We start from the raw sequence: 49,061 nt of genomic DNA, 5'->3' as shown, positions 1-49,061 counted from the left end.
CCGCCGTCAACCGGGCCCGCAGGACAGTAAGACAGCGGGTGTGGGACCTGGCCGGCGAGCACTCACCGACCGCCGGCGTCTCGGCAAACCGGCCGTTGGTGATCGACATCGACGCCACCCTGGTGGGCGTCCACTCAGACAAAGAGGGTGCGGCCCCGACCTTCAAGAAGGGGTTCGGCTACCACCCCCTGACCGCATGGTTCGACCACGGCCCCGATGGTGGGGGTGAGTGCGCGGTGATCATGCTGCGGCCCGGTAACGCCGGATCAAACACTGCCACCGACCACGTCGAGATCATCCGCCGGGCACTGGACCAGGCCGGGCTCGGCCCCAGACCCGGTAGAAAGGTGCTGGTGCGCATCGACGGGGCCGGAGGAACGAAGGAGACCATCGAGCTCCTGGCCCGCCGCCCGGGTGTCCTACAGCGTGGGGTTCACGCTGCCGGACCACACGCCGCAGATCTACGACACCATCCCCGAGACCGCCTGGACCCCCGCGTACAACGCTGACGGCCAGCCCAGGGATGGTGCGGACGTCGCTGAGACCCGCCGACCTGGTGGACCTGACCGCTTGGCCCAAGGGGATGCGGGTCATCATGCGCCGAGAGCGGCCCCACCAGGGAGCCCAGCTGCGCTTCGACGACGTGGGCGGCTACCGGCCCACCGCCTTCGCCACCAGCACGAGAGTGGGCCAGCTCGCCGATCTCGAGGTCCGCCACCGGCTACGAGCCCGCTGCCAGGGGACCGCATCCGCTGCGCCAAGGACACCGGGCTTGACCGCTTCCCCTTGCAGGGGTTCGCTCAGAACCGTATCTGGTGCCTGATCGTGGCCCTGGCTCGCCGGCCTGCTGGCCTTCTCCCAGCTGCTCGCCATGGCCTCTACCCCCGCCCGCGCCTGGGAGCCCCGCACGATCCGGTTGCGGCTGATGAGCATCCCCGCCGTCATCGCCCGCCACGCCCGCCGCACCGTCCTGCGCTACAAGGCCGGCCACCCCTGGACCAGCCTTCTGCTTGACGGCCTGCGACACCTCCAGGCCCTACCGGCTCCGTAGACACACGGCTCCTGCCTCCTGTCCACCACACCCCTGAAGGAAGAACCCCCTGGCCCCGGAAAGGCCCGACCACCGCGAGACGACACGCGGCAAGCCGTCACACCCAACCGGCATAATCAACCCCACGACACCGGCAACGACGCCACCCAAACCCACTCAACCAGACGACGAAAGATCGAGGTTAGGCGGCATCCTCCTGGCTGCCACCGCAGTCGGAGTCCTAGCCTCGCTGCGCCCAGCTGAGAGCGCCAGTAGGATCCCACCCATCCGCGCCCTCGCCCAGGACTAAAACCCGCTCTCTGCTCCCCTCTGACTTCCCTTTGCTCCCCTCCTGACATGGAGCCTGATAAGCGGCTGCCCCGTGCCCTGGTTCCAGGGCACGGGGCAGCCGCACCTTCGTACCGTCGCGCCTCCACCTTTTGACGGACAGCGACCTCACGCGTCCCGTCCTTCGACGCATTCCGGTTCTTCTCCGCGATTTCTAGCCTCTAGGTATCCACCCATCTATCACGGGGACCGTGCGGCACACCGGCCGCGGCCCCGCCCGGAAGGAAGAGAAGCACCATGCCGCACCAGATTCCACACATCAGTCCCACCGTCAACAAGGTGGTTGAGGCCCGTGCGCTGCGTAAGGTCTACGGCGAGGGCGAGGCCCAGGTCGTGGCCCTGGACACGGTCAGCCTCACCATCACCGAAGGAGAGTTCGCAGCCATCATGGGCCCCTCCGGCTCAGGCAAGTCCACCCTCCTGCACTGCCTGGCCGGCCTGGACACCCCCACCTCCGGCAGCGTCTTCATCGCCGGACAGGACCTGTCCGGCATGAAGGACAAACAACTCACCACCATACGCCGCGACCAACTCGGCTTCATCTTCCAGTCCTTCAACCTCCTGCCCACCCTGACCGCCGAGGAGAACATCCTCCTACCCCAGCGCCTAGCCCACCGCAAACCAGCCCGAGACTGGTACGACGCCGTCATCTCAGTCCTGGGCCTCACCGACCGCCTCACCCACCGCCCCAACGAGCTCTCCGGCGGACAGCAGCAACGCGTAGCCGTGGCCCGCGCCCTCATAGGCCGCCCCAAAGTCATCTTCGCCGACGAGCCCACCGGCGCCCTGGACACCGCCTCAGCCGCCAACCTCCTACAAACCCTCGCCCACATGTGCCAGACCCTGGGCCAGACAGTCGTCATGGTCACCCACGACGAACAAGCCGCAGCCACCACCAACCGCATCATCCGCCTACGCGACGGACGCATCACCAACGACGACACCGTCCACCACACCCCCGGCACCCACACCGCACCGACCGCCCGCCCGGCCCAGCAGGCACCCGTCGCCCCCGCTCAGGCGGCTCCTCCCGCACCACCGATGACGACACCAGCAACCCACCCCGACCCCACTGCACGATTCGACGCCGTGACGACCCCGGCCGGCCCCACGCCGGCGCGCCGGGCTATCACCCCAGCGGCCGCACCGGAACCCCGCCACATCTCCAGGGCGAGCACCGCCCCCGAGCCCCGTCCCGCCTCGGTCTATAGCGCCCGCCATGCCGCGCCTCCCAGCGCAACCCAGATGTTCGGCTTCGGCAGCCCCTACGCCACTGGAATGGAGGCCCGCTGATGCCTTCGCTCCTCGACCTGCGGCGAACCATCTCCGCCCTCGTGGCCGTGGCCATGAGCGCCGCCCTCATCGCCTTCGCCTTCATCATCTCCGACTCCTTCCGCACTCAAACGCAGACCAGCGCGCGGGTATCCGTAGGCGATGCCACCGTCGTTGTCCAGGATGGTCGTGGGGCGAACAGCACTGAGAAAGCCCTGGATGACGACCTCCTCAACCGGGTCTCCGCACTTGACGGCGTCGCCTCGGTCCGCGGCGCCCACTGGGACATGCTGTGGCTCGACCTGCCCAAGCAGCTGCGACACGCGGCCGGGGTCCAGATCGCCGCTCAGGACGTGCCAACACTCACCAAGTTCACCACCCTGAGCAGCGGTCGGCTCCCCAAGGCAACCGGCGAGGTGGCCATCGACTCCATGCTCGCCGAGCAGCAGGGCCTCAGCGTCGGCGACACCATCCGCTTTAGGACCCATGATGATGACGACGCCAAGGCCGTCCGCTCGGCTCCCACGGTGGTCGGCATCATCTCCGCCGGAGCCGACAGCAAGGAGACCAGCACCGGCGCCTTCTACGCCACCGCAGAGCAGCTCCAGACGATGGGCGCTCGCATGGACTACCGCAGCCTGTACGTGAACGCGAAGCCGGGAACGGACACCGGAGCACTTCTCACCCAGGTGTCTCAGACCGTTCACGCGGTCCAGCCCGCCGCATCGGTTCAGAGCCGTGACGAGGCCATCGCCCAACGCGCCCAGGCGCAGACGGGCGGCACAACGATTGCGAGCATCATCAACCTCCTGGCCCCGCTCTGTGCGGTCGTTTCCATCATCGTCATCACCACCACCTTCAGCACCCTGGTGGCACGCCAGACTCGCACGATCGGTCTCATACGGTGCATAGGATCAAGTCGACGTCAGGTGATGCTCGCCGTCCTGCGCACTGGGCTCCTTACTGGCTTGGTCGGCTCCGTCCTGGGCGCGGCGCTCGGGACCGGTCTCGGTGCCATCGCGGTGTCCTCAGGAACCTTCGCGGACCTCAAGGCGGATCAGCTCACCATCTCCCCGGTGTCCCTCGGGCTCACCGTCGCCCTGGGAACGCTAGTCACCCTCATCGCCGTGCTCCGCCCCGCCCGCAAGGCCACCCGTATCTCACCGCTCGTGGCGCTCACAGGACAGGTCGTAAGCACCAAGCAGGCCGGACGCAGAAGGATAGGGGTCGCTGTCGCCGGACTCATCATCGCCGCCATCGGTGCAGCCGTGGTCGTCCTCGGCATTCAGGCCTCCGATATCTTCTTCACAGCTTGTGGGAGCACAGTCGTCGCCATCGGCGCCGTCCTTGCCCTTCCGCTGCTGGTCACCGCCATCATCGGTTTCATCGGCAGAGTCAGCGGAGATACTCGACTCCCGGTACTGCAGCTGGCCACCCGCAACCTGGCCCGTAACTCCGGGCGGTCCGCCGCAACCGCCGCCACGCTCTTCGTCTGCGTCCTGGTGGGGTCAGCGCTCTTCGTCGGCCTGTCCTCCTTGAACGCCTCCTTCGACGCCATCCTCGGCAACAGCTCCCCCGTGGACGCCAAAATCTTAGGCGTCACACCGCAAACCGATACCGCGCAGCTGACGAAGCAGGTCAAAGCGGTCAACGGAATCAAGGACGTGACCTACGTCCCCGCCCTCGACCTGACCCAGACCGTCGACGGAGAATCGACAGACATCACTGTCGACGTCATCGACCTCAAAGCCATCGCCCCCATCGCACGGTCCACCAGCGGCCTGGAGGGCCTTGACGACAAGACCCTCATTGTGGGCGGCATCTATGACATTCCAGATGGCTCCACAGTCACCCTGACCGGGGCAACTGGAAGTGTTGAGCTGACGGCTCGCGTCCAGGAGGGGTGGGGAGCCGTGGTCAGCCCGGCAGTAGCCCAGCGCCTCAATGGCGACACTCCCACCAACGCCATCATGTGGGTTCGCTCTACCGGCAACTCCATGACATCCGATATCGAGCACGCCCTCAATACGGTCATCCGCGGTCAAGAAATGATGGTGAGTGGAAGCGCGTCAGCGAGCGAGCAGATGTCATCCCTCATCACGAGGATGGCCCTCATCGTCTGCCTGGTTCTGGGCGCCGCCCTGGTCATCGCCCTGTCCGGGCTGGCCAACACCACGGACGTCTCGGTCCTGGAACGCATTCGAGAGATCGGGGTCCTGCGCGCCACCGGCAGCCCTCGCTCAGAGATCAGGAGCCTCATCGTCACCGAAGGAACACTGCTCGCATTCGTCGGCGGGATACTTGGGCTCACCATAGGAACACTCCTCGGCACAGCAGGCACGGTCGCGGCGGGAGGGGCTGCTAAGGGTATGTCAGTGCACATCCCTTACCTCGCACTGCTCGCCCTGTTCGCCACGACCCTGGCCGTCGGCCTGCTGGCCTCGCTGCGCCCGGCCGGCCGGGCCGCGTCGGTGCCGCCGGTCATGGCGCTCGCAGAGGACTGATCACATGTCGAAGATTCGAAAGCATCCCCCTGTCCAACAACAGTTTCCTCACCCCACACACAGAACTCGCATGAAGAAGGAGATCTACATGGAATTGTTCTCCCGACGCTGCAAATCACTGAGCGACAGCAGATTCAGCGACGCCATGAACGCCGAGACCCGTAATCCCCTCGAAACCAGCAATTGCTTCGCCTGTCCCTTCAACGAGCATCAGTGCCACAACCACTGTTTGAGCACGGGATATCGCGGAGGATTCTGTGGAGGATTCGCGGCCGCCACATGCCGCTGCTACTGAATTCAATCACGCGCGGGGCCGCTTCCAGACATTTCTGGAAGCGGCCCCGCAGCCCATACATGGACAGCACTCAACAACACGACCAAAAGACAGCACAGGCCTGTACAAGAACACTTCCCCATTTCCGCAACCCCCTTACGGATGACAGGAAGGAACATTTCCTACCTTCGGTGAATAGTCCTCCGCTAGCCACCTTCATAGAGTGACACCATCACCTCGACGGCAGAGACATGCACCCCCGCAGACTCAGGCGCCACATCACAGGCTTCCCCCGATCCGGGGAAGGTGCGCGGAGGCATTCACCCGCGCGCCCACACCCTCCCACGGTAACCACCCGGGAAGACCTCCAGAAAGGAACACACCAATGGACAAGTTCACCCGCCGCACCGCCCCCCTGAGCGACGCCGACTTCAAGCAGGCCGTCAGCTCCGAGACCCAGGCCCCCATCGAGAGCGCCGAAGGCCACGGCTGCCCCGCCGACGAGTACAGGTGCTACAGAGACTGCAGGGCCATGGGCTACAGAGGTGGGTACTGCGACTCCCGAACCTTATGGCTCCGCTGCACCTGCTACTGAGCACATGGAATACGAGCCGTCTCACATCATTGGGGCGACTAGGAAGGAATATTGAATGTGGGCTGTCAGATGCCGAGCATCTGACAGCCCACATTGTCCTTCCCACCCCTCTCTGCATCAGATATCTGGCGAGTCATCCTTAGGGAGGACTCGCCTCCATACATCCCACCCTTCGAGGTATTTCCCCAAGATAGGCATCCCCGTAGTCTTCTCATATCAGCCAAGGCAAGGCGAAGACATTACTGCTCACGCTAACGTCTTGCACTACTCGCACGAGAGATGACAGAAGGACCACCACATGCCTCAATTTGTTCGCCGGTCCACCGCTCTTGCGGATGTGACATTTGAGCAGGCTCTTCATTCAGAGACGCACGCCCCCACCGAGGGGGCAGAATACAACTGCCCCACCGATGAGTCTCCGTGCGACCGTCACTGCAGGTATTCCGGATATCGGGGCGGCTACTGTGGAGGAGCACTCAAGACCTCCTGCCGCTGCTACTAATCTGCAATATCCCAACGTACAGGACCGCACCATCTGATTCATCTTTCGCGCGAGTAGCTCTGTCAACCTGATGCCGCCGGCATCGCATTACAGGCTTCCCCCGATCCGGGGAAGGTGCGCGGAGACATTCACCCGCGCACCCACACCCTCCCACGGTAACCACCCGGGGAGACCTCCAGAAAGGAACACACCAATGGACAAGTTCACCCGCCGCACCGCCCCCCTGAGCGACGCCGACTTCAAGCAGGCCGTCAGCTCCGAGACCCAGGCCCCCATCGAGGGCGCCGAAGGCTTCGGCTGCCCTAACGACGAGTACACCTGCAACGCCCACTGCCAGAGTGTCGGCTACCGGGGCGGCTACTGCGACTTCTGGACCGCCTGGCGCCGCTGCACCTGCTACTGAGCCAGGTACAACACGGGGCCTGCCTGCGCCGTAGCAGCGGCGCAGGCAGGCCCCGCCCCCACCCCAGAAAGGCACGAATTTCACCCGGATCTCCCCCGGGGAGGCTGCCGGAAAGGAACACACCAATGGACAAGTTCACCCGCCGCACCGCTCCTCTGAGCGCCGCCGACTTCAAGCAGGCCATCAGCTCCGAGACCCAGGCCCCCATCGAGGGCACCGAGGGCTTCAGCTGCCCCGGCGCCGAGTACGCCTGCAACGCCCACTGCCGAAGCATCGGCTACAGGGGAGGCTATTGCGGCTCCTGGCTCAACCTCCGGTGCCGCTGCTATTGATCCAGACGGCACCCCCTCTCCACATCCTGGAGGCAACTCAGGAAAACACTGAACGTGGGCTGTCAGATGCTGAGCATCTGACAGCCCACACACCCTCCCTGCCCCTGCACCAAAGAACGGAGTGGTCCACCTTAGGGAGGACGCCCCTCCATATGTCCCACCCTTCGAGGTATTTTCACATTACCAGGCACCTCGTAGTCTTCTCATATCAGCCAAAGCAAGGCGAAGACTTCACCAGACACACTAACGTTTCATATCACTTGCACGAGAGACGAAAAAGGACCATCCCATGCCACGATTCGTTCGCCGCTCCACCGCCCTAGCGGATGTGACATTTGCGCAGGCTCTTCATTCAGAGACGCACCCTCCTACCGAAGGCGCAGAATATAACTGCCCCACCGATGAGTCTCCGTGCGACCGTCACTGCAGGTATTCCGGATATCGGGGCGGCTACTGTGGAGGAGCGCTCAAGACCTCCTGCCGCTGCTACTAATCTGCAATATCCCAACGTACAGGGCCACACCACCTGATTCATCTTTCGCGCGAGCGACTCTGGCGACTTGACGCTACCGGCGTCGAATCACTGGCTTCCCCCAGTCCGGGGATGGTGCGTGGACACATTCACCCGCGCACCCCACAACCTCTCACGGTAACCACCCGGGGAGACCTCCAGAAAGGAACACACCAATGGACAAGTTCACCCGCCGTACCGCCCCCCTGAGCGACGCCGACTTCAAGCAGGCCGTCAGCTCCGAGACCCAGGCCCCCATCGAGGGCGCCGAAGGCTTCGGCTGCCCTAACGACGAGTACACCTGCAACGCCCACTGCCAGAGTGTCGGCTACCGGGGCGGCTACTGCGACTTCTGGACCGGCTGGCGCCGCTGCACCTGCTACTGAGCCAGGTACAACACGGGGCCTGCCTACGCCGTAGCAGCGACGCAGGCAGGCCCCACCCTCAACCCAGTCACCCAGATCAAGGTTCACACCAATGACTCACCATGATACCCCTTGGACCGACAGCAACCAACTGCTCATCAACCGCTCAGGAACCTGGGAGCAGGTTGATGAGGCCACGCTCGCCAGCAAGCATATGTCCGCTTCCCTTCGGTTCATCCTCGCCCGCATCGCGGACGTCAGGCCGCCCTTCGGGCAGTCGCTCTTCACCGAGGTCCTTCACAAGGCTCCCGGAACGCGACTCTCGAACGACTCGATTCAGGCCCTGCAGCCCGAGCACTACAGCACCGGCGTCATCAGTCTCGAGGCCGCCGAAGAGGTGCTGGCCCAGGCCTTGAGTCGGAACACCTCTGCCACCCGATTCTCTTCGGCGTCAATGCCGGTTGACGAGATCATCCTACGCTATCTCAATGCTCTCATGGCGCCCGCTCGGAACGACGACTCCGCACCAGCTGAGACCGAGGCGAGCGATATCGATGCACGGGGTATTCGGGACCTCATCGGCTCCATTCCGAGTGAGGCGGAAAACGACTCGCAAGGCGGGGGGTTCTTTCGGCGGCTGCTGTCCAAGAAGGATAAGTCGGACTCACACAAGCATGGGCACGCCTCTGAAGACTCGGAACCGATCATCGTGGAACTCGATCCCCAGTGGCTCAGTATTGATGCCATACAGACGATCGATGTCGCGCGAATTGTGTCCCTGTCCTCGTGGGAGGAGGCTCTCAAGGGACTCCCGCCGCGGGTGGCCCAACTCCTGTGGACGGCCTCCAGCGACTCATCGCCGTCATCGGACTCGCCGTACCGCCCGGCCCATGACCCCGCTGTTATTGGCGCCTTCGCACAGGTCCCTTTCGAACAGCGCTCCATGGAGGTCCGGAACGGCATTCGCACCCATGACGCCGCTCTGTTCCGCAGATTCGGTAGGGAGCCCGTCAACGACCACGCCGCAGCCCGGCTGCACGCCGTCAAGGAGGCCGCCGAGATGTGGCCCTCCTGGCAGGAGGAGCTGGCCGACGGCTCCCTCTCCGCCCAAGGCTGCATCGACGTCGACGGAATGACCTTGATCGGAAAAGACCCATTCCTTCGCCAGAAGTACGCACTGGATGTCAAGAAGACCGTAGAGACAGAAAGGTGGGTGACCTCATGGCTGAGCGCTGGAGGCTCGCTGACGGAATGACTTTGACGCACCTGGAGAACGGGGGCTGGACACTCGCAGACCTCCACCGTCTCTCCATACACGAGCTGGATGAGGGGAACGGGGCTCTCCTTGATGAGACCCTCCATTCCACCGAACCGATCCCGATTTCACCCATCATCGAGTCCGCTATTGAGTCCGGCATCATCATCGATTCAGATTCCACTTCCAATGCTCAAGAGAGGTCATTATGAACAGCCTATTCGTCACACTACTCATCGGAGGAGCGACCGGGGTCCTCCTGGGGACCGCAGGAGCGAAGATCTGGGCCGCAGCCCGCACCCGCCTCGCTTGGCCCGAGGGGGCAAACTTCCTGCGCTTCCATCTCTCCAGCAACTTCGTCATCGCCGCTGAGATCGTCGTGTCCGCCATCGCGCTGGCCATTCCGGACCATCGGATCGTCTCCCTCCTTCTCGCCGTCATCTACGCTGGGTTCGTAGTCGGGGCCACAACGCTCAAGGGCCAGGAGTGCGGCTGCTTCGGCATCGAGGGCATGAAGGTTGGTCCCGCCCACATCTGGGGTTGCGCCCTGACTGCCGCAGCCCTGCTGGCCAGTGCGGTCGGCAGCGAGGAGATCGCGAGCCCCCGTCCTCTTCGCCTCGTGGTGGCACTGGCCTCGGCCGTCGTCATGACCGTTGCGATGCAGCTGTGGAACCGGCTGACCCGTATCGAGGTCGACGACACGCATCACGATCAGCTCTTCATCGTTCTGTCTCCGACGTGCACCGCGTGCTCCGCGCTCAAGGTGATGGAGAACCACGACGTCGACGACTCCGAGCTCGACGGAACCATTCTGTGGGTGGACCGCGACTCCGAGCAGATCGCCTCGCTTCGTGAGGCTGGAGTCGATGTCTCCGCCTACCCCGCCGTCGTCTCGATGAACTCCGCCGACCCGTCCAACGCCCACGTCCAGTCGGGCCTGGGTGAGTGCAGGGAGGTGCTTCAGTCATGGCGCACTCGGCAGCTCGCCCTTCAGGCCTGACCTCCGCGCGGCGCGTCCTGGCCTCATCATGCGGCCGGGCATTACGAGCCTCTACCCCCTCCATCATCATCGCGGCAATCCTCGTCGCCGCGCAGGCAGGCCTGAGCACGGTCTCCCCGCTGATGCTCCAGCGCATCATCGACGGCTTGACCCAGAACCCCTCAACGGCAGACGTTCTCCTCCCGGGCCTTCTGGCCGCCGGCGCAGCCGTCGCCAGCACAGCAGTCGGCGTGGCCTCGCAGCGCATGACGGCGTTCACCGGACAGCGCTTCCAGGAGCGCCTGCGGGTCCTCATGCTCAGCAAGCTGACCCGGCTGTCCTCATCCACCGTCAGCGCGGCGCCAGGAGGTTCCCTGCTCTCACAGATCACGAACGACACTGCCCAGGCTCAGACCTTCGTGTCCACCATCCTGCCGCAAGCCCTCGGCCTCATCGCCCGACTGGGGCTCCTGCTGAGCATCATGTGGACCCGATCCTTCACCATCACCCTGGTGGTCCTCGCACTGGCACTGATCCTGGCCGTGCCCACTGAGCGGGTCTCCCGGACGCTCAGTGCCACCACCGACCGCATGCTCGACGCCATGTCCGTCTTCAGCGGCACCGTGGTGGAGCGGGTCGGTGTCACCGGCCACCTCTTCTCCCGCACAGCGGCCGACATCCCCACGGACCGACGTCAGGCCGAGGAAGCGGCCGCCGGAGTACGCACGTCCTTCACCCGCATGATCACCCTCAACAGCGCCTTCTCCTCGTCACTGGACCTCGTCGGCGCCCTGGGAACTGTGGCCGTGCTCATCATCGGCGGACACTCCGTAGTGCAGGGAGACATGACTCCCGGCGCCCTGGCCGCCCTGGCCGCCCTCACCCCCCAGCTCTACGCCCCACTCCAGGCGGCATCCGGGGTTCGCACGGGCCTGGCGACGTCATGGTCCGCGCTGTCTCGCGTGAGCGGCTTCCTTGAGTCGCAGGAGGAGTGGTACGAGGCTCCCCCGGTGCCGGTCGACGTCCCCAACGGCGGAGCGCTCCTGGTCCGGGAGACCGACTACTCGGTTGCCGCCGGGACGAGCAGCACCGTGCTTCTCGACTCGGTTAGCCTCACCGCCCGCTGCGGAGAGATCGTCGCCATCGTCGGCCCGTCCGGAAGCGGTAAGTCGACCCTCCTCAGCCTGATCGCCGGAGCCAACCACCCTTCGCAGGGCAGCATCACTGTCGCCGGCTTCTCCCCCGTCGTCACTGGCACCGAGGCCTGGAACAGTATCGTTCAGTACTGCCCCCAGGAGCCGTTCTTCCGCAGCGGCACTCTCAAGGAGAACTTCGAGGCGGTCTGCCCCGGCATCAGCGAGGCCAGAATCCACGAACTGTGCAGCAGAGTCGGCCTCGATCTGTCCCGCCTGGGGGACCGTTCCGGAACGAGCACGATGCTCGGGGAACGCGGGGCACGCATCAGCGGCGGAGAGCGCGCGCGTCTGGCGATCGCACGAACCCTCGCCCTCAACCCGCGAGTGCTCCTGCTCGATGAGCCCACAGCGGCCCTCGACGACGAGTCCACCGATCACCTCATCGCCACGCTGCTCAACCTCAAACGCGATCACTGCATCGTCGTCACCACCCACGACGCCCGCCTCTTCGCCACAACCGACCGGGCCTACCGCATGGAGTTCGGCAGGCTCCGCGAGGTGCCCACACCGACCCTCGCCCGAGTAGAGAAAGGAGTGCCCGCATGAGCACGACGGTCACGCCCCTTCCCATCGAGCACCAGAGAGAAGGAATCAACCGGCTCAGCATCCACACGCTGGTGGACCATCGCACCGGCACCCGAGCGGTGCTGGAGGCCCCGGTCTTCCGCACCTCTCCCAGGACTCGCATGAACCTGCTCCGTTACCGGGGGGTCACCTACGACCGACAGTCCGGCGACGTCGTCTCCTCCCCGGTGCCACACGGCTACCTGGGAACCGTCAACGCCGGCCACCCGTTCCTCTTCTCCGAGCGCGGTGACGGACTGCCCCTGCCCTTCGGTCCACGGGGCTGGGTCCTGTCCACCTGGCAGGACGACGGGCGCGTCGAGGTCAGCGCCTGCGACGAGGTCGGGACCACCGCATCCCGGTGGGGAACCAGCACGCGCTCCCTTCTGGGGCTTCGCCCCAACCCGGCCGGCTCGACCCGCCTGTGGCGCTTCGGAGACCACGTCGTGTGGCTGCGTCAGAAGTACCAGTCCTCCGAGGTCGTCACTCGTCACAGCGGCGACGCCGAGCCGTGGCCGGACGCCCTGGTGGAGGAGTTCTTCACCTCCTCCCTGTGCACCGTCATGCTCGACGACGCACCGCTTCCCGGGGTGCCTCAGGGCTCGGTGGTCCTCCTCGAGGCCGGCTCCCCCTTCCTCATCGGAGTGGCCAGCACGCCCGAGGAACTGGCCGCCTTCATGCGGGAGGACCATGTCCCCCACTACCTCGTCGACCTCCACGACGGAAAGAGCAGGGAAGACCGGGAAGGCAAATCGCCGTCGTCGGTATCCCTCATCGGTGACCTGCCCCGCGGATCGGTGGCCCACCGCTCCCTGGGCGGGCGCAGCACGGTGGTCTTCACCGAGCGCCTGGTCGATGAGACGATCTCCTACTCCGCCGAGGACGGTTCGGTGATCGCCACCGTCGCCGACGGCGTCAGCCACTACACGGGGGTCCCCGGACTGACTGGGGTATGGGTCGAGCTCGGTACACCCCACGTCCTGCGGTGGGCAGGGGGCTCCTGGACCAGTGACAGCTCGATCGACCGTATCCTTCCCGGCGGGGCCGACGACAACGTCCAAGTCATCACCGCCGACGGCTCCCACCGGCTGGTGGGAATCGGCGGAGCAGCCGAGGCAACCGACGCCCCTCAGGCCTCCTCATCCCCGATTCTGTGGTGCCCCTCATCGGACGATCCAACCGGCAACGTCTCCGGAACCGTGATCACCCGAGTCCTTCCCGAGCGTACGGTCGACATCACCCTGACCGAGTCGACACGCGGGTCAGTTCCGCTGGTCTGGTTCGACAGCTCCTGGGCACTGCCGATCGAGGCCTCCGAGCCCGCTCCCATCGACCTGGGCTCGCTGCAGCCGGACAGCGTCCGGTGGTGCCACGCGGGCTCGCGCCCCGTAGTACGGGTGGGCATCGACTACCAGGCACTGGCCGAGGTCCGCGCAGACGACATCCTGGCCGAGCTGCACTTGGCCTGGGAGGCCGCCCTGGGAGTGATCGCCGCCGAACTGCCGAAGTCCCCGATCCCACCTTTCCTGGGTGGCCACAGCTTCGGCGCGGCGCTCGCGGCAGTCTCGGTGCTGCGCGGCACGTCCTCCCCCAGGGGGGTGCTCCTGCGCAGCGGCGCATATGACCGGTACGCGACGCCGTCGGGATTCGAGCACGACCGGCGCACCGCCGCCTCCGATCCCAGCCTGTACAGCATGATGACCATCCTTCCCAGCACTCGCGCACACCGGGATATCCCCTTCCTGCTGACCTGCGGGGACTCCGATGAAAACTCGGCGACGACTCCCGAGCAGTCGCTCTACCTGTACGAGAACCTCCTGGTCGCCGACGCCGACGTCACCCTGTCCGTCTTTCCCGGCGAGGGCCACGTCTTCAGCTCCCGGCAGTCGATCGTGGATCGCCGTCGCCTGGAGGAGAACTGGATGAGTGAGCGCATCCAGTCCCCTCAGCAGTCCCATCACCAGTAACCAGCCACAACCTAAGGAACACCATCATGAGCCGCATCAAACGCTCCGACATCAAGGACTCCGTCCAGACCGTCCTGGCCTCCCGGAACGAGCCCGGGATGACGGGGTGGATTCCCCGCACCGATCAGCCCTCCACGGAGAGCCGCGACTCGGTCGAAGCCGACCTCCTCGCACTGCGCAGCCTCCTGGAGAAGCACGGCGACGCCCTGTCCGGAGACATCGAGAAGGACGCGGCCCTGGTGACCGCCGCACGCCGTCGTGGACACGTGGTCGACCTCGTCGTGGGTAGGGAGCGCGCTCCGTACAACGGTGAGGCGGGCTTCCTGTCCTGGATCGAGCACAACGGCTCGGTGATCCTGACCCTCGCTCCCGTTCGCGAGCTCTACGAGGAGGTGGCCCGGTGGTGAGCATCGAGGCGCCCGCAAGCTCACCTCGTCACCGCAGGAGGGTACTGGCCGTCTGCGCTACGTTGTTGCTGCTCCTGGGCGCGGGGAGCACGACGGCCGGCGCCGCCTCGGTCGATTCATCTTCTCACGGCTCACTGCTTCCGGGCGATCCCCTCCAGTCCAAGCAGTGGTACCTCAGTTGGCAAGACCGCCCGGGCTCACCCTCCACCGGCAAAGGCGCCTCCGTGGGCGTCATCGATACCGGTGTCGACGCCTCTCACCCCGATCTGGCCGCCGCATACGACTCCGCCAGCAGCAAGTCTTTCCTGTCGGGGGGCTCCTGCAACGGAGACACTGCCTGTGACGATCCCGCCCATGACGGCTTCGGTCACGGAACCTCCGTCGCCGGGATCATCGCGGCCTCAGCGGACGGGCACGGCACTGTCGGGGCCGCTCCCGGGGCCAGGATCGTCAGTCTCAAGGCCGGGGACCGGACGGGCACCTTCTCCGCCGACGCCGTCAGCCAAGCGATCCGGTACGGGGCGGACGCGCATCTCAGCGTCCTCGTCATGAGCTTCACCGTCGACCCCTGGTTCCGCTACTGCGACAACGCGCCCGCCGACACGGCCGAGCAGCGGGCACAGCAGAAGGCCGACCTGGAGAAGGTGACCTCGGCGCTGAAGTACGCCGCCGATCACGGGGTGGTCCTCGTGGCCGCCGCCGGCAACGAGGCCTACGATCTCGACCACGGCACATCGGACCCGTACAGCTCGGGCTGGTCCGGTCAGGCAGAGCGCCCCGTCACCGATCAGTGCGTCACCATGCCCGCCCAGTCCGACGACGTCATCACCGTTGGGGCCATCACTAAGACGGGGAACCGGACCGACTACTCCAATGTTGGCGCCGCGATTGACATCGTCGCTTTCGGGGGCGAGCCGCCTCTGGCAGGGCCGGGCGGTGCCGTGGTTCAAGGACCGGAGCTAGGTATCCTCACCACAGCATCGCCGGACAGGCTCCGTCGACTAGGCGCGCTCAACGACGACGGATCGCCTCGAACCGACGATGTCCTGAGCGACTGCCCCTCAGGAGGGGGTTCCTGTAGGTACTACTGGTACCAGATCGGAACCTCGTTCGCGGCACCCCAGGTCGCGGCCGCGGCCGCGGAACTCAGGTCTCGCGGAGTACCGGCGGGTGACGTCAAGAAGCAGCTGACGACGTCGGCAACCCCGATCTCATGCCCGAGAGAGAAGCAGGCTCTGGCATGCGAGCCCCTCACAGGCGGCGGCAACACCTGGTACGGGGCTGGAGCGCTCCGGCTACCCAGGTGAAGCAATCGACCGTCGCTACTCATCAGGAGAGGAGAACCTTCACCTCTCCTGATGAGTAGCGACGACCAGCTTGAGGCGTGAGGACACGCCGTACTTCTTCATGAGATGGGAGACGTGGCTCTTGACCGTGGCCTCCGAGATGAAGAGCTGGTCGGCAATCTCAGCGTTGGAGTACCCCTCGCAGAGGAGATCCAACACAGCCTGCTCAGCCTCGGTGACACCGGGGTGCGAACTTGGAATGGGGCGCAGGTACTGGGAGACGAGGCGGGAGGTGGTGGCCGGGGAGATCGTCGTTCCGCCGTGGTGGGCGGCGATGACGGCCCGGACCACCTCCTCCGCCGAGGAGTCCTTGAGCAGGAAGCCGTTGGCCTTCCGGTCCAACGCGGTCCGCATGGCCTCATCGTCATCGAAGGAGGTGAGGACGATGACAGCGACCTCGGGCATCCCCTGCTTGACCTTGGTGAGGAGCTGAAGACCGTCCATTCCCGGCATCCGCACATCGGTGATGAGCACGTCGACCCGGTAGTTCCGCAGGAAGCCGAAGGCGTCCTTTGCGGCCCCGAAGGTGCTGAGCACCTCGATCTCCTGCGCTTCGTTCAGGTAGGCCCTCAGAGCCTGCAGGACAAAGGGGTCATCATCAACGACGATGACCCGGATCTTCTCCGAGTCATTGTTGTCGCTTAAACTATTCGAGAGAGCATCTGTCCGCATGGAAGAATGATACTGAGTTTGCCCGACCCGAGAGCGGTTCGTATGTCTCTTCTTGCCTCCGACACTCAGACATCCTTCACATGGCACCCCACGCGACGCACCCACCTGCTCCATGCAGGAGTTGCCATCTTGCTCCTCAGCACCTCACCGGTGACCATAGGCGTCCCTCTTACTCCTTCCGCATTCCTGGTCACTGCCCTGAGCCTGGCCTGCCTGCCTCTGGCATCCCGGCTTCCCGCCGCAGGAGCAGCCGCAAGCCTGACCATCGCCTGGTTCGCCGCCACCTCCCCACACGATCTAGGCAACATAGCCGTGTTACTGCCCTGGGGGCTTTGCATCATGCTCCTGGGCCGAGGCCTCCGACGCGACATGATCTACGTCCTCGCCTTCGCAACAACGCTGGCACACCTCTCAGCAGCACCAACGTGGCTTCAAGGGCTGATCCCAACAGCGACTGTTGGTGCTCCTTGCGTGGTGATCGGTGAGGTCATCCGCCATCACCGCCTCCAGACCAGCACCGCCGAGCAGGAACGCCAGCACAAGCTCGACCAGCAACGACGCCTGGTCGTCTCCGAGCTCCACGACACCGTCGTACGCGACCTCAGCCACGCCGTCATGATCGCCGAACAGGCCCGCCTGGCCGACCCCCACAACGCCCGCCTCAACCAAGAGCTCGCAGCCATCATCACCCCCGTACGCACCGCCGTCGAACAACTACGACGTAGCCTCAAAGCCATGAGCGCCACCGAAGGAGACGACTCCCTCCTCCTGCTGGCCGCCTCACCCCCACCACCCCTGACCGACACCATCCACGCCGCCCAGGAAGCCCTCACACACCGAGACGCCCACCTGACCACCCAGGGCACCGACCTGCTCGACAACCCCGGCATCGGCCCAGGCGTCCGCCAACAGCTCGTACGCATCATCGCCGAGCTCATTAACAACGCCGCCAAGTACACACCTCCCTCCAGCACCGCCACCCTCACCATCGAGACCGACAACGACACCCTCGAGTGCATGTGCACCAACCCCATCAACCCCAACCAACCCACCAACACCAGCACCACCACCTCATCCCAGCTCGGCCTCACCCAAGCCCAACAACGCGTCGAATCCCTCGGCGGCTCCCTCCACACCACCCACTCCACCAGCCGCTGGACCACCATCTTCACCATCCCCCTCCGCCCCACACCCCCGACGACCACGGGCTGACGCGCCAACCACCTCCACCTTTGAGCACACCGGAGCGGCCGGCATCCATAGAAAGTCGTATGTGATTTCATCCATAAGAAGGCTGTTGCGGTCCCGGATGGCAGGCCAGACTTAAGCCATCACCCCACCACCGCAAGGAGTCAAACATGCGCAAGGTCGTTTCCCCCATCCTCTCCGCCGCCATCCTCGGAGGAGCACTACTTCTGTGTCCGTCTTCACACGCCGCTCCCACCTCCATGCGCTCCCACGACGAACCTACCGTCTTTCAAGCGCCAACAAAATTTACTTGCTCGAAAGTAATGGGCCTACTACCTATTTGCTGACCCTAACCACATAGCCCACCGAAGCCCCATCTACCCTTCGGGAAATAGGTGCGATTCGCAGATACTCGACATCTTTTATATTCGAACCACATGCGATAGCAACCAACGTTTCACAAGGCAGTTCCCTTGATGTCGCCCACATGAACCTGGGCGACATCAAGGGAACTGCCTTTTCATGCCGTATCCGCAAGAGCATTCTCAACATCGACTCGCAGCTTGCAAGATACTGACCAAATCGGATTCGTCTTAGCCCCGCAAGGGCACTGAACTTCTCCGACCTCGTCGCTGCCGTGGCCTCCTCAGCCGGGAATGGAGAGGACGCAGCGCCGTATGAAGGCCTGGGCGCCAGCCTGAGCGTGAGTCAGGGCGGGGGCCGCTGGACCAGTATCTTCAACAGCCCCTTCCAGGTGATCTCCTGAAAGGCCCACCCGGCGCCATGGCCTGATACGTCGTGCAACCACAGTTTCCCGGCGAGGACGTTTCGCGCGGCCGGCTGCCAACCACTCCAGCCGGGGACAGTTCACACGTTCGGGGACAGTCATCCTGTCCCCGAACGCGTGGACTGCACCCGTCGATGTCGAATGTCCCCGGCCGGGAGAGCCTCCTGCCCACGCCACGTACCTCAGGAGCCGCTCGGCCAGTCCGCGCGGGATAGGAACAAGCCGATCGTGTCCAAATCGGTGACAAAGGCTCGGAACGGACACATACTGACGAAGAAAAACCGCATAATTCCACGGTTCGCATGGACGGCCAAGGAGTGCCGGTGGCCCTTTGTCACCGATTTGGACATTCTGGCCCGCGATCGCCTTCGATGCGTTGTCAGTGCGCGCTGCCGAGCTCGACGAGGAGCACACCCGCCATAATGAGCGCGATGCCTGCCACCATGGTGCGGGTCAGTGGCTCACCGAAGAGAAGCCTTGAGGCGATTGCCGTGACGGCCACTCCCCCGGCCGACCAGATCCCGTAGGCGACACCGAGCCCCAGCCCCTCCTTGAGGGCCAGGGTCAACATGGCGAAGGCCCCCAGGTAGCCGGCCATGACGGCGCCGTACCACCGCAGTCCTCTGCCGTCGGAGGCGAGCTTGAGCGAGAGTGTGCCGGTGGTCTCGGAGGCGATAGCCGCCACCAGGTAGACCCCGCTCATGACGCCTCACCGTCCTTGTCCTGCGTGCCTGCGCGCTGCGCCCCGACCTCGACGAGGAGCACCCCGGCCATAATGAGCGCAATGCCGAGGGCGACGAGCACCGTGATCGGCTCACCGAAGACAAGCATGGACAGCACGGCGGTCAGCGCCACACCCAGGGCACCCCAGATCCCGTAGGCGACACCGAGCGGCATGCCGGCCTTGAGCGTCAGCGACAGGAGGATGAAGGCCAGCGCGTACCCGATCCCAACCATGACGTAGAAGCCCGGCTGGTTGAGGGCCTGGCGCAAGGCGAGGGTCGCCAATACCTCGGAGACGATGGCGCCTCCGAGAGCCGGCCAGGCGCACACGCCACGGCCCGCTGTCCCCGGGTGCTCCTTCAGCGCACCGAGCACCATCCGGCCTGTGGGCGCGCCCGGGCGGCATGCGCTCCCCCACGTCGACGGGCAGAGCACGCCCTTGACCGTCACGCCCGGTTCTCCGCGGTCTCGAGCCGCCGGCAGACCATGGAGCCGAAGGCGAGCGCCGGGACGATCATGAGCAGGGCGTTGGGCCCCCACCACAGCGGGTCGAAGTCACGGTAGAAGGACCAGAAGGAGATCGCCATGAACCCGGCGCAGAAGGTGAGCATGAGTCCGACCGTCAGCACCAGGTCCCCGATCCTGCTGCCCACCCGCGTCAGGTGGGCGCCGAGGAAGACGGTCAGCGCGGCGGCCACGTCGAGCGGGAAGAAGGACCAGTTCCAGGCCTGGATGACCTGGTTGGAGTAGTCCTTGAAACGCAGGTGCTCGGGAATGAGATTGAGGAAGACGGCCGCCCAGTAGAGCAGCAGCCCGGCATCGACGGCCACCAGCAATTTCTTATACGTGGAGCCCATACATACATCCCTACATTGTGGCGACATTTTCGTCGACTAATCCTGGGCGTATCCGACGAAGCGCCGCTCGATTCTCGGCATCAAACGGTGCATTACGTACAGGTTCCCGTAGACCACCACCATCACCAGCATGAAACATGCTACTGTCAACATATTGACCCTCCAGTAGTGGGAGATAATAAACCACATCAGCGGAACCTGAAGAGTGACAGTCACAACCCCCGGGACATACCCCCTGAACCGGAAACACATTCTATAGTGGATAAGAAAGTGAAGGCTGTACGCCACACAGAAGCACAAGTACAACTCGTCACCTCGCGTCAACGAACACACATAAGAAACAGTCAACAGAATAACAAACTCCTCCAGCACCCCCACCGTAAACGCCGAACCATCTCTGGTTTCCCCAAAATAATCTGCCTGATTGGGAAGCGCCCGAAACTTCGACCGCCGCTTCCACAGAGGCAGAAACACCATCTCCTCAAAATCGTGCAGAATAAACAGGATCGGCAGCGCCCAGTAGCCGAGCAGAAACGACATTCTTCCTCCCAGTGATGACCCATCAGTCGATGAGGACTGTATGCTAGAATCACGTCCCATTCCACTCACACAGCACTTGTGGTACAGATTCGCAGAATCTGTACCACATAACAGGGATGTCAAGTTCACCTCTCAATGCGGGCCGCTCACAGGCGTCAAGACCTCAGGATGGAGTCGACTATGGCAAGCATTCAGCGTAAACCGACAATTCCTTGAGAAATGTCCGGACAACCTCCGAAGCCTTCGGGTCCATACCACGATCGAGCCAATGCAGGAGAATATTCCACATTCCACCAACGAACAGCAGATCCACGAGAGTTTCGTCAACTCCGGAGACTCCATGCCAGGGAAGGTCGGAGTGCGGCAGCGCCTCTAGGAACTTCTTTCGCTGCACATCAAGCGCCAGATCCAAAAGCTGACGCCTCCTCAATAGGATAACATACTCTTTGCGATCCCCCCAGAAGGAGAAATAATAGTTGAGAATTCCCTCAACATCCGATATGCCACGTTCTTCAACACCCTGGAGATACTCTCTCAGCAACTCCTCAATATAGAATGTCAAGACGGACCTCTTCGTGGAGAAGTGGCGATAGTACGTATTTCTAGATACACCCGCCTTGGCCACTACCTCTGATACAGAGATCTCATCAAGCTCATAAACCGCAAGCTTTTCAAAGAGCGCCTCAGCGATCCGCACCTTAGAACGGTACACGCGGGCGTCCACATCGACTTCACCACGATCAGCACTCCTCATCATATTCTAGGAGTGTAGCCCTCGACCGCAGACAGAGACTCAGGATGTGCTGCCTGCTAGGCGAGAGTCTCAGCCCCTTACTTCACGGTTCTCCGGGTCCTGCTAACCAGGGATCGAGCGCGCCGCGCAATCGCCAGCCCGAGTGAAGTGCGCCCATGTACCGGCCAGGAACACTCTCAGATCTCAGCAGTACATCCCCCAGCACTCCCGGTGACGGTCCAAGACCGTCCAGAGTGAGGGGCGATAGCTGCGGCCCGCGCTCAGGACCGCCGGCCCAGGACCAGGCTCATGGCCTCGGAGCGGGTGGCGGCGTTGCGCATGATGCCGCGCACGGCGGAGGTGACCGTGTTGGAGCCGGGCTTGCGCACGCCCCGCATGGACATGCACAGGTGCTCGGCCTCGACGACCACCAGCACACCCCGGCACCCCAGGCGCTCGACGAGGGCGTCGGCGATCTGCCGGGTGAGCCGCTCCTGAACCTGGGGTCGCCGGGCGTAGCCGTCCACGAGGCGCGCCACCTTGGACAGGCCGGTGACGCGCCCGTCCGCGCTGGGGATGTAGCCCACGTGCGCCGCCCCGTGGAAGGGCAGCAAGTGGTGCTCGCACACCGAGTACATGGGGATGTCGCGCACGAGGACCATCTCCTCGTGCCCGACGTCGAAGACCCGCTCGACGTGCTCGGCCGGGTCCTGGCCGAGGCCGGCGAACATCTCCGCGTAGGCGCGCGCCATGCGCTCGGGGGTGTCGCGCAGCCCGTCGCGCTCGGGGTCCTCCCCGATGGCGACGAGCAGGTCTCGCACCGCCCGCCGCACGCCCTCGGCGTCGTAGCTCATGGTCAGCCCCTGTCTCTCTGCGCCTGCCGGGCCCGCCGGGGCCCGGTTCGGCTCACCGGTTGTAGCCCCAGAAGTCGCCGCTGTGGGAGTCGCCCGGCTCCTCGCCGGCTCCGTCATCGGCGGAGGCGGCCTCGACGACGGGCAGCGACTCGTCGCTGCGCCACAGGGGCCGCTCGGGCTGCTTGATGACGCCCTCAAAGATCCTCTCCAGGTCCTTCTCCAGGAGCGTCTCGCGGGTGAGGAGCTCCTCGGCCAGCTGGTCGAGCACGGCGCGGTTGCGGGTGAGGATCTCCCAGGCCTCCCGGTGGGCGGTGTCCAGCAGGTTGCGGACCTCGTCGTCGACGGTGGCGGCGACCTGCTCGGAGAAGTCGCGGCTGGTGGCGTTGAGCCCCAGGACCGTCTCGCTCTCGGTGGTGCCGAGCTTGACGGCGCCCACCGCGCTGGTCATGCCGTAGTCGGTGACCATCTTGCGGGCCGTGGCGGTGGCCTTCTCGATGTCGTTGGAGGCGCCGGTGGTGGGGTCGCGGAAGATGATCTCCTCGGCGGCCCGCCCGCCCATGGCGTAGACGAGCTGGTCGAGCAGCTCGTTGCGGGTGGTGGAGTACTTGTCGTCCTGGGGCATGACCTGCGTATAGCCCAGGGCGCGCCCGCGCGGCAAGATCGTCACCTTGGTGACCGGGTCGGAGTAGGCGCCGGCGGCCGCGCACAGGGCGTGGCCGGCCTCGTGGTAGGCGGTGACGCGTTTCTCGTGCTCACGCATGACCCGCGAGTGCCTCTGCGGGCCGGCGATGACTCGGTCGATGGCCTCGTCCAGGGCCCGGTTGTCGATGAGGTGGGCGTTGCAGCGGGCGGTGAGCAGGGCGGCCTCGTTGAGGACGTTGGCCAGGTCCGCGCCGGTGAAGCCGGGGGTCCGCTTGGCCACGAGGTCGAGGTCGACGTCGTCGTTGAGGGGCTTGCCCTGGGCGTGAACCTTGAGAATGGCGGCGCGCCCGGCCATGTCGGGGGCCTCGACGCTGACCTGCCGGTCGAAGCGGCCGGGGCGCAGGAGGGCCGGGTCCAGGACGTCGGGGCGGTTGGTGGCGGCGATGAGGATGACGTTGGTGTTGGCGTCGAAGCCGTCCATCTCGACCAGGAGCTGGTTGAGGGTCTGCTCGCGCTCGTCGTGCCCGCCGCCGGTTCCCGAGCCGCGGTGGCGGCCGACGGCGTCGATCTCGTCGACGAAGATGATGGCGGGGGCGTTCTCCTTGGCCTGGTCGAACAGGTCTCGCACGCGCGAGGCGCCCACGCCGACGAACATCTCGACGAACTCGGAGGCGGCCATGGAGAAGAAGGGCACGCCGGCCTCACCGGCGACGGCCTTGGCCAGGAGGGTCTTACCGGTTCCGGGCGGGCCGTACAGGAGGACGCCCTTGGGGATCTTGGCGCCGACGGCGCGGAACTTCTCGGGCTCGGAGAGGAACTCGCGGATCTCCTGGAGCTCCTCGACGGCCTCGTCCTCGCCGGCGACGTCGTCGAAGGTGACGTCGGGGATCTCCTTGGAGCCGACCCTCGCCTTGGAGCGACCGAAGCCCATGGCGCCGCCGCGCCCGCCGCCCATGCGACCGATGAGCCACCACATGAAGCCGCCCAGCAGCAGGGCGGGGACGAGCAGCTGGATGAGGGAGGCCCACCAGCTGGTGGTGGGCACCACGGAGTTGAAGCCCTCCTTGGGGGCGGCGGCCTGCACGAGGCGGTCGACCTGCTCGGCCTGGGCTTCGGTGTAGGAGAACTCGACCTTCTTGCCCACCGGGCGGGACTCGATGCCCTTCTTCTTGGGCTGGACGTAGGTGGTGGTGAGGTCCAGCTCGACGCGCTGGTTGCCGTCAATGACGGTGATCGACTTGATCGTGTCCGGCTTGTCCCGCAGGAGCGTCAGGCCGTCGGAGGTGTCGATGGTGCGGTAGCCGAACATCGAGGAGAAGACGGCCCAGCCGAGGATGACGACCAGAAGGAAGGGCACCAACCACAGGAACGGGTTGCCCAGGGTGTCGCGGAGCTTGCGGTCGCGCCTGCTGCGGTCGTTCTTACCGGCCTTGCCCGGCTTCCCCGAGTCCTTGCGGCCGGGCTCGCGCCCAGTATCTTTCATCGTGCGGTAGGTCCCTTCAACATACTGATTCCTCAGACGTTAGCGGATAGCACGGCAAAGGTCCCATTGCGCTTGCTCACGTTCGCGCCGGGCGTGGCCGGGAAGATCCGGGGATGCGGGCCGGTTGGAGGCTCGCTGGCCGCGAGGAGACACCGTCGGGCCCGAGGACTGCGGCCCGGAGGTGCGCCCGCGTCCCCTATGGTGCGTCCGCGACGACGTCGATGACGCCCATCCCGTAGGCGCTGTGGGAGCCGACGCTGGTGTAGCGGGCCAGGGCCATGAGCTGGGAGAAGACGGCGGTGATGGAGCCGGCGGCGGGGGCGCTGATGCGCAGGGTGCCGACGCTGGCGGGGATGCGGCGGCTGGAGAGGCGTCCGCGGCGGTCGGCACGCGGCATGCCCAGGCCGACGACGGTGCGGCGGGTGCGGTCCTGGGTGATGAGGACGGAGGTGAGGCGCTCGCGCTCGGGGAGCTCGGGGGCCAGGGGGCGGCACCAGTGGCGCCAGCGCGCGTGGAGGCTGGTGGCCAGGGAGGCGGCGGTGACCTCGGGGACGTGGTGGCCGCGGGAGGTGAAGACGGTGGGGGTGAGCAGGCGGATGTCCCAGGCGGTGGAGGCGGTCTGGGCGGCGAGGTCCTCCCAGTCGGCCTGTTCGAGGACCTGGGCCTCGACGGCGGCGAGCATGATGGTGGTCTCGCCACCGTCGCCGATGGGTAGGACTCCGCCCCAGGCGAGCCAGGCGTCGAGCGTGTCCAGGAGGCGGTCGTCGAGGAATCGCAGCTCGACGCCGAGGCCGTCCGGGGTCTGGGTCATGTCGCCCAGGCAGTAGGGCTTGGGGCCGGGCTGGCCGTGGGGTGGGCGGTGGGCGAGGGCGGGCAGGCGGGCGGCGCGCTCGGGGCTGACGCCTTCGGGGAGGTCGAAAACGCGGCCCCAGGCGGCGTGAAGGCGACGAGGGGTGGCCTCGACCGGGCCGGGCGCATCGAAGCGGACGAATACGGTGGCGGGCACTCGACGAGGCTCCTTTGCGGCGTGATGTGTGGTGGGTGCGGCAGTGGAGGCCGACGGCGGCGCCGGCTGGTGACGGGAGGCCGGCGCAAGGCCGTCTACCTCTTTCTCTCTGGCGACACTACCGGAGGGGAAGCGGCCTGCACGGGGAGTTCGAGAGGTCGACGTTCTTCAGCATCGACGGCCAGGAGGAGGCGGAGAGGGAGAGGCCCGGCGGCGCGCCGGCCGGGCCACGGGAGCACAATGTGTCGACAGTTACAGGCGGGAACGTTGACCTTTTGGCTTGACGTCGTTGGAAGTTGGTGGCTGGAATGGCCTGAGGGGGTGTCGGTGGCGCTTGGCGTCAGGACGCCGAAAGGTGGTTAAATGGGGGCAGTGCTGGCCGGTCCCGCGGGGTGCTTGCGGAGCCGGTGGCGCTCCAGCCCCCGGAAGTGGCGCAACGACGCCGTTCCCAGAGGCAGGGGTCAGAAAGCACCCAGCACCAGAAGGTGCATTAAGACTTGTCATAGCGACGCTTACCAATCATGTAGACCTCGGCAGAAAGCACCCAGCACCACAAGGCGCATTAAGACGAACATGACAACCACTCCTTCAAGTGTTCTTGTGCTGGTCAGAAAGCACCCGGCACCAGAAGGTGCATTAAGACCTGACCTCCGACGCATTCTAGAAGAACATGGCACCCGCCAGAAAGCACCCAGCACCAGAAGGTGCATTAAGACGCTAGCGCGTGTGGCGCTCGACAACCTCCCAAAACTCGTCAGAAAGCACCCAGCACCAGAAGGTACATTAAGACATGATGGGGTGGTAGCCGGCTCGGTGTAGCTGGTCGGTCAGAAAGCACCCAACACCAGAACGTGCATTAAGACTTGTTGCCTGGTCGCTCCATGAACCGGGGTCCGTGGGACCAGAAAGCACCCAGCACTAGAAGGCGCATTAAGACCTGCCTGGCGTTCATCCGCAAATGCTTGGAGGACGAGTCAGAAATCACCCGACACCAGAAGGTGAATCAAGACAGGAGAAAATACCGCCATGACCACCTCGCCCCTTCACATCGGAAAGCACCCAGTACCAAAAGGTGCATTATGACATTGGCTTGTTCGGATCGAGCTTGTAGGCGCTCCGGCCAGAAAGCACCCAACACCAGAAGGTGCATTAAGACAACAAGCGGCCGGCCGTCCCGATGGTGTCCACGAGTCAGAAAGCACCCAGCACCAGAAGGTGCATTAAGACAGGTACTACATGAAGTTCCACTTCTCTCTCCTTGGTCAGAAAGCACCCAGCACCAGAAGGTGCATTAAGACTGTAGGTCTTCCAGCAGGCGTAGGCAAGAGCGCTGGTCAGAAAGCACCCAGCACCAGAAGGTGCATTAAGACGACATTTTGTCTTAATAGTGTAGAGCCCCTGCGGGCGTCAGAAAGCACCCAGCACCAGAAGGTGCATTAAGACCCACACAAGGCTTTGATCCGCTCGATGTGCTTCTGGTCAGAAAGCAGCCAGCACCACAAGGTGCATTAAGACACGAGATTCGCGACGGAAAGCTGGGCCAGAAGTGTCGTCAGAAAGCACCCAGTACCACAAGGCGCATTAAGACAGGATGTCGTCACGGTCCAGACACTGCTTCTTGTAGGTCAGAAAGCCCCAGCACCACAAGGTGCATTAAGACTCGAAGAGCAGGTCCCTGGTCTCCCCATCGAACGTGTCAGAAAGTACCCAGCACCACAAGGTGCATTAAGACTCAAAGTTGAGACCTGCCGTAAGAGTGGACTCAACTGTCAGAAAGCGCCCAGCACCAGAAGGTGCATTAAGACTGATTCACCAGAACGGCCCACAGGTCACTCCCGCCAGGTCAGAAAGCACCCAGCACCAGAAAGTGCATTAAGACGCAACACCGTGACCCTGATGCCCCTTGATCATTGCAGTAGAAGGCACCTCACACACCAGTAAGGTGCATCGAGACCGTCTCCCGTCGGTCGCCTTGCACTCCCCGGCCGGGGGAGCCTGAAGTCCTATCGGACCGGAGACCGGAGCGGATAGTGTCAACAGTCACGTTTGGGAACGTCGACTTTTTGGCTCGACGTCGTCAGAAGTTGGTGGCTGAAGGCACCCGAGGGGGCGTCGGTGGCGCTTGGCGTTAGGACGCCGAAAAGTGGTTAAATAGGGGCGCTGCCGTCCGGCCCCGCGGGGTGCTTGCGGAGCCGGTGGCGTTCCGCCCCCTGGAAGTGGCGCAACGACGCCGTTCCCAGAGGCAGGGGCCCGAAAGCACCCAGCACCAGAAGGTGCATTAAGACGGAGTCGGACCACCCCTGCGACCATCCGGGCGGTTCGGTCAGAAAGCATTAGCACCAGAAGGTGCATTACGACCTTGTGCTCCAGAATGATGCGAGCAAAACCCTCCTGTCAGAAAGCACCCAGCACCACAAGGTGAATTAGAACGTAAATAACATCGATGTGATTCGATAAAGCAAGAGGGTGGAAGCACCAACACCAGAAGGTGCATTAAGACCGGCCGGCGGCCGCGCGTGAGTCGAACGCTATGGACGTCAGAAAGCATCCAGCTCCAGAAGGTGCATGAAGGCATATATCGGCACGTGCCGTGAGATCGCATGCAGATCTTCACCCTTATCCGTCAGCATCTCGACGACTTCCTCACCGAGCTCTCCGAGTCCCTGCGCTCAGGAACCTACGAGCCCGATCCGCTCCTGAGCTTCGGCATCCCCAAAGGCACCTCCGGGGAGGTCCGAACCCTGCACATCCCCTCCATCCGGGACCGGGTCGTCGAGCGCGCGGTCGTCAACACGATCACCCACAGGGCCGACCTCGCCATGTCCCCCTGCTCCTTCGCCTACCGGACGGGTATCGGCACCGACGACGCCGTCGACCACCTCGCCAGGCTGCGGGACGCAGGCTACTGCTACGTCCTGCGCACCGACATCGAGGACTACTTCCCCAACCTCAACATCGAGGACGCCCTGGCCGCCCTCTCCCCCATCGCCGACTGCCCGCGCACCATCGACCTCATCCGGCTCATTGCCCGACCGCGGCGCGCCAGGGGCGAGCGGCGTACCCGTAACCGCGGCATCGCCCAGGGCTCCTGCCTGTCCCCGCTCCTGGCCAACCTGGCCCTGACCGACGTCGACCGGGCCATGGGCGACGCGGGCTACGGCTACGCCCGCTTCGCCGATGACATCGTCATCTGCAGCCCCTATGAACCCGACCTGCTGGAGGCCCTCGAGCTCCTCGACACCCTCCTGACGCCCAGGAGACTCCGACTCAACCAGGAGAAAACCGCCATGATCAGCTTCGATGAGGGCTTCTGCTACCTGGGGACGGACTTCTCCCGCAGCTTCCCGCCCGTCGACCCCCGCCACGACATCAAGGGCCGCCCCGACCCGGACCAGGTGGTCTACGTCGGCCGCGACGGCGCCCGCGTCCACGTCAGCCAGAACCGTCTCATCGTCGACGGCGCCGACGGCCTGCCGCAGACGTCGACGAGCTCATGGGGCTGGAGGGCGCCGCCTCAACGGCATACTTCGGCTGCCTGTCCGGGCTGGTCCCACCGGAGGTCGCCTTCGACGGCCGCAGTCGCCGCCCACCCAAGGACCTGGCCAACGCCGCCCTCTCCTACGCCTACGCGATCCTGTTGGCCGAGTGCACGGGCGCTCTGCTGGCCGCCGGGCTCGAGCCTTCGCTCGGGGTGCTGCACGCCTCCACCGACAAGCATCCCAGCCTCTCCCTGGACCTCAACGCGTCGGGCTCGCCTGGCCGCCGCGCTGGAGGGCTGGGGCTACCGGCTGCAGGAGTCCGTTATCCAGCTGCGGCTGGAGCCCGCCGAGCTCGACGAGATGCGCCAGCAGATCACCGGGACCATCAACCAGACCGACGACGTCATCCACCTCTACCCGCTGTGCGACTCCTGCCTGGCTCACAGCGAGGTCCACGGGACCTCGCCCGCACTCGACGACGCCGGGCTGTACCGAGGGGTATGGTGAGCCGGCAGCACGTCGAGAACGCGCGGCTCACCGGCGTATCCCATCCCGCCCGGCGACGACGACCGTGTCTTGTGCGACGATCAGTGCCGCCGGCCGCGGTGATGAGCCTTGCCATGGTGACCGCCTTGACGCCCTTCGCCATGCTGCCGTCCACCATTGCGGTTGCTCGTTTTTCCATTTCTTTCCGGACGATGAATACTCAAAGGCTTTCTCGCTTGTTCCCCAAACAAATCTCTTGGTGAAATCCCTTTATTTCGCTTTGGCACACCAGTCCGACTATCGGTTATATTGTTTTCCTTATTTTCATCCAGAGTCATGTAACGAACCTCAACCCTATCGGCATAGCCGTAGGCGGCACGTCGCATAGCCCGAACCCAAGGTTCCCTCGCGAGGAACTCTTCCTTCGGAAGCAAGAAATCGGTCGAAGAAACACCCTTGCCATCAAGTCCGTCACAGCTCTCTAGCGACATATAATCATTCGCTAGATCCACACCCGTCTTAGCCTTCAGAGAATTCTCCACCATGCGAACCTCAACAACGCCCAGACCGTAAGGTTTGCCGAGCCCCATGCGCAAGTATCCAACTTTATTTCCACCGGCATCTCGCTCCTCCTCAGGGACGAGATTCTCAGGGGTAAGCACCCACAGCAATGCGGCGAGCTCATCTCGGGAAAGATTCTCGTAGCGAAGAGTGCACTTGAAATCACTTCCCGCTTTAATCCAGGAATTCACCGCCAGCCGAACCGCATCATTACTAGACTCCCCGTCTTTCGAACCCAGCTCCTCTTGATTGCCCTTAGGAAATTCATTCTTACCCAACTGGTTCCGATGAACCGGATAGCAGGCAGCACCCAAGTACTGCCCTTCCCTAAAGTAATCACCACGCCTCAGAGGACCACCGGAGGCGGTAAGCGGAGTCTTCCCCGAACTGTCCGTAAGGAAACGACGCGCGGACGACACTTTTGGAGAAAGCAGAGGAGGAAGCTCTCTCCGGTCCCTGCTGATGACAGCATTGGACGAATCCACCGCACTTATACTGATGCGCCCACGCGACGCAACGTCGCCTCCGACGGCACCCCGCTCAGGACTGGGAACGACATACCCAAACAGCCTGTCCGCTGCTGATGCACGATCCTTATCATCGACAGGGAACACATCCTGTTTCTTCGCCAATTCCGCCGGAGACAAGTCATAGGTTCGCCGCCCCACCATGGTTGGCAGCACTGCCAACACCTTGACATTGCGATTAACTTGCCCCTCAACCGCACCATCATCTAAAGTTTTTGCACTCAACACCACAAATACGGGATCATCCTTCAACAACTGTCCAAGCTTCTCTCGCTCCGAGCCATCAGCCGCCCGATTGAGTAGACTTCGACTTTCCAGCCGTTTACTCATTTCCACATATGAGCGCACAATCTTCTCATATTTTGAGATGACGTCCGGAGGTAGTGCAACGGCAGTCCCCTTTTTCTCTCGCCACCTTCCGTCCTTTCCTTTCTTTGCCTTGAAGAAAAATCTCTCGTATTTTTTGTCCTTATACAGGTCTTCTGCGTATTTATTGCGAGGCGCAGTCCGGCACGGAAATCCATGGGCAGCAAACTCCTCGCCTTCAATTGGAGCCCTGAAGAATCGCTCAAAGCCTCCTTCTTCACCGATATCTTCATTCCAGACATGGGTGACCATTATTTGTTTCCCTGACTTTCCGTACCATTTTGTCAACTTTACATACACCCATTTACCATGCTCGGTTCTATCCCTGAACTCCGACATGACTTCAGCCTCAGTTGGAAGCTCACCAGACTCCCCTGACTTAAGATTGGGGTGACCTTCTAACACAATAGTTCCAGCACCTTTTTCGACTGAATCCCTAAGCAACGCCATCTCGTTTTTATTTCCAGTTCCGTTCAGGATCTCAACCGCCCACCCCTGGATCTCGTCATCATAATATACGACACCCGGGAAGAGGTCGTTGGCCTGTGCGGGATCGACGCGGTACGTAAGGGGCTCATCATGTCCGGCAAACACCCTGAAACGGGAGCAGGTTAGCGTCTCAAATGCGCGAGATATCATCCCTTTGATCATTGTTGGCGGAACTATCGCTTTTCCGTTTACGTCAACAGGAAGAGAGACGCATGGCCTTCCTTGCTTATTGACCTCACGGCTCGATGAGGGCTCAGCACTCTGTTCACCAAACACGAGAGGTGTCTTGACGGTGATTTTCAGATCAACTGATCCTGACCATCTCTCGGCGGCAAGATGATCATGGGCAGGCGCGACATCATCCTCGAAGAGGTCGGAGGAGTAACCTTTTTTCTGAGCTTGTTCTCTCGGTACCGGAATCCGGTTGACGGCGGAGTGGAACGGTTGGAACGCGGTCATGTCAGCCCCACCTTCCGGTCATGAGCTCGTCGGTGAATACGGTGTTTCCGTACGTCTCCTCCACGGTGAAGACCTCGATGCTGTCCATGACGTCGCCTTTCTCTCCGTGCTGGAGGTAGCTGTTGTCCCGAACCCAGCAGTCGCTGCCGCCCGGGAGACCCTCGCGGGACGCGCTGACCACGATCTCTGCGGCCCCACTGCCGTTAAGCCACCGCAGCTCGTGGGCCAGGACGCCGTCCCCGCCGGCGACGTTGCCGCCGTCATCGGTCTTCTTGCCCATCACCCGCCACAGGCGCAGCTCGAAGACCGTGTCCAGGTCGATCTCCTGCTCCCGGGAACCGGTCTGGCCATTCTTCTCGATCAGGGTGGTGAGGCCGGAAGCCCCCGCCCTTCTCACCGAGTAGGCGCCGCTGGTCGTGTAGGCCACGCCGTTCATCTCGCCTCCCAGGTCCTCGGCGCGTTCAAGAACCCGTTGCAGCTCAGCGCCCCCGGGCTGCTCGGCTCCCGCGCCGGGCATGTCCTTCCAAACCGCCTCTCGCAACGGTTCCGGCTCCCACGTCTTCTCAGGCATCCCGCTCCTCCTTGTCCTCAAGCGGCCTCTCGCTGCTGCCCACCAGGTAGGAGGACCATCCCTCCCAGCCGGCTCCGGCTCTCGGATTCCTCTCGATCCCGGAGCTCACGTCCCTGAGCCCCTTCAGAATCCGCCGAGGAAGCGACTCGCCCGTCCCGTCCTCGGAGGCCTTGAGGGACCAGTTCTCGATCCCCAGGCCCTTGCCGCCGGTCACGGCCATGGCCTTGACCTCGACCTGTCCCATGCCCCGTGTGCCGCGGCTCCCCAGTGGGAGCGTCCCGGCGGCCAGTTCGGCGAGCACCAGCCCCAGGAGACAGAAGGCGGCGCGGCTGCGGTCCTCGCCCCGGCTGTCCTTCTGCCCATTCGGTTCCTCCAGGCCCGCCTTCGCGTTGGTCAGCAGCCGGTCGAGGTCGATCTCCAGGACGATGCTGTTCCAGGTGGAGTCGTAGACCTCCTCGCTGTAGAGCAACCCGTCCGCGACGCCGCCGGTCCACCGGTCGCCGGCGTTGTGCGTGACCTTGCGGCTCGGGCCGTCCTCGGCGGCGAGCGTGTCGAGGACCGTCAGCGCGCCACGGTGCGTCGTCGACCCGAACAGGTCCCGCACCAGGCTTGGATCCTGCGCCAGCTGCTCGTGGACGCCGGTGCCTGACCAGTCGGCCCCCGTGCTCGGGTCCTTCTTCGCCAGCAGGATGGTGCGGGCGATCCGCGTCGCCCGGGTCCGCAGCGCGCCGCGGACGGAGCTTCCGGGCAGCACGATCGGGTCGGTCTCCTCCGGGCCGGCGCGCAGGGGGCGGGCCGGCTTCGTCTCCTCAGAGTCCGCGCCCTCCGCCTCTTCCGACAATCCGTCTGCGGCCCCGGCGTCGGCCTCCTCCTGGGAGCCGTCATCCTGGGGCTCGGCCACGAGGATTCCGGTGGGACTGTCCCAGGTGATCTCGATCCGCATCCGGCCGCTGCCCCCGCAGTCCACGGGGGCGACGTCGACCGAGCGCCCGCCGGCGCCGGAGAGCCACTCCTCCAGGCCCGCCCGGCTGCCCGGCTCCGCCTTGGTGAGGGCCCAGGCTCTCTCCGAGTCGCTGAGCGCGACTCTCCCCCACCCGGCGTTCTGCCGGCCGCCGAAGGCGATCCTGCCGTCCTTGATGAGCCCGATGATGAGCGCGAAGAGCTTCTCGACCTGCTCCGGCCCGGGCGGGGCGACATCGCCCTGAGGCACCTCGACGCCGTCGGGCAGCCCGGCCTCCGCGGTGATGGTCAGGGCAAGCTCCTTGCCGCGGGGCAGGTACTCGTGCTCGAACAGCGCGGTGTCGCCGGCCGAGCCCCAGTACCGGTCGATGGCGTTGCCCATCCGGGTCGGGAGCACAATCTTGTGCTCCCCATTCCTCTCATAGCCCTCGGTGGGCAGCTCGACCGTGTGCACGGTGATCGCCGAAGCCCGCAGCGGCGCCGCCGAACCGGCCCCTCGGGTTCCGTCATCGCCCCACAGCTGCCGCAGCTCGCGTTCGGTCGGTCCGACGGCGCCGCCGTGCTCCTCGAGGAATCGCTGGCAGGCGGCTCGCAGGGCGCCCTTGACGGAGCGCCCGGTGAGGACCGGACGACCGTGACCGTCGCGCGCGAATCGCCGGGCGACGGTGGTCCGTCTTGCCTTGGACTTCTTCTTGCCGTCTTCGGTGGCGTCATCGAGTTTCTCGGAATCGCTCGCCGGCGTGGACTCATCGTCGCGAGAGTCGACGGCTCCACGCCGGCGGTCGACCACCTCGTCGATGCCTCCCGAGTGGAGGGGCGCGTCCGTCACCAGGTGGACGGTGAGCTCATAGCGGGTCACGCTCATCGCTGAGCCTCCTTCGATGCCGCAGCGCCATCAGCGGTCGGTGCGAGGTCCTCCCCGTGAAGGCTCCTCAGTGTGAACGTCTCCTTCTCCAGCAGGGGGTGCCCGACGACGAACCGTCCGAAGCCCTGCGCCCGCAGCTCCCCGATACCGACGGCCGCCAGGGCCGCCAGCCTCTCCGGGGCGGTGGTTCTCACCTTGAGGACCGAGCCGGCCTGGATGGCCATGCGGGTGGCCCGGGGCTGGTGGCTCGCCGCAGACCAGGAGTCCACGCGCCGGTGCCTGACCCCGGCGTTGAAGCGCGTCTCGTCCGCCTCGGCGAGCTCGATGGGGGCGCCGGCCCGCGCGAAGGCGGCGAGCAGGTCGGTCAGGCTCCCGCCCGGGCCGAGCCGGGATGAGCGGGCCAGTACGTCGGAGGTGAACCAGATCGTCGTGTCCTCGGCGTCGACCACCTGGGGCGCCGGGCTCGGCGCGAAGGCCGAGAGGGTGCACTCGGTCTCCCCGAAGGTGCCGCTGAGGCGACGCGCCCCGAGGCGGGCCCGGTACCCGGTGCCGGCGAGGGCCTCCAGCTGCTCACCGATCCGCTGGTACAGACGGGTTGAGACCGTCACCGTCGCCTGGAGGCTCAGGCCCGCCGGGAGCGCCCGCACCAGGTAGAGCTGGCCGTCCCTGGCCGCCCCGGTGGCGGCGTCGTGCGCCGTGGACTGCCGCCCGATGAGCGCCGGGGCGCCCTTCGCGCCGGCGGCCGGGAAGACGTATCCATTGCGCAGCGGCTTGTGGACCTCGTTCTCGGGCTCCTCGGCGCACATCCGGTTGCAGACACGCATCTCCTCGTCGCCCTCGCCCTCAGCCGTCTTGGGCTCCTGGCTCTCGGCTCCTTGGCCGACCTTGGGGCTGGAGAACACCAGGGGCATCGGCAGCCCGCGCTCCCCCTGGTAGGAGACGACGCCGTCGGAGACGAGCAGCTCCCCGTTGACGACGGCGTCGCGGACCGCCTGGACGAGGGCCTCCGATGCGCCGGGGGCCTGGGCGACGGTGCGCGTGATGAGCCGGTGCACCCAGGGCAGCAGGACGGTGCCGCGCAGGAAGTCCAGGGAGCGGATCTCGTTGGACATGGGGACCTGGTAGGAGACCACCGGGGTTCGCAGGTCGACCGTCAGGGTCGCCTCGTGGAAGGCGCCGGCGGCGGTGGATGCACGGCTCGTCTGAAGGACCGGGGCGGCCGCAGCGGCCGCGTCCGCCGCGGGAGGCTGCGGTGCGCCGCGCCCTTTCCACCTGCCCAGCTGTGTGCGGCACCAGTCCTTGACGGCCCGGGCGTCACCGGGTTCGTGGTCGGCGTGGATGAGGACGTCGCAGACGCCGTCGCCGGCCGCCCGGTTGGAGCCGATTGCGCGCACCAGCAAGCCCGAGAGGGCCAGGAGGAGCTCGGCGGCGTCGCGCTGCTCGTCGCTCCAGGTCAGGGGGCGTCCGTCCCTATCGACGTCGGACAGGGTGACCTCGCCGCGCAGTCGGCAGGCGCCGGCGCGTTCGAAGATCCTCAGGAAGTCCTCGCGCGCTGTGCCGGTCCTCTCGTCGATGGACAGGGAGATGACCTCGTGGATGAGGTCGGTGGGGTCGGCCGGTGGGTCGATGAGCCTGGCGTCGGAGAAGGTGACGAGTCGCGGCGCCAGGTCGGAGCCGAACAGTGCGGAGGCGAAGGCGCGCCAGGAGCGGCCGGAGCCGTCGTCGAGGGCCTGGGCCGCGAGGAGCGACTGCTCCCGCACGACGCCGGCGAGCACGGTCGCGCGCACGATCGGCAGGCCGCGCTCGTCCTTCTCGACGACGGAGTCCACGCCGCCGGCGACGCCGGTTCCGGTGGTGACGCCCCAGTCGGAGTGGAAGGTGACCGACAGGGGGAAGGAGGTCGGGGATGAGGGGCTCATTCGGTGGCCTCCGATGCTGTGTTGGGGGCCTCCCCCAGGCTGGGGAAGAAGGAGGGCGGGAGGAGGTCGGAGAGCTCCAGGAGGTCGAACATGGCGCCCAGGCCGCCCAGCTCGGTGTCGATCCAGGTGCCGATCTCCTCGCGGGCCGCCTCCCACTCGTTCCAGGCGTTGACGAGCGACGGAGGGACCCAGTCCTCCTTCTTCTCAGACGCCTCGGAACCCGGAATCTCGCGGTCCCCGGCCTCAGCGGTCGGAGCGTCCGTCACGTCGTCGTCACGATGAGCGGCTCGTTCCCGCACCGCGGCGGACAGCAGCCCGCAGATGCGCGCCGCCCGGGTGCGTGGGAACGGTTCGAGGACGGTCTCGTTTCGGCTCTCGTCGGTGCTGCCGAGGGGCACCCCCTTGAACCGGGCGACGCGCTGGCAGGTCGCCTCCCAGGGCTCGTGGCGAAGGTCGTTCGGCGAGGAGTCGGCGGATGTGCTGTGCTCGCCGTCGCCGGAGCCGGCGGTTCTGGAGCCGTCGTCGCGGGTGCTCACGGCCGACGACGTCTCGTCGTTGAGCAGGCGGAAGGGACGGGTGGTGAAGCTCTCGTAGCCGCGTATGGCCTCGTCGGGGTCGAGGACCGTGGTGTCGAACAGGACGTGGTAGTCGAGTGTTGAGCACGGCGGGCACGCCGTCTTGCCGACTTTCTTGGCGCGACCAACCAGTTTCTCGGCCAGCTCGTAGGCGATGTGGAAGGGGAAGTTGCGTTTGACGATGGCGACGCCGGCAGCGGCGGTCATGGGGCCGGTGTCCTGGCCCTCGGGCGGGGTGAGGTAGCACAGGATCGGGTCGTTGCCGGTGGCCTCCTCGTAGTGACGGAGGTAGGCGGCGGCGAAGGGGAGGGCGTAGTCGCCGCTGGTGATGACGGTGACGTCGTCACCACCGAGGATCACCGGGACGACCGGGATGACAGTGTGCCCCCGCCCGGCCCGGTCGTCATCATGTTCGGACAGCTCGTCGATTCGCGTCCATGCTGCGGCGAAGGCGTGCTCGACTGCGTTTTGCAGGCGCTTGTTGACCGCCCGAAGGAAGCGCCGCAACGCGTCGGGGTCATCGCGGTCGCAGCCGACCTTGGCTTTGAACACGCCTGGGGCGACACGGTCCTTCGAGGAGTTGAGCTCCTTCATGATGCCGCCGACGCCGTTGCCGTCGATGTGGATGACAGCGACCTTGGACAGGAAGGCGTAGTCGCCGGAGTCGATGTCTGAGTCAGCGGTGCTGCTGGCGTCCGGGTTGGACTGGATGGCGTGCTCAAGCGGACGGAGCTCCTCTGCTCCCTGCGCGATACTCTCCTCAGGTGACGGCCTGCCCTCATCACCCACCGGCTCGATGCCCTCAACGAAAACCTGGTGGAGCTTCTTGGCCAGCATCGTCGGGTCGCGGGTGAGAAGCGCCTGCTTGTCTGAGAGGTCGGAGCTGCGATCGACCCCCTTGTCCAGGAGATCGAGCCGTGCCTGGTACGCCCCGTAGCGCCGGACGCGCGAGGCCAGCGACAGCGCGTCCTGGCGATCATCCTTGGCCTCGTCCCAGGTGGCCAGCGGCGGGGAGGCGGGCAGGGAGGAGTCCTTGGCCCGGCTGAGGAACGGAAGCTGGGAGAAGCGCGCCTCGGCGGGCGGGCGTTGGAGGGCGTAGCGGGCTGCTTCCGCGTGGATCTCCTTGAGTGCGCTCTCGGTGACGTAGACGGGACCGGACTGCCGATCGGAAGGAGTGGGCAGGGAGATGAAGACGCCGGAGACGTCCATGCCCGGCGCCTTGGCGAGAGCCGTACGCGTCACGGCGCCGATGACGTCCTTGGCCTGTTGGGCTGAATCCACCAGGAAGATGACCTTGCCGGAGGACGTGGAGACCCACTGGGACTCGTGCGGTTCTCGGCCGTCGGGCAGTCCGCGAGCCGCGCACCAGGCTGCGGCCGCGCCCTTAGCGAGAAGCTCCTGCGCAGTCCATTGCTCGAGCTTGGTCAGCAGGGAGGACGCTCCGACGCTGTCCCGCAGCCGCGGCGAGGAGAAGATGAAGCGCTGATTCCCGTTGGTTTCAAGCATGACAAGGTGCATCGTCAACTCCGTTCGTACGGTGGCGCGGCTGTGGGCCCCGGGATAGTCTTACCAGACATCCGGTTGGCGTGGCGAGCGTTCACCCAGAACAATGACGTCCTTGACAAACATTGCCATGCGGGTTTATGGTCGCCGGTTTTCCCCGCTACCCCAACAACACGCAACAACATCCAACCTTGTAAAAACTCTGCGCACCTGCCGCGGGTGTGGCACTGTTACGGGGCAGGCGACCGCCTCTCAACCAGCCCGCCGAGTAAACAGTCAGGCTGCAGCAGAGTATGCCGACGCGAGCCTCATTTCCAGCACCTCAAGGGTGCGCCCGCACCATTCAAAGGAGAAGAGTCAATCATGCTGCTTGTTCATATCGCAGGTACAGCAGATCTTGGGATCCCATTAAAGAAGGGGAATCGCAAGCGCGCCCAAGAAGATATTGAGGATGACTTGGCGTCTCGCCTGGCCGAGCTTAACTCCCAAAGAACTTCCTCCGGCATCGCATCCCGGCTTCTGGAACTGAGCTTCGACCACCAGATAGACATCGACACCGACGAAGAAGACGCTTCGACACCCCCCGGCAGCGCACTGAAGAAAGAGATACGAGCCCTGTCGAGACTTGCAACCAAAGACGTCAGCCAGGCAGATATTCTTATCATCGGCGCCGAAGGGGGACGCACCCCCACAGACCAGCTCGCACGCTCTCTCGCTCATCAGCTCAGCGAGATTTCTGACGACATATCGGCTTTAGCCGGAGTGGATGACATCCACATCGAATCCTGCATTTTACCAGACCTTACGGTTAACCAGGCGAGCACCGAGCTACTGGAACATACAATAGGTTTACATAACGGGCACATTCTTCTGCCCATTGGGAGTGGGGCAAGTAAAATATTCTCAGAAGCTGCCGGTGTCGCTGCATCCACGCACCCGGATGGCTGGTCTCTTGTCCTGATTGACCGCACAGCAGATGACCCCGACGCACAGGACGCACCACCACTCATCGACATGTCAGTCCGCGCCGACCCAGCCAGGGGATGGCTCATGGGACTCGGACTACCGACGATTCTGAAGATGTCATCTCCCACTCCAGACGAAGAGGTCAATATAGCCGCCGAATCGGTTGAAAGGGTCATGGGAGAATCGAACACCTCGCCCACCCCTCACGATTTCGCTCAGATAGTTTTGGCGGACGTCTCGCGAGGTGACCTTGCAGCCGGTATGGCCGTTCGGTCCTGGATCATTGCTGAGTACCGACGGCGTTTACAGGAGTACAACGACTCCAACGGTCTTAACATCTCCGACGTATCACTCGCAAGCAAAGGGAGACCTTTGACGGTAGGGGAATCCATAAGAAAGGCGAAAAGAAATCCTTGCCCGCCAAATGACTGGCTTGCCGCACAGTCCGACCTCAACGACCTCGGCGTTGACGCAACTCATCATTTCGGCACGCCGAGTTCAGCAACCGACCCAAGCCAATTTTTGGACATCGTCCGGCACGCACTAGGAGAACCACCATCCTGGTTAAGCTGGCCATCGGAACAAGTGTGCTTCCTTACAACCAAGGGGCTTGATGGGCGTCTTCCGCTCATCGACTCACTTCTTCTTCAGCCTCCCGCAGAGATTATCAGTAGATCCTGCTCTGTTCCCCCACCCCTGCAGGTCAACACCTTTATTGCATGCTCTGAGAAGTCCTGGACCGCCGGGCATGACGTAGCCGAAGACATCAGAAACGATAGACTGGATCGCCTCCCTTCCTGGGAACCGACAGGAAATGGCGTAACAATTGTTGTCAACTATGGCCCCTCCACAACCGACAACGGAGCTCAATCCCATGAGATTGAAGCGACGATGCGAGATCTTAAAGCAGAGGCTATCAGTTGGATTGCCCGGCTGCCGAAATCCCCTCGCGCCATTATTGTGACGAACCTTGGAGAAAAACCCATCTTCATCACACTCCTTCAGGCCGCACAGGAGTTTGGTTCGGCACACGGAATTCCGGTGTTCTTGGCGTCCAAGGAAGATAACAGCGCGTCCTTGCAGTTCCACCAGCTCGGGCTTGACAAGGACACCCGCCAGGCCCTCCTGGACGCAACTGAGTATTGCCTGAACCGCTTCGATCTTTTGTCTGCCAGCAGGCTTCTTGCCTTGGGCAGCCCCGAGATGGGCAAGTTATCCAACACTGCTACTGAACTAGCAAACCAACTTGTCGAGGCCGTCAATGCCGCCGATCTTGACAGCTTCGCGGGCACCGTTCTGGGAGCAATGGAGGCAGCTTCAAACTTGATCGCAGGTCTTCCTTCTGACGCTCAGGCGCGCATCATCACCATCATCGCAGAACTCGTGAACATTCCAGATCGCAATCGCCCCAAGGGCTTCATCCAGCCTCGCGTCATGGCGAACAACAAGAACGATTCCGGAAAAACGGATCTCAAGGCAGAATCTGCCGCACACCTTCTAGGTCTCCTTGTAAGGGCGCGTAACAAGCTCCCGATTACTCATGGCAATCAGTCGCTTGCGGAGATCATGCCGACTGTCCTTGAGAACTACCAGCAGCGCGATACCTGCACGTACCCAGCCCTCCTCCGTTTCGCCATTAACGCGGTCGAGGCCGAGCACAATGTGTCGGCCGGGGATTGGGGCCGTCGGTTCCATTCACTGCGGGGCCAGGTGAAGGCGCTGGGGAAGACTGGCGACGGGGAGAAGCCGTGACCGGTACCGGTCCCCAGTGCGGCTGCGACCCACCGTAGAGCCTCGTCAATCTCACGCCGCATGACGTTGTCCTCGACCTCGGAGCAGGGAGAGGGCTCGATCTGGCAGCTCCACCGGCTCTCGCAGACCTGGGTGGCCTACGCAGGGTCCCATGGGTGCTCCTTCTGTCAGGTTCAGCAGGGAGGGTTCTTCCCGCTGGCCCAGGTTGAGGGGCGTTTCATCGAGGCGATTCTGCTCATGCTGCTTCAGCGCTTCCGGGCCTCCTCGCTCATGGCTCGTCTGGCCGACGTTCAGCCGCGTGCTGCGGATGAGGTGGATCGTGTCATCGAGCTCGACTCGGAGGCGGTCGGGTTCGTCGTCTCCGAGCAGTGGACCATGATGACCGACGCCGACAGACAGCTCGACGCCTTCCTGACCTACCTGCTGGACACTTACCGGATTCCTCTGCTGGTTGAGGAGGCCAGAGATCAGGCGCACAGGCTCCGCGAGAACGTACTGATGCGCATCGGCCGCGCCGACCAGAAGGCCGAGGAGGAGCGCGCCCGCTCCACGCGAGTCATGGAGATCGCCTTGGCGGTCCTGACCTTCATAGGCCTGCCGCTGAGCGTGTTCCTGGAGATCTGGTCCAACTGGGAGGCCGCCAAGGGTATCGCGGTCCGGCACCAGAGCATCGGCGGCTGGGACGCGGGATGGGGGTGGATTCTTGGCTTCGGTCTTATCGGGTCGGTCCTCATCGGCGGTGGGATCTGGCTGATTGTTGACAAGGTGGGCGGCCGGGTGGCTCGGCGTGGGAAACGCTCCTGACGCCGAGTCCAGAGCCCGGTTCCACCTCCACCACACCAGGACGTGTCCGCAGTCACAGACGGGAACGTCGACCTTTTGGCTTGACGTCGTTGGAAGCTGGTGGCTGAAGGTGCCCGAGGGGGCGTCGGTGGCGCTTGGCGCCAGGACGCCGAAAAGTGGTTAAATAGGGGCCGTGCCGGCCGGTCCCGCGGGGTGCCTGCGGAGCCGGTGGCGCCCCCCCCGGAAACGGCGCAACGACGCCGCTCCCAGAGGCAGGGGTCAGAAAGCACCCAGCACCAGAAGGTGCATTAAGACTAGAACATTCATGAGGTCTCACGTCCCAGTCACACGTCAGAAAGCACCCAGCACCAGAAGGTGCATTAAGACCGCTCGACCTCCACCGAGCCAGGCGCCGTAAACCCGTCAGAGAGCCCCCAGCACCAGAAGGTGCATTAAGACGAAGGTCCTGAGTGTGTCGAAGCCGATCCAGCCGTCATGTCAGAAAGTACCCAGTACCAGAAGGTGCATTAAGACTCACTCTCAAACTGTGAGAACTGGAGCGGCACGTCGGTCAGAAAGTACCCAGCACCAGAAGGTGCATTAAGACTGGTACACCCACCCAGGCAGCTACAGCAACCAGCCAAAGTCAGAAAGCATCCAGCACCAGAAGATGCATTAAGACTGAGGTATTCACCTCCTCTCCTCCGAAGTTTCGGCGTCAGAAAGCACCCAGCACCAGAAAGCCTATTGACGGAACTTACAGTCCATCTTCATCTCCTTAACGAGCTGGACGGCCAGGCGGCTCGGCGGAGGAAACGCTCCTGACGCTGAGTCCAGAGCCCGGTTCCACCTCCACCACACCAGGATGTGCCCGCAGTCACAGGCGGGAACGTTGACCTTTTGGCTTGACGTCGTTGGAAGTTGGTGGCTGGAATGGCCTGAGGGGGTGTCGGTGGCGCTTGGCGTCAGGACGCCGAAAGGTGGTTAAATGGGGGCAGTGCTGGCCGGTCCCGCGGGGTGCTTGCGGAGCCGGTGGCGCTCCAGCCCCTGGAAGTGGCGCAACGACGCCGTTCCCAGAGGCAGGGGTCAGAAAGCACCCAGCACCAGAAGGTGCATTAAGACCTTGGAATTGATCGTGCTCATCTATCTCACCTCCTCGTCAGAAAGCACCCAGCACCAGAAGGTGCATTAAGACTGAGAACCTCGCGCCTATATGCCCTAACGCGTCAGAAAGCACCCAGCACCAGAAGGTGCATTAAGACTGGTAACGAGAATCTCATATTCGGCAACGGTGCGGGGTCAGAAAGCACCCAGCACCAGAAGGTGCATTAAGACCCAGTAGTCGACCTCCTTCTTTCCGTTGACGACCTGGTCAGAAAGCACCCAGCACCAGAAGGTGCATTAAGACGAACCTCCGAGCGACACCCGAGTGGACCCCAATCAGTCAGAAAGCACCCAGCACCAGAAGGTGCATTAAGACCGTTGTTCCTTCTTTGCATGGTATCTCCTTCCATGGTCAGAAAGCACCCAGCACCAGAAGGTGCATTAGACCATTTATCCACGCCTCGGTGGCCCTGAGGTACTCCAACCAGAAAGCCCCCAGCACCAGAAGTGCCTATTTACGGGGCTTGCCGTGAGGTGGTTGCCAACAGCGCCAGAAAACGGCCAGTCCAACCGCCAGTCCCTTGAACAGGCCCTCCAAGCCGACCCGAACCACCCCACCACCACGGGCGCCGTCCTCCTCGACGACCACCAAGGCCTCCACCCCAGGTGGATTCGTGCCAGGTGAGCTCGCAGGATTCCAGCAAACATCACGCAGTCGAAACGCCTACAGCGCAGGGAACGGCCAGCAGACGCAAAGCCAGGCGGCCGCGCCAAGGAGCCCAGCCGCCCGCTCGTCACCCACTCACGGGACACAGTCAACGCGTCGGCAGACCAACATCCATGTCCCACACCAGCATTGCTTCAGCGGCGACGCAGAGGCAGGGCCATGACGCCACCGAAAGAACAGTTGCCAACGCCAGCCTTTAACTTATAACTTAAGTACGTGACTACGATTCAGGAGGCCCGGCGCAGCCTAGGCGTTGCGCAGAGTGAGCTAGCACAACGCCTAGGGGTTTCTGCCGCCTCCGTATCTCAGACCGAGACACGAGAAGCGCGAGGCGACATTACGTTGCGCACGCGCGCCCGCTATCTCAGCGCGCTGGGCTTGGAGGATCTCGGGATCGTGGCCCCACACATCCCCGACAACACAACGCCCCTCCCCGACCTCGACCCCGGTATCACCAGCATCACTCCGGACAGCGCTGCGGCCTCCAGCCGCTCACGACGCCGCAGCCTCATGCTCCACCGACTGGTCGATGCATCCATCAACTGGTCGGAGACGTCATCCTGGCACCCACAAGTTGTCACCGGAATCGCACGCAATGAACACTCGGTTCAAGGGACGCTGCACCGGTCGGCTCTCGAACGCTGGAAGTCATGGATAGAGTCAGGCGACATCGAAACGATGCGTGAACGCATGTGCGCCGAAGACGAGGACGCCTGCCTGCTCCGAGACGTCTCCCCCATGGCGGGATTTCTCAGCGCACCCCAACGCCAGGCCGTCATCTACTGGGAGAGGAAGCACTATGCAGCGTGAGCAGTTCTACCACGCCATTCGTACAGCCTGCACAATCATCAACAGAAGCGAGGTGACCGTCCTCGGCTCACAGTCCATCCTCGCCTCCTTCTCCGAGGACGAACTGCCCGAACGCGCCACACTATCTCGCGAGATCGACATTCTTCCCATCGACGACAACCCTGAAACCGTCAAAGAACTGGCGGATCTCATTGAGGGAGTCGCTGGCGAGCTTTCTCCTTTCGAGCAACTTCACGGCTTCGCAATCGACGGCGTCGACGATTCCACCGCGATCCTCTCTTCCGGATGGAGAGACCGCCTCATAGCTGTTTCAGGACCTGCAACTTCTCTTCCCGGAAGCACACTAAGTAACACAGGCTATTGCCTGTCACCAGAAGATCTGTGCGTCGCAAAATTGTGTGCCAACCGCGACAAGGACAGAGAATTTGTCGGCGCATTGCTGGACGCCGCAATCGTCAATCCTTATGACGTCATGAACCTTCTCGAACTCCTCGACGAGCAGCACGAAGAAGCCAAGGCACGAGCACAGTCCTTTCTTCATCACTGGAAAGACAGTAAAACATCAAGGTCCAGACCAACCGCAGGCTGCGGATGAGGTGGATCGTGTGATCGAGCTCGACTCGGAGGCGGTCGGGTCCATCGTCTCCGAGCAGTGGACCATGATGACCGACGCCGACAGACAGCTCGAGGCCTTCCTGACCCACTTGCTGGACGGCCAGGCGGCTCGGCGTGGGAAACGCTCCTGACGCCGAGTCCAGAGCCCTGCTCCATCTCCACCACAGCAGGTTGTGGCCACAGTCACAGGCGGGAACGTCGACCTTTTGGCTTGACGTCGTTGGAAACTGGTGGCTGAAGGTGTCTGAGGGAGCGTCGGTGGCGCTTGGCGTCAGGACGCCGAAAAGTGGTTAAATAGGGGCGGTGCCGGCCGGTCCCGCGGGGTACTTGCGGAGCCGGTGGCGCTCCACCCCCTGGAAATGGCGCAACGACGCCGTTCCCAGAGGCAGGGGGTCAGAAAGCACCCCGCACCAGAAGGTGCATTAAGACACGCTTCGTCTCCCAGCGTCGTTGTTCATGATGGTCGTCAGAAAGCACCCCGCACCAGAAGGTGCATTAAGACTTAGCCTCCCTCATGTAGGAGGACCACACGATGATTGTCAGAAAGCACCCCGCACCAGAAGGTGCATTAAGACAGTCTCAAGCGTGCCTGACACAGACATCAGATCGTGACGTCAGAAAGCACCCAGCACCAGAAGGTGCATTAAGACCTTTCTGGCTTCTTCGCGCATGGAACGGCTGTCCCATGTCAGAAAGCACCCAGCACCAGAAGGTGCATTAAGACATCAGTGCGACCCGCGGATCCGGAACCAGGAACCTGTCAGAAAGCACCCAGCACCAGAAGGTGCATTAAGACGTCACGTAGTCCAGCACTTTCTCCCCGTTGTCGTGTCAGAAAACACCCAGCACCAGAAGCGCCTATTCACGGGGCTTACCGTGCGGTGGTTGCCAACAGCGCCGGAAAACGGCCAGTCCGACCGTCAGTCCCTTGAACAGGCTCTCCGAGTCACCCCGAACCACCCCGCCACCACGGACGCCGTCCTCCTCGACGACAACCAAGACCTCCACCCCAGGTGGATTCGTGACAGGTGAGCTCGCGCGATTCCACGAAACGTCACGCAGCCGAAACGCCTCTACCGCAGGAGCCGGCCAAGCAGACGCAAACAAAAGCGAGCGGCCCCGAGAAACTCGGCATCCGCCCACTCGCCGCTCATTCCTCGCCCGCCCACGAGCGGGCAGACAGTCATGCGACCAGGCGGCCGGGCCGACAACAGCCCAGCCAAGCCCGCCCCGCGCGCCGCCCCCGCTTCAGACGCGGCGCAGACGCAGGATGACGAGGCCGCCGGACAGCAGGATCGCCGCCACGGACAGCACACCGATCGCCACACCCGTCACCGGCAGCCACCGCTCCCGGACACTCTGGGCGGAAGGCCGCTCAGCGGCGCTCGTGAGCCCCTTCGCGTCCTGGCTGCTACCAGCACCCACCACGACCTCGTTGTGGTCACCGTCCCCGGCCCCACCCGCGGACTGCGCGCCGGAACTTGCGCCATCCGGCACCGAGCCGCCATTGGAGGACGGGGCCCCCGCAGCCGGGCCCTGCTGAGCCCTCTGCTGAGGCGAGGCCGACGCCGAGGCTGCCGGGGCCGGCGTCGCAGCGCCACCCCCGGCACCCGCACCGCCACCGGCACGCTGCTGATCCGCAGGCGCGGCCGCGCCATCAGCAGGAGCGGGCCACTGCGGGCGCGCCACCAAAGCCACCTCAGCCATCATCTGCGCATCCAGGGTTTGCGCCTGGGCGGTGCCCGTCGAGGCCCGCACAACCTGGTTGTTGCCGACATAGATGCCGACGTCGTAGACGTTCCCGAACACCGTGGACTGGGCGGGAGCCGAGCCGGAACCACCCTGCCCCCCGGACAGGGGGTTGGAGAAGAAGACAATGTCCCCGGGGCTGATCGAGCCGTCCGTGTTCAGCCACAGACGCCCCTGGGAGTGGAACCAGCCGGCCAGGTCGTCCGGCTTCCAGCTCCCGGAAAGGTCCTGCCCGACGTCGGCCCGGTAGCCGACCTGGGTGTTCTGGTCCGCCGCATACGTCGTGTGCGAGTAGTCCCAGCCGGAGAGCACCATGCCCACCAGGGCCGAGGACGTGATCGCGTACGGGGCAGGGCCACTGGCACGCGCATTCGCCCCCGACAGCGGCGTAGGACGCGACGCATCCGACACCAAGGACCCCCCGGCGTTGACGAAGGACTGGGTCCGGGCCACCACGTCATTAGCGGCGGCACCATCCGGGCCGGCGGCCGCAGAGGCGGGGAGCCCCTGCGGCACGGCCCACTGGCCATCAGCCAGCATGACCGAGACGGCGCCCAACGCGCCCCCGGGACTGACACCCTCCACGTTGTAGGTCAGGCCGCCACCATCACCGGGCGCCTCGTCACCGAGAGTCGTCAGAGTGCCCGAAGCACCGCTGACCTGCGCCATCTCAGCAACCGTATTAAACGTGTTGACGGAGGTCGGCTCCGCGGACACCGGAGCCATCATGGGGATGCTCAGCGAGGACGACAGCACCACCGCACCGGCGAGACCAACCAGCCTCGGAGCGCGTCGACGCACAGCCTTCTTCACTGTTACCAACAGTCCTTCCACGTCACCCGCCGGGAGGGGCATCCACCGGCGACCTGCACTTGTTATCTTAACGTAACGTACGCGACTCCGACCACCTTGAAAAGGGGGCACATCGCAGTTCGCGGGCCCCTTGACCGCCGCCCGACGACGGCGCCCAGGTGCCACATCCCGTTATTTTTCCGTCTTACCCTCAGGTTGCGTCAAGGTTGACCTGGATCAGTCAACCCCCGTAGACCTCAGGGCGCAGCGTACCGATGAACGGCAGGTTGCGGTACCGCTCGGCGTAGTCCAGCCCATAGCCGACGACGAACTCCGTAGGAATATCGAAGCCGACGTACTTGACGTCCACCTCAACCTTGGCGGCGTCGGGCTTGCGCAGCAGCGTGGCGATCTCCACCGAGGCCGCGCCGCGGGAAGACAGGTTGCCCAGCAGCCAGGACAGGGTCAGCCCGGAGTCGATGACGTCCTCAATGATGAGGATGTGACGGTCGGTGACGTCGGTGTCCAGGTCCTTGAGGATGCGCACCACGCCGGAGGACTTGGTGCCCGAGCCGTAGGAGGACACCGCCATCCAGTCCATCGGGGCACTCATGTGCAGCCGGCGTGACAAGTCCGCCATGACGTAGACGGCCCCCTTGAGCACGCCCACGAGCAGAGGGTCGCGACCGGCGTAGTCCGCGTCGATCTGCGCGGCCATCTCATCGAGGCGCTGCCCGATCTGCTCCTCGGTGATGAGAACCTGCTGAAGGTCCGATCCCATGTCCGTGGCGTCCATACGCCCTGCCTTCCTCATGTGTCGTCATAACTGCGCGGGCCCACCGGGGCCGGGGAGGCCACCGGTCCGCGCCGACGCCATAAGCCTGCCACAACGGGCCGCGACCTGGCACTTCAGCTGATGCGACGCACCCACACGTCGGGGCGGGCGAGCTCAGCCGGCGTGGGCAGCAGCTCGGGATCAGCCCACACGGCGTTGAGCCCCTCGTGCCCGATACGGGTCACGACGCTGCGCACGAAGGCGGCGCCGTCGGCGTACTGGGCCTCCTTGGCCTCCAGGCCCATGAGCCGGTGCAGCAGGAGCGAGCCCAGTCCGGGGCCGGGGCCGATGCCGCCGTCGGCCGCGCGGCTGCGCGAGAGCACGGCCCGAAGCCGGTGGACCGACGGCATCCGGTTGGGGTGCACGTCATCGAGGACCACCTCGGCGTGCCCCTCCAGGAAGGTCAGCGCGGCCGCCAGGGAGGCGACCTCGGCGCGATCCGTGACGTTCATCAAACCCTCGAGCACCCGCCCTCGGCCCGCGCGCGCCGCAAGGCGCACCGCCCGGCCTCGCCGTGGCCGACTCCCCCGTCCTCGCGAGCTCTCGCCCCCAGCGCCGTCGGCACCCCCGTACACGGCCTCGACGACGGCGCCGATCACCATGCGCATGGAGTCCGACAGGTAGGGGCCGAGCCAGGGCGCGGCGGCCAGCTGGACGGCGTGGGTCATCTCGTGCAGGCAGACCCAGGCGGGCAGGTCGAGCATGTCCAGGTCCATCTGGCGGCGCACCGCCAGCACGTTGGGGGCCACGAGCAGGAGGTGCGGCGACGCCGCCCCGTCCCAGCCTGCGCCTGTCGTCACGTCACGGGCCGGCGCGGTGGCGGGCGCCGCGAC

At 64.3% G+C, this 49,061-nt stretch carries 41 protein-coding genes, 3 pseudogenes and 3 CRISPR repeat arrays; of the genes and pseudogenes, 27 read left to right on the top strand and 17 right to left on the bottom strand.

Translation table 11 applies throughout. The features are described 5' to 3' along the window. The 18 genes and pseudogenes from RIV14_RS13780 to RIV14_RS09435 all read left to right on the top strand — a co-directional run. A partial coding sequence (locus RIV14_RS13780; protein WP_428978874.1) for a transposase occupies nt 1–509 on the top strand: 509 nt, incomplete at its 5' end. Nucleotides 510–844: 335 nt separating this feature from the next. Continuing rightward, a complete protein-coding gene (locus RIV14_RS13775) occupies nt 845–1,051 on the top strand; it encodes a transposase (protein ID WP_428978876.1) in 207 nt (68 codons plus the stop codon). 564 nt (nt 1,052–1,615) lie between these two features. After that, nucleotides 1,616–2,317, top strand: a pseudogene (locus tag RIV14_RS09505) (ABC transporter ATP-binding protein); the annotation flags it as partial. Between the two features lie 353 nt (nt 2,318–2,670). Next, on the top strand, nt 2,671–5,154 hold the full coding sequence (locus RIV14_RS09500) for an FtsX-like permease family protein (RefSeq protein ID WP_075372936.1): 2,484 nt from the start codon (nt 2,671–2,673) through the stop codon (nt 5,152–5,154). Nucleotides 5,155–5,158: 4 nt separating this feature from the next. Next, the gene (locus tag RIV14_RS13770) at nt 5,159–5,449 is read left to right on the top strand and encodes an actinodefensin (protein ID WP_081381864.1); all 291 of its coding nucleotides are present in this window, start codon (nt 5,159–5,161) and stop codon (nt 5,447–5,449) included. A 364-nt stretch (nt 5,450–5,813) separates the two neighbouring features. Further along, a complete protein-coding gene (locus tag RIV14_RS09495) occupies nt 5,814–6,023 on the top strand; it encodes an actinodefensin (RefSeq protein ID WP_075372937.1) in 210 nt (69 codons plus the stop codon). Nucleotides 6,024–6,321: 298 nt separating this feature from the next. Continuing rightward, the gene (locus RIV14_RS09490) at nt 6,322–6,525 is read left to right on the top strand and encodes an actinodefensin (protein WP_075372938.1); all 204 of its coding nucleotides are present in this window, start codon (nt 6,322–6,324) and stop codon (nt 6,523–6,525) included. A 193-nt stretch (nt 6,526–6,718) separates the two neighbouring features. Further along, nucleotides 6,719–6,928: an actinodefensin gene (locus RIV14_RS09485; protein WP_075372939.1), complete on the top strand. Its 210-nt coding sequence runs from the start codon at nt 6,719–6,721 to the stop codon at nt 6,926–6,928. 125 nt (nt 6,929–7,053) lie between these two features. Further along, entirely contained in the window at nt 7,054–7,260 is a 207-nt protein-coding gene (locus tag RIV14_RS09480) for an actinodefensin (protein ID WP_075372940.1), read from the top strand. Between the two features lie 289 nt (nt 7,261–7,549). Beyond that, nucleotides 7,550–7,753, top strand: a complete 204-nt coding sequence (locus RIV14_RS09475) for an actinodefensin (RefSeq protein WP_075372941.1) — start codon at nt 7,550–7,552, stop codon at nt 7,751–7,753. A 194-nt stretch (nt 7,754–7,947) separates the two neighbouring features. Continuing rightward, entirely contained in the window at nt 7,948–8,157 is a 210-nt protein-coding gene (locus RIV14_RS09470; protein ID WP_075372942.1) for an actinodefensin, read from the top strand. A gap of 91 nt (nt 8,158–8,248) precedes the next feature. Further along, a complete protein-coding gene (gene adfA, locus RIV14_RS09465) occupies nt 8,249–9,391 on the top strand; it encodes an actinodefensin-associated protein A (protein WP_075372943.1) in 1,143 nt (380 codons plus the stop codon). Continuing rightward, nucleotides 9,358–9,603, top strand: coding sequence for an actinodefensin-associated protein B (gene adfB, locus RIV14_RS09460; RefSeq protein WP_178387891.1), 246 nt, complete (start codon nt 9,358–9,360; stop codon nt 9,601–9,603). The genes adfA and adfB overlap by 34 nt, the downstream gene beginning before the upstream one ends. Then, nucleotides 9,600–10,391, top strand: coding sequence for a hypothetical protein (locus RIV14_RS09455; protein WP_075372944.1), 792 nt, complete (start codon nt 9,600–9,602; stop codon nt 10,389–10,391). Before adfB ends, RIV14_RS09455 begins: the two co-directional genes overlap by 4 nt. After that, the gene (locus RIV14_RS09450) at nt 10,358–12,112 is read left to right on the top strand and encodes an ATP-binding cassette domain-containing protein (RefSeq protein ID WP_075372945.1); all 1,755 of its coding nucleotides are present in this window, start codon (nt 10,358–10,360) and stop codon (nt 12,110–12,112) included. The genes RIV14_RS09455 and RIV14_RS09450 overlap by 34 nt, the downstream gene beginning before the upstream one ends. Further along, the gene (locus RIV14_RS09445; protein WP_075372946.1) at nt 12,109–14,097 is read left to right on the top strand and encodes an alpha/beta hydrolase family protein; all 1,989 of its coding nucleotides are present in this window, start codon (nt 12,109–12,111) and stop codon (nt 14,095–14,097) included. Before RIV14_RS09450 ends, RIV14_RS09445 begins: the two co-directional genes overlap by 4 nt. 26 nt (nt 14,098–14,123) lie before the next feature. After that, nucleotides 14,124–14,504 (top strand): hypothetical protein, encoded by a 381-nt coding sequence (locus RIV14_RS09440; protein ID WP_070658109.1) that lies wholly within the window; start codon nt 14,124–14,126, stop codon nt 14,502–14,504. After that, on the top strand, nt 14,501–15,811 hold the full coding sequence (locus tag RIV14_RS09435) for a S8 family peptidase (protein ID WP_256699321.1): 1,311 nt from the start codon (nt 14,501–14,503) through the stop codon (nt 15,809–15,811). Before RIV14_RS09440 ends, RIV14_RS09435 begins: the two co-directional genes overlap by 4 nt. A gap of 39 nt (nt 15,812–15,850) precedes the next feature. Here the strand turns inward: RIV14_RS09435 and RIV14_RS09430 are convergent, their stop codons facing one another. Beyond that, nucleotides 15,851–16,522, bottom strand: a complete 672-nt coding sequence (locus RIV14_RS09430) for a response regulator transcription factor (RefSeq protein ID WP_075372948.1) — start codon at nt 16,520–16,522, stop codon at nt 15,851–15,853. 471 nt (nt 16,523–16,993) lie between these two features. Between RIV14_RS09430 and RIV14_RS09425 the strand changes: the two genes are divergently transcribed. Continuing rightward, the gene (locus RIV14_RS09425; RefSeq protein ID WP_256699322.1) at nt 16,994–17,734 is read left to right on the top strand and encodes a sensor histidine kinase; all 741 of its coding nucleotides are present in this window, start codon (nt 16,994–16,996) and stop codon (nt 17,732–17,734) included. Between the two features lie 1,142 nt (nt 17,735–18,876). Here RIV14_RS09425 and RIV14_RS09420 read toward each other — a convergent pair. From RIV14_RS09420 to cas6, 8 genes are all read right to left on the bottom strand, one after another. Beyond that, a complete protein-coding gene (locus RIV14_RS09420) occupies nt 18,877–19,200 on the bottom strand; it encodes a DMT family transporter (protein WP_075372950.1) in 324 nt (107 codons plus the stop codon). After that, entirely contained in the window at nt 19,197–19,598 is a 402-nt protein-coding gene (locus tag RIV14_RS09415) for a DMT family transporter (protein WP_428978875.1), read from the bottom strand. Before RIV14_RS09415 ends, RIV14_RS09420 begins: the two co-directional genes overlap by 4 nt. Before the next feature lie 68 nt (nt 19,599–19,666). Next, entirely contained in the window at nt 19,667–20,077 is a 411-nt protein-coding gene (locus RIV14_RS09410; protein ID WP_075372952.1) for a YvaD family protein, read from the bottom strand. 36 nt (nt 20,078–20,113) lie between these two features. Beyond that, nucleotides 20,114–20,617, bottom strand: coding sequence for an HXXEE domain-containing protein (locus RIV14_RS09405; RefSeq protein ID WP_075372953.1), 504 nt, complete (start codon nt 20,615–20,617; stop codon nt 20,114–20,116). Between the two features lie 178 nt (nt 20,618–20,795). Further along, entirely contained in the window at nt 20,796–21,314 is a 519-nt protein-coding gene (locus tag RIV14_RS09400; RefSeq protein ID WP_218638103.1) for a TetR/AcrR family transcriptional regulator, read from the bottom strand. 317 nt (nt 21,315–21,631) lie between these two features. Then, nucleotides 21,632–22,204, bottom strand: a complete 573-nt coding sequence (gene folE, locus RIV14_RS09395; protein WP_070658123.1) for a GTP cyclohydrolase I FolE — start codon at nt 22,202–22,204, stop codon at nt 21,632–21,634. Between the two features lie 52 nt (nt 22,205–22,256). Continuing rightward, nucleotides 22,257–24,329, bottom strand: coding sequence for an ATP-dependent zinc metalloprotease FtsH (ftsH, locus tag RIV14_RS09390; protein WP_075372955.1), 2,073 nt, complete (start codon nt 24,327–24,329; stop codon nt 22,257–22,259). Between the two features lie 196 nt (nt 24,330–24,525). Further along, nucleotides 24,526–25,335 carry a CRISPR system precrRNA processing endoribonuclease RAMP protein Cas6 gene (gene cas6 / locus RIV14_RS09385; protein WP_075372956.1) on the bottom strand — a complete coding sequence of 270 codons (810 nt, stop codon included), beginning with the start codon at nt 25,333–25,335 and terminating at the stop codon, nt 24,526–24,528. A 2,600-nt stretch (nt 25,336–27,935) separates the two neighbouring features. On the opposite strand from cas6, the pseudogene RIV14_RS13765 reads away from it, so the two are divergent. The 3 genes and pseudogenes from RIV14_RS13765 to cas2 all read left to right on the top strand — a co-directional run. After that, a pseudogene (locus RIV14_RS13765) lies at nt 27,936–28,649 on the top strand (reverse transcriptase domain-containing protein); the annotation flags it as partial. A 179-nt stretch (nt 28,650–28,828) separates the two neighbouring features. Next, a pseudogene (locus tag RIV14_RS13760) lies at nt 28,829–29,014 on the top strand (CRISPR-associated endonuclease Cas1); the annotation flags it as partial. 37 nt (nt 29,015–29,051) lie between these two features. Then, nucleotides 29,052–29,321, top strand: coding sequence for a CRISPR-associated endonuclease Cas2 (gene cas2, locus RIV14_RS13755; protein WP_075373672.1), 270 nt, complete (start codon nt 29,052–29,054; stop codon nt 29,319–29,321). A gap of 80 nt (nt 29,322–29,401) precedes the next feature. On the opposite strand, the gene RIV14_RS09375 is transcribed toward cas2, so the two are convergent. From RIV14_RS09375 to RIV14_RS09355, 5 genes are read right to left on the bottom strand one after another with little or no spacing between them, the layout of a single operon-like run. Further along, on the bottom strand, nt 29,402–31,702 hold the full coding sequence (locus tag RIV14_RS09375) for a TIGR03986 family type III CRISPR-associated RAMP protein (protein ID WP_075373671.1): 2,301 nt from the start codon (nt 31,700–31,702) through the stop codon (nt 29,402–29,404). Nucleotide 31,703: 1 nt separating this feature from the next. Continuing rightward, nucleotides 31,704–32,273, bottom strand: coding sequence for a hypothetical protein (locus RIV14_RS09370; RefSeq protein ID WP_075373670.1), 570 nt, complete (start codon nt 32,271–32,273; stop codon nt 31,704–31,706). Then, the gene (locus tag RIV14_RS09365) at nt 32,266–34,098 is read right to left on the bottom strand and encodes an RAMP superfamily CRISPR-associated protein (protein WP_075373669.1); all 1,833 of its coding nucleotides are present in this window, start codon (nt 34,096–34,098) and stop codon (nt 32,266–32,268) included. Before RIV14_RS09365 ends, RIV14_RS09370 begins: the two co-directional genes overlap by 8 nt. After that, nucleotides 34,095–36,017: an RAMP superfamily CRISPR-associated protein gene (locus tag RIV14_RS09360; RefSeq protein WP_075373668.1), complete on the bottom strand. Its 1,923-nt coding sequence runs from the start codon at nt 36,015–36,017 to the stop codon at nt 34,095–34,097. Before RIV14_RS09360 ends, RIV14_RS09365 begins: the two co-directional genes overlap by 4 nt. Then, the gene (locus RIV14_RS09355) at nt 36,014–38,110 is read right to left on the bottom strand and encodes a Cas10/Cmr2 second palm domain-containing protein (RefSeq protein WP_075373667.1); all 2,097 of its coding nucleotides are present in this window, start codon (nt 38,108–38,110) and stop codon (nt 36,014–36,016) included. The genes RIV14_RS09360 and RIV14_RS09355 overlap by 4 nt, the downstream gene beginning before the upstream one ends. Nucleotides 38,111–38,458: 348 nt before the next feature. On the opposite strand from RIV14_RS09355, the gene RIV14_RS09350 reads away from it, so the two are divergent. From RIV14_RS09350 to RIV14_RS09330, 5 genes are all read left to right on the top strand, one after another. After that, nucleotides 38,459–40,813, top strand: coding sequence for a hypothetical protein (locus RIV14_RS09350; RefSeq protein ID WP_075373666.1), 2,355 nt, complete (start codon nt 38,459–38,461; stop codon nt 40,811–40,813). Between the two features lie 60 nt (nt 40,814–40,873). Further along, nucleotides 40,874–41,617 (top strand): hypothetical protein, encoded by a 744-nt coding sequence (locus RIV14_RS09345; RefSeq protein ID WP_256699395.1) that lies wholly within the window; start codon nt 40,874–40,876, stop codon nt 41,615–41,617. 257 nt (nt 41,618–41,874) lie between these two features. Further along, a CRISPR array of direct repeats spans nt 41,875–42,278; the repeat unit is 37 nt; unit sequence GTCAGAAAGCACCCAGCACCAGAAGGTGCATTAAGAC. 402 nt (nt 42,279–42,680) lie between these two features. Continuing rightward, nucleotides 42,681–43,148: a CRISPR direct-repeat array (repeat unit 37 nt; unit sequence GTCAGAAAGCACCCAGCACCAGAAGGTGCATTAAGAC). A 621-nt stretch (nt 43,149–43,769) separates the two neighbouring features. After that, nucleotides 43,770–44,237, top strand: coding sequence for a hypothetical protein (locus RIV14_RS09340; protein WP_075373396.1), 468 nt, complete (start codon nt 43,770–43,772; stop codon nt 44,235–44,237). Beyond that, complete coding sequence (locus tag RIV14_RS09335) at nt 44,227–44,832, top strand: DUF6036 family nucleotidyltransferase (RefSeq protein ID WP_075373397.1); 606 nt, start codon at nt 44,227–44,229, stop codon at nt 44,830–44,832. Before RIV14_RS09340 ends, RIV14_RS09335 begins: the two co-directional genes overlap by 11 nt. Before the next feature lie 10 nt (nt 44,833–44,842). Continuing rightward, a complete protein-coding gene (locus tag RIV14_RS09330; RefSeq protein WP_178387912.1) occupies nt 44,843–44,983 on the top strand; it encodes a hypothetical protein in 141 nt (46 codons plus the stop codon). Between the two features lie 261 nt (nt 44,984–45,244). Further along, a CRISPR array of direct repeats spans nt 45,245–45,648; the repeat unit is 37 nt; unit sequence GTCAGAAAGCACCCAGCACCAGAAGGTGCATTAAGAC. A 452-nt stretch (nt 45,649–46,100) separates the two neighbouring features. Here RIV14_RS09330 and RIV14_RS09325 read toward each other — a convergent pair. The 3 genes from RIV14_RS09325 to RIV14_RS09315 all read right to left on the bottom strand — a co-directional run. Beyond that, nucleotides 46,101–47,270 (bottom strand): hypothetical protein, encoded by a 1,170-nt coding sequence (locus tag RIV14_RS09325; RefSeq protein WP_309325160.1) that lies wholly within the window; start codon nt 47,268–47,270, stop codon nt 46,101–46,103. A 364-nt stretch (nt 47,271–47,634) separates the two neighbouring features. Next, the gene (gene hpt, locus RIV14_RS09320; RefSeq protein ID WP_075248100.1) at nt 47,635–48,189 is read right to left on the bottom strand and encodes a hypoxanthine phosphoribosyltransferase; all 555 of its coding nucleotides are present in this window, start codon (nt 48,187–48,189) and stop codon (nt 47,635–47,637) included. A 113-nt stretch (nt 48,190–48,302) separates the two neighbouring features. Further along, on the bottom strand, nt 48,303–49,061 hold a 759-nt coding region (locus tag RIV14_RS09315), incomplete at its 5' end, for a zinc-dependent metalloprotease (RefSeq protein ID WP_309325159.1).

Source organism: Actinomyces acetigenes (assembly GCF_031296635.1).
In the GTDB taxonomy this organism is placed as follows: domain Bacteria; phylum Actinomycetota; class Actinomycetes; order Actinomycetales; family Actinomycetaceae; genus Actinomyces; species Actinomyces acetigenes.
Note: the sequence above shows the minus strand (reverse complement) of the source record. Positions and strands in the feature narration are given on the sequence as shown.

What these genes read in the sequence shown, in the direction of transcription:
- RIV14_RS09500 (WP_075372936.1), top strand. Translation starts at nt 2,671, where the DNA reads ATGCCTTCGCTCCTCGACCTGCGGCGAACCATCTCCGCCCTCGTGGCC.
- RIV14_RS13770 (WP_081381864.1), top strand. Translation starts at nt 5,159, where the DNA reads ATGTCGAAGATTCGAAAGCATCCCCCTGTCCAACAACAGTTTCCTCAC.
- RIV14_RS09495 (WP_075372937.1), top strand. Translation starts at nt 5,814, where the DNA reads ATGGACAAGTTCACCCGCCGCACCGCCCCCCTGAGCGACGCCGACTTC.
- RIV14_RS09490 (WP_075372938.1), top strand. Translation starts at nt 6,322, where the DNA reads ATGCCTCAATTTGTTCGCCGGTCCACCGCTCTTGCGGATGTGACATTT.
- RIV14_RS09485 (WP_075372939.1), top strand. Translation starts at nt 6,719, where the DNA reads ATGGACAAGTTCACCCGCCGCACCGCCCCCCTGAGCGACGCCGACTTC.
- RIV14_RS09480 (WP_075372940.1), top strand. Translation starts at nt 7,054, where the DNA reads ATGGACAAGTTCACCCGCCGCACCGCTCCTCTGAGCGCCGCCGACTTC.
- RIV14_RS09475 (WP_075372941.1), top strand. Translation starts at nt 7,550, where the DNA reads ATGCCACGATTCGTTCGCCGCTCCACCGCCCTAGCGGATGTGACATTT.
- RIV14_RS09470 (WP_075372942.1), top strand. Translation starts at nt 7,948, where the DNA reads ATGGACAAGTTCACCCGCCGTACCGCCCCCCTGAGCGACGCCGACTTC.
- adfA (WP_075372943.1), top strand. Translation starts at nt 8,249, where the DNA reads ATGACTCACCATGATACCCCTTGGACCGACAGCAACCAACTGCTCATC.
- adfB (WP_178387891.1), top strand. Translation starts at nt 9,358, where the DNA reads ATGGCTGAGCGCTGGAGGCTCGCTGACGGAATGACTTTGACGCACCTG.
- RIV14_RS09455 (WP_075372944.1), top strand. Translation starts at nt 9,600, where the DNA reads ATGAACAGCCTATTCGTCACACTACTCATCGGAGGAGCGACCGGGGTC.
- RIV14_RS09450 (WP_075372945.1), top strand. Translation starts at nt 10,358, where the DNA reads ATGGCGCACTCGGCAGCTCGCCCTTCAGGCCTGACCTCCGCGCGGCGC.
- RIV14_RS09445 (WP_075372946.1), top strand. Translation starts at nt 12,109, where the DNA reads ATGAGCACGACGGTCACGCCCCTTCCCATCGAGCACCAGAGAGAAGGA.
- RIV14_RS09440 (WP_070658109.1), top strand. Translation starts at nt 14,124, where the DNA reads ATGAGCCGCATCAAACGCTCCGACATCAAGGACTCCGTCCAGACCGTC.
- RIV14_RS09430 (WP_075372948.1), bottom strand. Translation starts at nt 16,522, where the DNA reads ATGCGGACAGATGCTCTCTCGAATAGTTTAAGCGACAACAATGACTCG.
- RIV14_RS09420 (WP_075372950.1), bottom strand. Translation starts at nt 19,200, where the DNA reads ATGAGCGGGGTCTACCTGGTGGCGGCTATCGCCTCCGAGACCACCGGC.
- RIV14_RS09415 (WP_428978875.1), bottom strand. Translation starts at nt 19,598, where the DNA reads ATGGTGCTCGGTGCGCTGAAGGAGCACCCGGGGACAGCGGGCCGTGGC.
- RIV14_RS09410 (WP_075372952.1), bottom strand. Translation starts at nt 20,077, where the DNA reads ATGGGCTCCACGTATAAGAAATTGCTGGTGGCCGTCGATGCCGGGCTG.
- RIV14_RS09405 (WP_075372953.1), bottom strand. Translation starts at nt 20,617, where the DNA reads ATGTCGTTTCTGCTCGGCTACTGGGCGCTGCCGATCCTGTTTATTCTG.
- folE (WP_070658123.1), bottom strand. Translation starts at nt 22,204, where the DNA reads ATGAGCTACGACGCCGAGGGCGTGCGGCGGGCGGTGCGAGACCTGCTC.
- ftsH (WP_075372955.1), bottom strand. Translation starts at nt 24,329, where the DNA reads ATGAAAGATACTGGGCGCGAGCCCGGCCGCAAGGACTCGGGGAAGCCG.
- RIV14_RS09375 (WP_075373671.1), bottom strand. Translation starts at nt 31,702, where the DNA reads ATGACCGCGTTCCAACCGTTCCACTCCGCCGTCAACCGGATTCCGGTA.
- RIV14_RS09370 (WP_075373670.1), bottom strand. Translation starts at nt 32,273, where the DNA reads ATGCCTGAGAAGACGTGGGAGCCGGAACCGTTGCGAGAGGCGGTTTGG.
- RIV14_RS09365 (WP_075373669.1), bottom strand. Translation starts at nt 34,098, where the DNA reads ATGAGCGTGACCCGCTATGAGCTCACCGTCCACCTGGTGACGGACGCG.
- RIV14_RS09360 (WP_075373668.1), bottom strand. Translation starts at nt 36,017, where the DNA reads ATGAGCCCCTCATCCCCGACCTCCTTCCCCCTGTCGGTCACCTTCCAC.
- RIV14_RS09355 (WP_075373667.1), bottom strand. Translation starts at nt 38,110, where the DNA reads ATGCACCTTGTCATGCTTGAAACCAACGGGAATCAGCGCTTCATCTTC.
- RIV14_RS09350 (WP_075373666.1), top strand. Translation starts at nt 38,459, where the DNA reads ATGCTGCTTGTTCATATCGCAGGTACAGCAGATCTTGGGATCCCATTA.
- RIV14_RS09345 (WP_256699395.1), top strand. Translation starts at nt 40,874, where the DNA reads ATGACGTTGTCCTCGACCTCGGAGCAGGGAGAGGGCTCGATCTGGCAG.
- RIV14_RS09335 (WP_075373397.1), top strand. Translation starts at nt 44,227, where the DNA reads ATGCAGCGTGAGCAGTTCTACCACGCCATTCGTACAGCCTGCACAATC.
- RIV14_RS09325 (WP_309325160.1), bottom strand. Translation starts at nt 47,270, where the DNA reads ATGGCGCAGGTCAGCGGTGCTTCGGGCACTCTGACGACTCTCGGTGAC.
- hpt (WP_075248100.1), bottom strand. Translation starts at nt 48,189, where the DNA reads ATGGACGCCACGGACATGGGATCGGACCTTCAGCAGGTTCTCATCACC.